General features: G+C 69.7%; 40 protein-coding genes and 3 pseudogenes. 26 read left to right on the forward strand and 17 right to left on the reverse strand.

The window, feature by feature from the left end; translation table 11 throughout:
- Positions 1-101 precede the first annotated feature (101 nt).
- Genes AC2VOR_RS07035 through purD form a run of 5 tightly spaced genes read left to right on the forward strand, consistent with a single transcriptional unit; the run spans position 102 to position 4,018 of the window.
- Positions 102-851 (forward strand): SDR family oxidoreductase, encoded by a 750-nt coding sequence (locus AC2VOR_RS07035; RefSeq protein ID WP_486963461.1) that lies wholly within the window; start codon positions 102-104, stop codon positions 849-851.
- 46 nt (positions 852-897) lie between these two features.
- On the forward strand, positions 898-1,761 hold the full coding sequence (locus tag AC2VOR_RS07040) for an NAD(P)-dependent oxidoreductase (RefSeq protein ID WP_486963462.1): 864 nt from the start codon (positions 898-900) through the stop codon (positions 1,759-1,761).
- On the forward strand, positions 1,761-2,198 hold the full coding sequence (locus tag AC2VOR_RS07045) for a carboxymuconolactone decarboxylase family protein (RefSeq protein WP_486963463.1): 438 nt from the start codon (positions 1,761-1,763) through the stop codon (positions 2,196-2,198). Before AC2VOR_RS07040 ends, AC2VOR_RS07045 begins: the two co-directional genes overlap by 1 nt.
- Positions 2,199-2,222: 24 nt before the next feature.
- The gene (locus AC2VOR_RS07050; protein ID WP_486963464.1) at positions 2,223-2,711 is read left to right on the forward strand and encodes a glutathione peroxidase; all 489 of its coding nucleotides are present in this window, start codon (positions 2,223-2,225) and stop codon (positions 2,709-2,711) included.
- A gap of 38 nt (positions 2,712-2,749) precedes the next feature.
- A complete protein-coding gene (gene purD, locus AC2VOR_RS07055; protein ID WP_486963465.1) occupies positions 2,750-4,018 on the forward strand; it encodes a phosphoribosylamine--glycine ligase in 1,269 nt (422 codons plus the stop codon).
- Here the strand turns inward: purD and AC2VOR_RS07060 are convergent.
- Together AC2VOR_RS07060 and AC2VOR_RS07065 are read right to left on the reverse strand one after the other, a co-directional pair.
- Entirely contained in the window at positions 4,015-5,598 is a 1,584-nt protein-coding gene (locus AC2VOR_RS07060) for a gamma-glutamyltransferase family protein (RefSeq protein WP_486963466.1), read from the reverse strand. The genes purD and AC2VOR_RS07060 overlap by 4 nt on opposite strands.
- Before the next feature lie 30 nt (positions 5,599-5,628).
- Positions 5,629-6,540, reverse strand: a complete 912-nt coding sequence (locus AC2VOR_RS07065) for an alpha/beta hydrolase (protein ID WP_486963467.1) — start codon at positions 6,538-6,540, stop codon at positions 5,629-5,631.
- A gap of 73 nt (positions 6,541-6,613) precedes the next feature.
- Here AC2VOR_RS07065 and AC2VOR_RS07070 point away from each other — a divergent pair, with 73 nt between their 5' ends.
- Together AC2VOR_RS07070 and AC2VOR_RS07075 are read left to right on the forward strand one after the other, a co-directional pair.
- Entirely contained in the window at positions 6,614-7,231 is a 618-nt protein-coding gene (locus AC2VOR_RS07070; RefSeq protein ID WP_486963468.1) for a TetR/AcrR family transcriptional regulator, read from the forward strand.
- A gap of 114 nt (positions 7,232-7,345) precedes the next feature.
- Entirely contained in the window at positions 7,346-8,761 is a 1,416-nt protein-coding gene (locus AC2VOR_RS07075) for an APC family permease (RefSeq protein ID WP_486963469.1), read from the forward strand.
- On the opposite strand, the gene AC2VOR_RS07080 is transcribed toward AC2VOR_RS07075, so the two are convergent.
- On the reverse strand, positions 8,762-9,481 hold the full coding sequence (locus tag AC2VOR_RS07080; RefSeq protein WP_486963470.1) for a DUF429 domain-containing protein: 720 nt from the start codon (positions 9,479-9,481) through the stop codon (positions 8,762-8,764).
- A 24-nt stretch (positions 9,482-9,505) separates the two neighbouring features.
- On the opposite strand from AC2VOR_RS07080, the gene AC2VOR_RS07085 reads away from it, so the two are divergent.
- From AC2VOR_RS07085 to AC2VOR_RS07100, 4 genes are all read left to right on the forward strand, one after another.
- Positions 9,506-10,195 (forward strand): transposase, encoded by a 690-nt coding sequence (locus AC2VOR_RS07085; protein ID WP_486963471.1) that lies wholly within the window; start codon positions 9,506-9,508, stop codon positions 10,193-10,195.
- A gap of 494 nt (positions 10,196-10,689) precedes the next feature.
- A complete protein-coding gene (gene purB / locus AC2VOR_RS07090) occupies positions 10,690-12,108 on the forward strand; it encodes an adenylosuccinate lyase (RefSeq protein ID WP_486963472.1) in 1,419 nt (472 codons plus the stop codon).
- The gene (locus AC2VOR_RS07095) at positions 12,105-13,358 is read left to right on the forward strand and encodes a cytochrome P450 (RefSeq protein WP_486963473.1); all 1,254 of its coding nucleotides are present in this window, start codon (positions 12,105-12,107) and stop codon (positions 13,356-13,358) included. The genes purB and AC2VOR_RS07095 overlap by 4 nt, the downstream gene beginning before the upstream one ends.
- Positions 13,355-14,359, forward strand: coding sequence for a tellurite resistance/C4-dicarboxylate transporter family protein (locus tag AC2VOR_RS07100; RefSeq protein WP_486963474.1), 1,005 nt, complete (start codon positions 13,355-13,357; stop codon positions 14,357-14,359). The genes AC2VOR_RS07095 and AC2VOR_RS07100 overlap by 4 nt, the downstream gene beginning before the upstream one ends.
- On the opposite strand, the gene AC2VOR_RS07105 is transcribed toward AC2VOR_RS07100, so the two are convergent.
- Positions 14,340-14,960 (reverse strand): hypothetical protein, encoded by a 621-nt coding sequence (locus tag AC2VOR_RS07105; RefSeq protein ID WP_486963475.1) that lies wholly within the window; start codon positions 14,958-14,960, stop codon positions 14,340-14,342. The genes AC2VOR_RS07100 and AC2VOR_RS07105 overlap by 20 nt on opposite strands.
- Before the next feature lie 63 nt (positions 14,961-15,023).
- Here AC2VOR_RS07105 and AC2VOR_RS07110 point away from each other — a divergent pair, with 63 nt between their 5' ends.
- Both AC2VOR_RS07110 and AC2VOR_RS07115 read left to right on the forward strand, forming a co-directional pair.
- Entirely contained in the window at positions 15,024-15,917 is an 894-nt protein-coding gene (locus AC2VOR_RS07110; protein WP_486963476.1) for a phosphoribosylaminoimidazolesuccinocarboxamide synthase, read from the forward strand.
- Entirely contained in the window at positions 15,914-18,043 is a 2,130-nt protein-coding gene (locus AC2VOR_RS07115; protein WP_486963477.1) for a S9 family peptidase, read from the forward strand. Before AC2VOR_RS07110 ends, AC2VOR_RS07115 begins: the two co-directional genes overlap by 4 nt.
- Before the next feature lie 6 nt (positions 18,044-18,049).
- Here the strand turns inward: AC2VOR_RS07115 and AC2VOR_RS07120 are convergent, their stop codons facing one another.
- On the reverse strand, positions 18,050-19,666 hold the full coding sequence (locus AC2VOR_RS07120) for a DHA2 family efflux MFS transporter permease subunit (protein WP_486963478.1): 1,617 nt from the start codon (positions 19,664-19,666) through the stop codon (positions 18,050-18,052).
- A gap of 195 nt (positions 19,667-19,861) precedes the next feature.
- On the opposite strand from AC2VOR_RS07120, the gene AC2VOR_RS07125 reads away from it, so the two are divergent.
- Both AC2VOR_RS07125 and AC2VOR_RS07130 read left to right on the forward strand, forming a co-directional pair.
- Positions 19,862-20,566 carry a DUF2334 domain-containing protein gene (locus AC2VOR_RS07125; RefSeq protein WP_486963479.1) on the forward strand — a complete coding sequence of 235 codons (705 nt, stop codon included), beginning with the start codon at positions 19,862-19,864 and terminating at the stop codon, positions 20,564-20,566.
- A gap of 36 nt (positions 20,567-20,602) precedes the next feature.
- The gene (locus AC2VOR_RS07130; RefSeq protein WP_486963480.1) at positions 20,603-22,270 is read left to right on the forward strand and encodes an FAD-binding dehydrogenase; all 1,668 of its coding nucleotides are present in this window, start codon (positions 20,603-20,605) and stop codon (positions 22,268-22,270) included.
- Between the two features lie 12 nt (positions 22,271-22,282).
- Here AC2VOR_RS07130 and AC2VOR_RS07135 read toward each other — a convergent pair whose 3' ends face one another.
- Positions 22,283-22,921 carry an MBL fold metallo-hydrolase gene (locus tag AC2VOR_RS07135; protein WP_369736847.1) on the reverse strand — a complete coding sequence of 213 codons (639 nt, stop codon included), beginning with the start codon at positions 22,919-22,921 and terminating at the stop codon, positions 22,283-22,285.
- Between AC2VOR_RS07135 and AC2VOR_RS07140 the strand changes: the two genes are divergently transcribed.
- The 3 genes from AC2VOR_RS07140 to purQ are packed head-to-tail and all read left to right on the forward strand — an operon-like array spanning position 22,898 to position 24,581.
- Positions 22,898-23,632, forward strand: a complete 735-nt coding sequence (locus AC2VOR_RS07140; RefSeq protein ID WP_369736848.1) for an ATPase — start codon at positions 22,898-22,900, stop codon at positions 23,630-23,632. The two genes, AC2VOR_RS07135 and AC2VOR_RS07140, sit on opposite strands and share 24 nt — an antisense overlap.
- A 38-nt stretch (positions 23,633-23,670) precedes the next feature.
- Positions 23,671-23,910: a phosphoribosylformylglycinamidine synthase subunit PurS gene (gene purS, locus AC2VOR_RS07145; protein WP_369736849.1), complete on the forward strand. Its 240-nt coding sequence runs from the start codon at positions 23,671-23,673 to the stop codon at positions 23,908-23,910.
- On the forward strand, positions 23,907-24,581 hold the full coding sequence (gene purQ, locus AC2VOR_RS07150) for a phosphoribosylformylglycinamidine synthase subunit PurQ (RefSeq protein ID WP_369736850.1): 675 nt from the start codon (positions 23,907-23,909) through the stop codon (positions 24,579-24,581). Before purS ends, purQ begins: the two co-directional genes overlap by 4 nt.
- 22 nt (positions 24,582-24,603) lie before the next feature.
- Here the strand turns inward: purQ and AC2VOR_RS07155 are convergent, their stop codons facing one another.
- The 7 genes and pseudogenes from AC2VOR_RS07155 to AC2VOR_RS07185 form a co-directional block, all read right to left on the reverse strand.
- On the reverse strand, positions 24,604-25,071 hold the full coding sequence (locus AC2VOR_RS07155; RefSeq protein ID WP_369736851.1) for a YbjN domain-containing protein: 468 nt from the start codon (positions 25,069-25,071) through the stop codon (positions 24,604-24,606).
- Between the two features lie 116 nt (positions 25,072-25,187).
- Positions 25,188-25,637 (reverse strand): cupin domain-containing protein, encoded by a 450-nt coding sequence (locus AC2VOR_RS07160; RefSeq protein WP_369736852.1) that lies wholly within the window; start codon positions 25,635-25,637, stop codon positions 25,188-25,190.
- Positions 25,638-25,640: 3 nt separating this feature from the next.
- Positions 25,641-25,829 (reverse strand): annotated as a pseudogene (locus tag AC2VOR_RS07165) (pyridine nucleotide-disulfide oxidoreductase); the annotation flags it as partial.
- 41 nt (positions 25,830-25,870) lie between these two features.
- Positions 25,871-26,554, reverse strand: a complete 684-nt coding sequence (locus AC2VOR_RS07170; protein WP_486963481.1) for a TetR/AcrR family transcriptional regulator — start codon at positions 26,552-26,554, stop codon at positions 25,871-25,873.
- Positions 26,547-27,227 (reverse strand): TetR/AcrR family transcriptional regulator, encoded by a 681-nt coding sequence (locus AC2VOR_RS07175; protein WP_369736854.1) that lies wholly within the window; start codon positions 27,225-27,227, stop codon positions 26,547-26,549. Before AC2VOR_RS07175 ends, AC2VOR_RS07170 begins: the two co-directional genes overlap by 8 nt.
- A 317-nt stretch (positions 27,228-27,544) precedes the next feature.
- The gene (locus AC2VOR_RS07180; RefSeq protein ID WP_369736855.1) at positions 27,545-28,342 is read right to left on the reverse strand and encodes a family 1 encapsulin nanocompartment shell protein; all 798 of its coding nucleotides are present in this window, start codon (positions 28,340-28,342) and stop codon (positions 27,545-27,547) included.
- Positions 28,342-29,364, reverse strand: coding sequence for a Dyp-type peroxidase (locus AC2VOR_RS07185; protein ID WP_369736856.1), 1,023 nt, complete (start codon positions 29,362-29,364; stop codon positions 28,342-28,344). Before AC2VOR_RS07185 ends, AC2VOR_RS07180 begins: the two co-directional genes overlap by 1 nt.
- Before the next feature lie 78 nt (positions 29,365-29,442).
- Between AC2VOR_RS07185 and AC2VOR_RS07190 the strand changes: the two genes are divergently transcribed.
- The gene (locus tag AC2VOR_RS07190; RefSeq protein ID WP_369736857.1) at positions 29,443-30,711 is read left to right on the forward strand and encodes a M18 family aminopeptidase; all 1,269 of its coding nucleotides are present in this window, start codon (positions 29,443-29,445) and stop codon (positions 30,709-30,711) included.
- On the opposite strand, the gene AC2VOR_RS07195 is transcribed toward AC2VOR_RS07190, so the two are convergent.
- Complete coding sequence (locus AC2VOR_RS07195) at positions 30,708-31,307, reverse strand: TetR/AcrR family transcriptional regulator (protein ID WP_369736858.1); 600 nt, start codon at positions 31,305-31,307, stop codon at positions 30,708-30,710. The genes AC2VOR_RS07190 and AC2VOR_RS07195 overlap by 4 nt on opposite strands.
- Positions 31,308-31,400: 93 nt before the next feature.
- Between AC2VOR_RS07195 and AC2VOR_RS07200 the strand changes: the two are divergent.
- Positions 31,401-32,475, forward strand: a pseudogene (locus AC2VOR_RS07200) (phosphotransferase).
- A gap of 72 nt (positions 32,476-32,547) precedes the next feature.
- On the opposite strand, the gene AC2VOR_RS07205 reads toward AC2VOR_RS07200, so the two are convergent.
- Positions 32,548-32,688 (reverse strand): hypothetical protein, encoded by a 141-nt coding sequence (locus tag AC2VOR_RS07205; protein ID WP_486963482.1) that lies wholly within the window; start codon positions 32,686-32,688, stop codon positions 32,548-32,550.
- Positions 32,689-32,703: 15 nt separating this feature from the next.
- Here AC2VOR_RS07205 and purL point away from each other — a divergent pair.
- From purL to cpdA, 3 genes and pseudogenes are all read left to right on the forward strand, one after another.
- Positions 32,704-35,009, forward strand: a pseudogene (purL, locus tag AC2VOR_RS07210) (phosphoribosylformylglycinamidine synthase subunit PurL).
- Positions 35,002-35,649, forward strand: coding sequence for an Rv0804 family intramembrane glutamic endopeptidase (locus tag AC2VOR_RS07215; RefSeq protein ID WP_369736861.1), 648 nt, complete (start codon positions 35,002-35,004; stop codon positions 35,647-35,649). The pseudogene purL and the gene AC2VOR_RS07215 overlap by 8 nt, the downstream one beginning before the upstream one ends.
- A gap of 71 nt (positions 35,650-35,720) precedes the next feature.
- The gene (cpdA, locus tag AC2VOR_RS07220) at positions 35,721-36,674 is read left to right on the forward strand and encodes a 3',5'-cyclic adenosine monophosphate phosphodiesterase CpdA (protein ID WP_486963483.1); all 954 of its coding nucleotides are present in this window, start codon (positions 35,721-35,723) and stop codon (positions 36,672-36,674) included.
- On the opposite strand, the gene AC2VOR_RS07225 is transcribed toward cpdA, so the two are convergent.
- Positions 36,619-38,217, reverse strand: coding sequence for a stealth family protein (locus tag AC2VOR_RS07225; protein WP_486963484.1), 1,599 nt, complete (start codon positions 38,215-38,217; stop codon positions 36,619-36,621). The genes cpdA and AC2VOR_RS07225 overlap by 56 nt on opposite strands.
- A 250-nt stretch (positions 38,218-38,467) precedes the next feature.
- Here AC2VOR_RS07225 and AC2VOR_RS07230 point away from each other — a divergent pair, with 250 nt between their 5' ends.
- From AC2VOR_RS07230 to purM, 3 genes are all read left to right on the forward strand, one after another.
- Entirely contained in the window at positions 38,468-38,857 is a 390-nt protein-coding gene (locus AC2VOR_RS07230) for a sterol carrier family protein (RefSeq protein WP_369736864.1), read from the forward strand.
- A 135-nt stretch (positions 38,858-38,992) separates the two neighbouring features.
- A complete protein-coding gene (gene purF / locus AC2VOR_RS07235) occupies positions 38,993-40,540 on the forward strand; it encodes an amidophosphoribosyltransferase (RefSeq protein ID WP_369736865.1) in 1,548 nt (515 codons plus the stop codon).
- A 70-nt stretch (positions 40,541-40,610) separates the two neighbouring features.
- On the forward strand, positions 40,611-41,702 hold the full coding sequence (purM, locus tag AC2VOR_RS07240) for a phosphoribosylformylglycinamidine cyclo-ligase (protein WP_369736866.1): 1,092 nt from the start codon (positions 40,611-40,613) through the stop codon (positions 41,700-41,702).
- A gap of 77 nt (positions 41,703-41,779) precedes the next feature.
- Here the strand turns inward: purM and AC2VOR_RS07245 are convergent, their stop codons facing one another.
- Positions 41,780-41,965, reverse strand: a complete 186-nt coding sequence (locus AC2VOR_RS07245; protein WP_369736867.1) for a DUF3073 domain-containing protein — start codon at positions 41,963-41,965, stop codon at positions 41,780-41,782.
- Positions 41,966-41,999: the final 34 nt, after the last annotated feature.

Here is a 41,999-nt window from a genome sequence, read left to right on the forward strand (position 1 = left end):
AGCAGTCCGGAAACGGTCGCGAGATGGGTCTGGCCGGTTTCGAGGAGTACCTGGAAATCAAGACCATTGCCACGGCAATCAACTAGAGGAGCCTGAAGAGCATGCGGTTCGAGAACAAAGTCGCCATCGTCACCGGGTCCGGGGGCGGGATCGGCCAGGCGTACGCCGAGGCGCTGGCCCGCGAGGGCGCCGCGGTCGTGGTGGCCGACATCAAGGCCGAGGCCGCCGAGGCGGTGGCCAAGCAGATCGTCGCCGACGGCGGCACGGCCCTGGCCGTCCCCGTCGACGTGTCCGACCCCGCCTCGGCCAAAGCCATGGCCGACCGCACGCTGGCCGAGTTCGGCGGCATCGACTACCTGGTGAACAACGCCGCGATCTTCGGCGGCATGAAACTGGACTTCCTGGTCACCGTCGACCCCGAGTACTACAAGAAGTTCATGAGCGTGAACCTCGACGGCGCGCTGTGGTGCACCCGCGCGGTGTACAAGAAGATGGCCAAGCGCGGCGGCGGGGCGATCGTCAACCAGTCGTCCACCGCCGCGTGGCTGTACTCGAACTTCTACGGCCTGGCCAAGGTCGGTATCAACGGCCTGACCCAGCAGCTCTCGCGGGAGCTGGGCGGCCAGAACATCCGGATCAACGCGATCGCGCCCGGACCGATCGACACCGAGGCCAACCGCACCACCACACCCCAGGAGATGGTCGCCGACATCGTCAAGGGTCTGCCGTTGTCGCGCATGGGAACGCCTGCGGACCTGGTCGGGATGTGCCTGTTCCTGCTGTCCGACGAGGCCGCCTGGATCACCGGGCAGATCTTCAACGTCGACGGCGGACAGATCATCCGGTCATAGCCGCCGCCGACGATGCAGAGCGAAGCGATGAGGAGGAGCGGCGCAAGTGGCTGACGATAGCTTGCGACTCGGCTACATCGGCCTGGGCAACATGGGCGCGCCGATGGCCACCAAGATGACCGAATGGCCCGGAGGGGTAACGGTTTACGACATCCGGGCGGAGGCGATGACGCCGCTGGCCGAAAAGGGCGCCGGCCTGGCCGACAGCGTCGCCGACGTCGCCGCCGCCGCCGACATCGTGCACATCACCGTGCTCAACGACGCCCAGGTGCGCGAGGTCGTCGGCGAGCTGGCCGGCCACGCGCAGCCCGGCACGGTCGTCGCGATCCACTCGACGATCAGCGACACCACCGCCGTCGAACTGGCCGCCGCCTACGAACCCCGGGACATTCACGTCGTCGACGCGCCCGTGAGCGGTGGGGCCGCCGCCGCGGCCAGGGGTGAGCTCGCCACCATGGTGGGCGCCCAACGCGAGGTGTACGAGCGGATCAAGCCGGCTTTCAAACACTGGGCGGCGATGGTGATCCACGCCGGCCAGCCGGGTGCCGGGACGCGGATGAAGTTGGCCCGCAACATGTTGACGTTCACCTCCTACGTCGCGGCCTGTGAGGCGATGAAACTCGCCGAGGCGGCGGGACTGGATCTGCAGGCGCTGGGCCGGGTGGTGCGTCACACGGACGCGTTGACGGGTGGGCCCGGGGCGATCATGGTGCGGGACAATATGAAAGACCTCGAACCGGACAACTTCCTGTACCAGCCTTTCCTGCACACCCGCGGGCTGGGCGAGAAGGACCTGAGCCTGGCGCTGGGATTGGGCGAGGCGGTATCGGTCGACCTGCCCCTGGCCCGGATCGCCTACGAGCGGTTGGCCGCCGGACTCGGGGTACCACACGCGGAGGAAGGGTCGTAATGGACGAACTGCGCCGCAAGGGCCTCGAGAAGATGAACCAGGTCTACGGCTGGGAGATGCCCAACATCGAGGGCGACCCGTACTTCGACCTCACCGTCGATCACCTGTTCGGCAGCATCTGGACACGGCCGGGACTGTCGATGCGCGACAAGCGGATCATGACGCTGACGGCGGTGACCGCGATCGGAAGTCGCGACCTGGCCGAGATCCAGATCAACGCCGCGCTGCTCAACGAGGAACTCACCGAGGACGAACTCAAAGAGATGGCCGTGTTTCTCACCCACTACCTCGGCTTCCCGCTGGGCTCGGCGTTCAACGGCGCCGTGAGCACCGTGGTGGCCAAGCGCAAGAAGGCCGCCGCCAAGGGCGGCGGCGAGGACAAGAAGGCCAACGTGGACGCCGCGCTGAAGATGCACTCGGGCGAATCCGGCGGCTAGGACGGCCGGGGTAACGTCACCGCCATGACTGTCACCGACATCGCCCTGACCACCCTCGACGGGCGCGAGACATCGCTGGCCGACTACTCCGACCGCGCGGTGCTGGTGGTCAACGTCGCGTCCAAATGCGGGCTGACCCCGCAGTACAGCGCGCTGGAACGACTCGCGCAGGACTACGCCGAGCGCGGTCTGACGGTGATCGGGGTGCCCTGCAACCAGTTCATGGGCCAGGAGCCCGGCACCGCCGAGGAGATTCAGACCTTCTGCTCCACGAATTACGGTGTGACGTTCCCGCTCTTGGCCAAGACCGAGGTCAACGGGCCGGGCCGGCATCCGCTGTTCGCGGAGCTGACCAAGACGCCCGACGCCGCCGGCGCAGCAGGTGACGTGCAATGGAACTTCGAGAAGTTCCTCATCGCCCCCGGCGGGACGGTGGTGGGACGCTTCCGGCCACGCACGGAGCCCGATGCGCCGGAGGTCGTCGAGGCCATCGAGGCCGTACTGCCGAGGTAGCCGATCGCCTGCCGGCCGGCCCGCTAGAGTGACGTGTCGTGCGCGTCCTGGTGATCGGCTCCGGTGCCCGTGAACATGCGCTCCTGCTGGCGCTGCGGAGAGATCCGGAGGTCACCGGACTGGCGATCGCTCCCGGCAACGCCGGCACGGCCCGGATCGCCGAGCAGCACGACGTCGACGTGACCTCGAGCGAGGACGTCGTCGCCCTGGCGCGCACGGTGCGCGCCGACCTGGTCGTCATCGGCCCCGAGGTTCCGCTGGTACTCGGGGTGGCCGACGCCGTGCGCGGCGCCGGCATCGTGTGCTTCGGGCCCAGCCGGGACGCCGCTCGTATCGAAGGCTCCAAGGCGTTCGCCAAGGACGTCATGGCCGCGGCGGGCGTGCGCACCGCGACGAGCGAGATCGTCGACAACCCAGCGCATCTGGATGCCGCCCTGGAGCGGTTCGGGCCTCCCGCCGGCGATCCGGCCTGGGTGGTGAAAGATGACCGGCTGGCCGCCGGCAAGGGCGTGGTGGTGACACCGGACCGGGACGTCGCGCGCGCCCATGCCGCCGGGCTGCTCGAGGCCGGCCACCCGGTGCTGCTGGAGTCCTTTCTCGACGGTCCCGAGGTGTCGCTGTTCTGCGTGGTCGACGGCACGACCGTGGTGCCCCTGCTGCCGGCGCAGGACTTCAAGCGCGTCGGGGAGAGCGACACCGGACCCAACACCGGCGGCATGGGCGCCTATGCGCCGCTGCCGTGGCTGCCCGACGACGTCTACCGGGAAGTGGTCGGCACCATCGTCGAACCCGTTGCGGCCGAGATGGTTGCACGGGGGAACTCCTTCTCCGGCCTGCTCTACGTCGGACTGTCGATCACCGCGAAGGGGCCCGCGGTGATCGAATTCAACTGCCGCTTCGGGGATCCGGAAACCCAGGCGGTGCTGGCGCTGCTGGAGTCGCCGCTCGGCCAGTTGCTGTACGCGGCGGGCACCGGCGCGCTGGCCGACTTCGGCGAGCTGCGCTGGCGTGACGGCGCCGCGGTCACGGTGGTGCTGGCGGCGGAGAACTATCCCGGGCGACCGCGGGTCGGCGACGTCATCACCGGCTCCGAGGCCGACGGGGTGCTGCACGCTGGGACGGCGCGTCGCGACGACGGTGCGATCGTCTCCTCGGGTGGCCGGGTACTGTCCGTGGTGGGCGTCGGCGCCGACCTCTCCGCCGCCCGGGCCCAGGCATACGGCATCATCGACTCGATCAGGTTGCCGGGCAGCCACTTCCGCAGCGACATCGCGCTGCTGGCGTCGGAAGGCAAGATCCGCGTCTAGAAACCGGCGGCCTGGCCGTCGCGGCGCGGGTCGCTGGCCGCGAGATACCCGTCGCCCAGGCGCCAGATCGCTTGGCAGCTGCCGAACTGGTTGTAGTCCTCCACGGTGACCAGGTCGTGCCCGCGCCGGCGCAGTTCGTCCAGCGTGGCCGGCGGGAAACCCCGTTCGCAGCTGACCTGCATGCCGTCCACCCACCGGAACCGGGGGCCGTCGCAGGCCGCCTGCGGGTTCTGGCCGTGGTCGGCGATCCGCACCATCACCTGCACGTGGCCCTGGGGCTGCATCGTGCCGCCCATCACCCCGAAGCTCATCACCGGCACGCCGTCCCTGGTGACAAAGCCCGGGATGATGGTGTGGTAGGGCCGCTTTCGCGGCCCGACCCGGTTCGGATGCCCTGGTGTCGCAACGAAGTTCGCGCCCCGATTCTGCAGCGAGATTCCGGTGCCCGGTACCACCACGCCCGAGCCGAACCCCATGTAGTTCGACTGGATCATCGACACCATCGCCCCGGCGGCGTCGGCGGCGGTCAGGTACACGGTGCCCCCGCCCGGGGTGCCCGCGAATGCGGGCCTGGCCCGATTCCGGTCGATCAGCGCGGCGCGCCGCCGCAGGTAGTCCCTGTCCAGCAGGTGCTGCGGGCCGACCGGCATGTGCTCGATGTCGGAGACGTAGGCCTGGGCGTCGGCGAAAGCCAGTTTCACCGCTTCGATCTGCAGGTGCACGCTGTCGGCGGAATCCGCCGGCAGCGAGGCCATGTCGAAATGCTCGAGGATGCCCAGCGCGATCAGCGCCACGACGCCCTGGCCGTTGGGCGGGATCTCGTGGACGGTGTACCCGCGGTAGGGGGCGTCGATCGTGCCGACCCAGTCGGCGCGGTGCGCGGCCAGATCGTCGGCGCGCAGGGCGCCGCCGTTGGCCGACGCGTGCGCCTCGAGGCGGGCGGCCAGTTCACCGCGGTAGAACGCCTCGCCGCGGGTGTCGGCGATCTTCTCCAGCGTGGCCGCGTGGTCGGGCAGCCGAAACAGCTCACCGGCGGCGGGTGCCCGCCCGCCCGGCGCGAACGTCTCGGCGAAGCCGGGTTGGTCCGCGAACAGCGGCACCTGCGCCGCCCATTGCTCGGCGACGGTCGGTGAGACCAGAAACCCGTTGCGGGCGTAGGAGATCGCGGGCCCGAAGAGGCGCTCGAACGGGAGCCTGCCGAACCGCGCGTGCAGCTCGGCCCATGCCGACACCGCGCCCGGGACGGTCACCGAGTTCCAGCCGAGCGCGGGAACGGCGTTGCCGCCGAAGTACTCCGGTGTCCAGGCCCCGGGTGAGCGGCCCGACGCGTTGAGCCCGTGCATCCGCTCGCCGTCCCAGACGATCGCGAAGGCGTCCGAGCCGATGCCGTTGGACACCGGCTCCACCACGGTGAGGGTGATCGCGGCGGCAACCGCGGCATCCACCGCGCTGCCGCCCTCGGCGAGCATGCGCAGGCCCGCCTGGGCGGCCAGCGGTTGCGACGTGCACACCACGTTGTGCGCCAGCACGGGCTTGCGCGGCCAGGCGTACGGGAAGCTCCAGTCGAAAGGCGCGGTCACCTTCGCGAGGGTAACGCTCGTGGGGAAGCGTCAGGCCGTCAGCAGCGGCGCGAGCCAGGTCAGCTCGGCGGGCAGTTGCGAGCTCCAGTACGCCGCGTTGTGCCCACCGGGGGAGAAGCCGCCCGCCGGAGGGTTGGGCAGTTGGGCGACGAACTGTTTGGTCGCGGCGTAGAAGGGGTCGCTGTCGCCGCAGTCCACCCGGATCGGGATGGACCCCAGCGCCGGCATGCCGAAAACCGAGTTGGCCGCGAAGTCCGCGGGCGCGTCGAACGCGCCGGGCGCGGCCGCCCCCGGAGAAAGCCACAGGGCGGGGCTCACCGCGCAGATCGCCGCGGTGCGTGCGGGGCCCAGCCGGCCGCCGAGCAGCAAGGCGCCGTAGCCACCCATCGACCAGCCCAGGAACGCCACCCGGGAGGTGTCCAGGCTCTGGGTGCTCAGCATCGGGATCAGCTCGTCGAGCACCATGGCCCCGCTGTCCTCGCCGGACGCCCTCTTGTGCCAGTAGCCGCCCCCGCCGTCGACCGCGACCACCGCAAACGGCGGCAATCCTGCGTCGACGGCCTGGGCCAGCCCCTGCTCGACGCCGCCGGCCATCACGGTGGCCGCGTCGCTGCCCTTGCCGTGCAGCGCGATCACCGGCCGCAGCGGCCTGGTCTGGCCGGGCGGGCGGGCTATCGCCCAGTTGGTGGTGATGCCGCCGCGCGCCGCCGACACGAAGGAGCCCGTGACCATGGTGGGGGCGGGCTGACTCGAGGGGGTGGGTTCGCGGGGGGCGGCCGGCGCCATCGGTGGGCCGGTGCCGGTCCTGGAGACCGGCATGGCCTGGGACGCGCGGGGCTTGAGCAGGATATCGAGCGCATACGCGCCCACCGCGCCGACGGCCGCGCCGGCCCCGAGCCTCAGCACGGCGCGGCGGCTCAAGTCGGGCATGCGGGCCATCATGCCATGTTCGTTCGGTGGGCCGTTTGGCGAAAATGGCAATGCAGTACCACTTTGACTGGCACGATGGCTACTCGTGACCGCAGCAGTTACTCCAAAAGGAGAGCGTCGCCGGTATGCGCTCGTGAGCGCTGCCGCCGAGCTGCTTGCGGAGGGCGGGTTCGAGGCGGTGCGGCACCGGGCGGTCGCCAGGCGCGCCGGCCTGCCGCTGGCGTCGACCACGTACTACTTCTCGTCGCTCGACGATCTGATCGCACGCGCCGTCGAGCACATCGGGATGATCGAGGTGGCGCAGCTGCGCGCCCGGGTCGCCGCGCTGTCCCGGCGCCGCCGGGGACCCGAAACCACCGCCGAGGTGTTGGTAGACCTGCTGGTGGGGGACGTTTCCGGGCCGGGACTCACCGATCAGCTGATTTCGCGGTACGAGCGGCACATCGCATGCACCCGGCTGTCGGCGCTGGCGGAGACCATGCGCCCCAGCCTGCGGCAGCGCGCCGAGGCCGTCGCCGAGGCGCTCGAGCGGTCGGGCCGCTCCGTCCACATCGAACTGGTGTGCACCCTGATCTGTGCCGTCGACGGGTCGGTTGTCTCGGCCCTGGTGGAAGGTCGCGACCCCCGGTCGGCGGCGCTGGACACCGTGGTCGACCTCATCGACGTCCTCGCGCCCATCGACCAGCGACCCGTCCGGATCTGACTCCGTCACAACGAGCACGGCAGCGCCGCGCGCTACATCGCGTAGTACTGAAGTGTGTTTAGACCGCTCTGGCAGCGTGGTAGGAAGTCCAAAGCCGACTTCCGGGGAGGAACCATGGACGGGGCAGACACCGGCGAGTCTCACCTGCATCGGGTCATGGGGCCGGGCGTGCTGCTGTTGTTCATCGTCGGTGACATGCTGGGCACCGGAATCTACGCCCTGATCGGTGACGTGGGAGCCGAGGTCGGCGGCGCGGCATGGGTTCCGTTCCTGTTGGCTTTCGGGATCGCGACGGTGACCGCGTGCAGCTACCTGGAGCTGGTGACCAAATACCCGCGGGCCGCCGGTACCGCGCTGTACGTGCACAAGGCGTTCGGCAACCGCTTCGTCACCTTCATGGTCGCCTTCCTGGTGATGTGCACCGGCATCACGGGGGCGGCGACCGCGTCGAGGTTCTTCGGGTCCAACTTCATCGTCGCGTTCAAGCTCTTCTGGGGTACCAAGGGCGTGGTCGTCGTCGCGCTGCTTTTCATGGTGGCGCTGGCGGTGGTGAACCTGCGCGGCATGCAGGAGAGCGCGAAGCTCAACGTGGTGCTCACCCTCATCGAGATCACCGGGCTGGTGATGGTGATCGTCGTCGGGCTGTGGGCGTCGGTCAGGGGCGGCCACGCCCACTACTCGCGGGTGATCGCGTTCAACGTCGGCGACAAGAACCTGTTCGTCGCCCTGACCGCCGCGACGTCGCTGGCATTCTTCGCCATGGCCGGATTCGAGGATTCGGTCAACATGGCCGAAGAGACCAAGGACCCGGTGAAGACGTTCCCGAAGGTCCTGCTGTCCGGGCTGAGCATCGCGGCGGTCATCTACACGCTGGTGGCGATCGTCTCCGTGGCGGTGGTGCCGGTCAAGGCGCTGCAGGCCAGCGACACGCCGCTCGTCGACGTGGTCCAGGCGGCGGCGCCCGCGTTGCCGACCAAGATCATCCTGCCCTTCATCTCGATGGTCGCGGTGTCCAACACCGCGCTGCTCGGCATGCTGATGGCCAGCCGGCTCATCTACGGGATGGCCCGCGAGGGCGTGCTGCCGTCGTTTCTGGGCGTGGTCAGTCCGACCCGCCGGTCGCCGTGGGTCGCCGTGCTGTTCACCACGGCGATCGCGTTGGGGCTGATCCTCTATGTGACGGCCTTTGCGAACAGGGACGCGATCTCGGTGCTCAGCGGCACCACGTCGTTGCTGCTGCTGGCGGTGTTCACCATGGTCAACGTCGCGGTGCTGGTGCTGCGCCGCGACACCTCGACGGCCGGGCGGCCCCACTTCAGGACGCCGACCCCGCTACCGGTTATCGGCTTCCTGTCGTCGGTGCTGCTGTTGATGCCCTTCTTCGGCCGTCCCGTGCAGCAGTACGTGCTGGCCGCGATCATGATCTCCAGCGGGGTGGTGATCGCGCTGGTCAGCCGCCTGGTCAGCCGGCGCTGGGAGAAGCGGCGCGCGGGCGCCGAACCGTCGCCCGTGTTGTCGGACACCCGCTGACTACGGCAGCGACGGGGTGACGATGCACCCGCTGGCGACGTCGCCGTAGATCGTGACAGCGTCCGGGCGCCGGTGGCTGTACAGCGCCACATAGGCGCACACGACGGCATCGACCGGATCCTCGGCGCGGCGCAGTTCGCTTTTGCGTCGCGCGGCGAGGACCTGCGCGCGCAGCGCGGTCCAGCCGTCGTGGCCGGCCACGCGCATCGGCACCGCGGCGTCCGCGAGGCCCTCCATCAACAGCAGCAACTCGGCTTTGAGGCCCTCGAGGTCACGGCCGGGCTTGGCCTTGTACTTGAGGGTGCGCGTCAGTCGGAACAACACCACCGTCGCCGGGTGCGGGTAGACCTCGATGGCGCGCCGCCCGGCCGGCGACCACGGGTCCATCTCGAGACCGAGCGCCCCGGCCAGCCGCGCGCCGCGGGGGCCGTCGGCGAACTCCGGTTTGGCGGTGTTGGACGGATGGGCGCCGGCTTCGAACCGGCGGAAGTCGCGGTTGAGTGCCGCCTCGGCCGGCCGCGGTCCGGCGGGATTGGTCACCACCAGCGGGGCGTCGAAGGCGACCAGGCAGTCGCCCTGCACGTACGGGTGCAACGCGGCGAGGATCGCGGCGTCGTCGCGGACGGTCCCGACGTGCACCAGGCGGCCCCGCGCGTCGACGACCGCGACACCGGTCGGGTTGCGCCCGGCCCAGGCCAGGTCCACACCCGCGAAGTACACCCGCACAGGGTAGGGCGTGCGGCGGTGGGCCGGCGGTCCTGCGCGGCAGGGCTGGCCAAGTTGACCGAGAAGGGCCTGCTGCGGCCGTCGTTCGTGCCCCCGGCCGAGATCCGGCGGCTGCGCGACTACACCCGGCTGCGCGAGGACCTGACCCGCGAACGCAGCCGGTACTGGCAGCGGCTGGAAAAATTGCTGGAAGATGCGTTGATCAAGGTGTCGGTCGTAGCGTCCCGTCTCGATACGATGTCGACCCGGGACATGAGCGAGGCGCTCATCGCCGGGGAACGCGATGCGCGGCGGCTGGCCGAGCTGGCCCGGATGCTGCTGAACCAGAGCGACGCGCTGAGCGCCCAGATCAACACCCTTAGCCGCCGGATCGAGGACCTGATCACCGAGTTGCCCGAGGCCGCCGCGGTCGACCACGGTGGCGGCGACGACACGACACCGCCGCACCCGACGCAGGTGACGGATCCGATGCCGGGCACCAGCCAGCTCGTACGGCCGGACTCACCGGCGGGACGCTGCCTCGAAGTGAATCCCACCATCGAGGCCGAGTGCGCGCGGCTGAGTGTCCTCGAGCGCCTCGACGAGATCACCGGCGTCGGCAAACGCAACCCCCAAGTGATCATCGCCGAGATCGGGCTGGGCATGACCCGTTTCCCCACCCCCGGCCACCCGGTGGCGTGGGCCAAGCTGTGCCCGCGCACCATCTAGTCCGGGCCCGTCACCCGCGGCGGCAACACCGGCAAGGGCACCCCGTACCTGAAAGGCGCCCTCGGCCAGGCCGCCGCCGCGGCCGCGCGAACTGACACCTTCCTCGGCCAGCGCTACCGCCGGATCGTCAAGCGCCGCGGCAAGCTCAAGGCCCTCGTCGCGGTCGCCCGCTCTATCCTGGTCATCGTCTGGCACCTGCTCGCCGATTCCCGTGCACGCTTCCATGAGCTCCGCCGGAAGTTGTCGCGCGTCTGGTCGCCTTGGGTCATTTACCGGTCAGATGCGCCATATCGGTCGCTGCCAGGAAGGGCGCTCGTTGTGCCCGCCTTTGAGCGACAACGCGGCGGACACCCGATTTTGTCGCTCAAAGGCGGCCAGAAAATGTGTCCGCCGGCGCCGAGGCTCGTGTGGCATACGTGACGGCTGCGCCGAGTCTCGGCTCGCGGGGCAGAGCCGGCCCGCCGCCGCCGCGCCCGACCGTAAGCTGTGTGCTTGTGAGCGTTCCGAACGTGCTGGCCTCCCGCTACGCCAGCGCCGAGATGGTCGCGATCTGGTCGCCGGAGGCCAAGGTCGCCGCTGAGCGCCGGCTCTGGCTGGCCGTGCTGCGGGCCCAGGCGGAATTGGGAGTCTCCGTACCCGCGGAGGCGATCGCCGACTACGAGCGGGTGCTCGACGACGTGGATCTCGCCTCGATCGCGGGGCGGGAACGCGCGCTGCGCCACGACGTCAAAGCCCGCATCGAGGAATTCAATGCGCTGGCCGGCCACGAGCACGTGCACAAGGGGATGACCAGCCGCGACCTGACCGAGAACGTCGAGCAGCTGCAAATTCGGCGGTCGCTGGAACTGGTCTTCTCCCACGGGGTTGCGGTGGTGGCGCGCCTCGCCGAGCACGCGGTGACCTATCGGGACCTGGTGATGGCCGGGCGCAGCCACAACGTCGCCGCGCAGGCCACCACGCTGGGCAAGCGCTTCGCCTCGGCGGCGCAGGAGACTCTGGTCGCGTTGACCCGGCTGCGCGAGCTGATCGACCGGTACCCGCTGCGCGGGATCAAGGGCCCGATGGGCACCGCGCAGGACATGCTCGACCTGCTCGACGGCGATGCGGCTAAGCTCGGCGTGCTCGAGCGCCGGGTGGCCGAGTTTCTCGGCTTCACAACGGTTTTGACGAGCGTCGGGCAGGTCTACCCCCGGTCGCTGGACCACGATGCCATCTCCGCCCTGGTGCAGCTGGGCGCCGGGCCGTCGTCGCTGGCCCACACGATCCGGCTGATGGCCGGGCACGAACTGGTCACCGAGGGCTTCGCTCCGGGGCAGGTCGGCTCGTCGGCGATGCCGCACAAGATGAACACCCGCAGCTGCGAGCGGGTCAACGGGCTGCAGGTCGTGCTGCGCGGCTACGCCTCGATGGCCGCCGAGCTGGCCGGCGCGCAGTGGAACGAGGGCGACGTGTTCTGCTCGGTGGTGCGGCGGGTGGCGTTGCCGGACAGCTTCTTTGCCGTAGACGGGCAGATCGAGACGTTTTTGACCGTGCTCGACGAGTTCGGCGCCTACCCGGCAGTGATCACCCGCGAGCTGGACCGCTACCTGCCGTTCCTGGCCACCACCAGGGTGCTGATCGCGGCGGTGCGCGCCGGGATGGGGCGCGAGGCCGCCCACCATGTGATCCGCGAACACGCCGTGGCCACCGCGCTGGACATGCGCGAACGCGGCGCCGAGCCCGACCTGCTGGAGCGGCTGGCCGCCGATCCGCGGCTGCCGCTGGACCGCGCGGCGCTGGACGCCGCGCTGGCCGACAAGAAGGCCTTCACCGGGGCCGCCGGCGATCAGGTCGACGAGGTCGTGGCCGCGGTGGACGCGCTGGTGGCCCGCCATCCCGACGCGGCCAAATACCGACCCGGGGCGATCCTGTGAGTCCGGCGCTCGCGGAAATCGACTTCACCGATCTGGACAACTTCGCCCACGGCTTTCCGCACGAGCTGTTCGCCGTGCACCGCCGCGAGGCGCCGGTCTACTGGCACGAGCCGACCGACAACACCCCCGACGGCGAGGGCTTCTGGTCCGTCGCCACGTACGCGGAAACGCTTGCGGTGCTGAAGGACCCGGTGACGTATTCGTCGGTGACCGGCGGGGAGCGGCCGTTCGGCGGCACGCTGCTGCAGGACCTGGCCATCGCGGGTCAGGTGCTCAACATGATGGACGACCCCCGGCACTCGCAGATCCGGCGCCTGGTCAGTTCCGGGTTGACGCCGCGGATGATCCGGCGCGTCGAGGACGACCTGCGCGCCCGGGCCCGCGTTCTGCTGGATGCGGTGGTGGCCGGTGAGCCGTTCGACTTCCTGGTCGACATCGCCGCCGAACTGCCGATGCAGATGATCTGCATCCTGCTGGGTGTGCCCGAGTCCGAGCGGCATTGGCTGTTCGAGGCCATCGAGCCGCAATTCGACTTCGGCGGCTCGCGCAAGGCCAAATTATCGCAGCTGTCGGCCGAGGAGGCCGGATCGCGGATGTACGCCTACGGCCAGGAGTTGATCGCCGCCAAACGCGCCGAGCCGACCGACGACATGCTGTCCGTCGTCGCCAACGCCATGCTGGAGGACGCCGACGACACCGATGGGGCGCCGGCCCTGTCGGATCTCGAGCTCTACCTGTTCTTCAGCCTGCTGTTCAGCGCCGGTGCCGAGACGACGCGCAATGCGGTCGCCGGCGGGCTGCTGGCGCTGGCCGAGCACCCCGACCAATTGCGTTTGCTGCGTGAGGATTTCGGGATGCTGCCCACGGCCGTCGAGGAAATGGTGCGGTGGACCTCGCCGTCCCCGTCGAAGCGGCGGACCGCGACCCGCGACATCACGCTGGGCGGCCAGCCGGTTCGGGCGGGGCAGAAGGTCCAGATCTGGGAAGGCTCGGCCAATCGCGACGCCGGTGTCTTCGACCGCGCCGACGAGTTCGACATCGCCCGAAAGCCCAATCCGCACCTGGGCTTCGGGCAGGGAGTGCACTACTGCCTGGGCGCCAACCTGGCCCGGCTCGAGCTGCGGGTCCTGTTCGAGGAGCTGTTCACGCGTTTCGGTGCCGTCCACGTCGTGCGGCCCGCCGAATGGACGCGCAGCAACCGGCACACCGGTATCCGGCACCTCGTCGTGGAGCTGCACCGGACGCCATGACGAACCGGCTCGCCGCCGTCGAGCCGTCACCAGACGTGTTCGCCGCGGTGATGGCGACCGGTGTGTTGTCCATCGCCGCCGAAAACCACCACTATCCCGGAATCAGCGAGACGACGGGCGTTCTGGCGTCGCTGGGTCTGCTGGTGCTCGTCGCCCTGGTGCTCTTCAGGCGCCGGGTCGTGCGCTGGGATCTGCACGATCCCGATGTCACGTTGCGGCTGTTCACTTTTGTCGCCGCGTGTGCGGTGCTGGACAGCCGGCTGGACGCTCATCCCGTCCTGGTGCGGGCGCTTGGTCTGGTCGCGCTGCCGGCCTGGCTGGTGCTCATCGTGCTCAGCATCCGCAACATGTCCGCGCTTTCGTGGCGGGAGCTGCGCGACCGCGCGCACGGCGCCTGGGAGCTGGCCAGCGTGGGGACCTCGGGCCTGGCGATCGCGGCCACCAGGATGGCCCGGCACCCCGTCGACCAGCGGTGGCTGGCCGTGGCCGTCCCGGTCTGGGTTGCGGCGCTGTGCCTCTACGCCCTGGTGACCTGGCTGGCGTTGTGGCGCACCGTCGCCGATCGCAGGGACCGGGACGGATTCGAGCCCGACGCCTGGATCCTGATGGGCGGCCTGGCCATTGCGACGCTGGCCGGCGACAACATCCACGCGTTGGCGCCCGCCTGGCTGGCCGGGCCGGTGCGCGTCGTCACCGTCGTGACCTGGGTGGCGGCGAGCCTGTGGATACCGCCGCTGGTCTATTTCACCCTGCACTGGATCAACCGGAGCCCCGGCACGCTGAACTTCGCCGGCATATGGTGGGCGTTCGTGTTTCCGCTGGGGATGTATTCGGTGGCGAGTTGCACCATGGCGGTCGAGACCGGACGACCGTCACTGGTCACCGTCTCGCTGGTGTTCTTCTGGGACGCGTTCGCGGCGTGGTCGGCCATGGCTGTTGGCGGGCTGCTGTTGTCGGTTCGCGCCCTGAGCCGGCGGCCCCCTAGCGGTTCGGGATCGTGATGCCGGCCGACCGCAGCTCCAGGGCGGCCAGCGCCCGGATCGTGTAGGGATCCGCGTAACGCCACCCACCGACCGGGTCCGCGCTGACGGCGGCCAGCTTGCGCGGTGAGCGGTTCGTCAACGCCCGCAGGGCCAGCAACTGTTCGCCGGCCGGGGTGGCGGCCAGGGTGGTGGCCGCCAGCTTGCGGCGGAAGAACCGCAGGCGCAGGAACAGCCACGGCAGGACGGCGATCAGGATGGGCAGGGCGATGACGGCCATGGCGAGCAGCCCCGCCAGCCAGCTGCCGGTGGTGTCCAGGGTGCTTCCGGCGCCGGCGATCTCGAGTGCGGCCTGGCTGGCAGAGGTGAGCGGCGTGCTGACCGCGTCGCCCAGCAGCGGGATGTGCCCGGCACCCTGACCGGCCGACGCCAGGCTGCCGGCGACGCCGTGCGCACCGGCCTCCACCTGGCGACCGGCCTCGGCGATCGTCGAGACGGCGTCGTAGACGGCCAGGCCGACGAGCAGCCAGATCCCCGTCCAGAAGAAGACGGCGAAGTCGCTGAACAGCTGGGCAGCCAGCCGGCCGGGGGTGGTGGCGTAGGGCAGAAAACGCGAGCGCATCCTTCGATCCCAGCACAGCTCCCGGCACCGGGGTCCGTTTCCGGCGCCCGATAGGCTGGCCGGATGCGTCCCGCACTGTCCGATTACCGGCATCTGGCCAGCGGTAAGGTCCGTGAGCTGTACCGCGTCGACGGCGAGCACCTGCTGCTGGTTGCCACCGACCGGATCTCGGCGTACGACTACGTCCTGGACAGCACCATCCCGGACAAGGGCCGCATCCTGACCGCGATGAGCGTGTTCTTCTTCGGCTTCGTCGACGCGCCCAACCACCTCGCCGGTCCGCCCGACGATCCGCGCATCCCCGACGAGGTGCTGGGCCGCGCGTTGGTGGTGCGCGAGCTGGAGATGCTGCCGGTCGAATGCGTGGCCCGCGGCTACCTGACCGGGTCGGGTCTGCTGGACTACCAGGCGAGCGGAAAGGTGTGCGGCATCGCGTTGCCGCCCGGCCTGGTCGAGGCCAGCAAGTTCACCGCACCGCTGTTCACCCCGGCCAGCAAAGCCGCGCTGGGGGACCACGACGAGAACATCTCGTTCTCCCGGGTAGTAGAGCTGGTGGGCGGGGCGCGCGCCGAGCAGCTGCGCGACCTAACCCTGCAGATCTACGTCCAGGCCTCAGAACACGCGCTGACGAAGGGCATCATCATCGCCGACACCAAGTTCGAGTTCGGCACCGACCGTGAGGGCAACCTGCTGCTGGCCGACGAGATCTTCACACCGGATTCCTCGCGGTACTGGCCGGCCGCGGATTACCGCGCCGGGGTGGTGCAGACGAGCTTCGACAAGCAGTTCGTCCGCAACTGGCTCACCGGTCCCGAGTCCGGCTGGGACCGGCACGGTTCACAGCCCCCGCCGCCGTTGCCCGGCGACATCATCGAGGCCACCCGTGATCGATACATCAATGCCTACGAACGGATTTCCGGCTTGAGCTTCGATGACTGGATCGGGCCGGGCGCATGACCGCCACGTCCCGCGACACGCCCCGGCCCCCGGTGGCCAAGCGGGTCGAGACCCGGCGCGAGCACCACGGCGACGTCTTCGTCGACCCCTACGAATGGCTGCGCGACAAGGCCGACCCGGAAGTCATCGCCCACCTCGAGGCCGAGAACCACTATGTCGATGCGATGACGGAGCACCTCGAACCGCTGCGCCGGCAGATCTTCGACGAGATCAAGGCGCGCACCAAGGAAACCGACCTGTCGGTACCTACCCGGCAGGGCGACTGGTGGTACTACTCCCGGACGTTCGAGGGCAAGCAGTACCGCGTCCAGTGTCGTTGCCCGATCGCCGATCCCGGCGACTGGATCCCGCCGAAGCTGGACGAGAACACCGTGGTGCCCGGTGAGCAGATCCTGCTCGACTCGAACGCCGAGGCCGAGGGCCACGAGTTCTTCGCGCTCGGCACGGCCATGGTCAGCCTGGACGGCAACCTGCTGGCGTACTCCGTCGACACGGTCGGCGACGAACGTTATACGTTGCGGTTCAAAGACTTACGCACCGGCGAGCGATTCGGGGACGAGATTGCCGACATCGCGGCCGGGGGAACGTGGGCGGCCGACAACCGCACCGTGTACTACCTGACCCTGGATCCGGCCCACCGCCCCGACAAGGTCTGGCGGTACCGGCTCGGCTCCGGCGAGCCAGCGGAACTGGTGTATCACGAGGCCGACGAACGGTTCTGGCTCGGGGTGGGGCTGACCCGGAGCAAGGCCTACGTCCTGCTCAACGCGGCCTCGGCGATCACCTCCGAGTGGCGGTACGCGGACGCCGCCGACCCGGACGCGGGGTTCAGCGTCGTACTGCCACGCCGCGAGGGCGTCGACTACTCGGTGGAACACGCGGTGGTCGGGGGCCGCGACCGGTTCCTGATCCTGCACAACGACGGCGCGGTCAACTTCACGCTGGTCGAATCCCCGGTCGAGGATCCCACGCGGCAGCGCACCCTGATCGAGCACCGCGACGACGTCCGGCTCGAGGCCGTGGACGCGTTCGCCGACCACCTGGTGGTGAGCTACCGGCGCGAGGCGCTGCCCCGCGTCCAGTTGTGGCCTCTGAACGCCGACGGCGGTTACGGTGAGCCCGAGGAGATTTCATCGGACTCCGCACTGATGTGGGTCAGCGCGGGCGCCGACCCTAGCTGGGATTCCCCGAAGCTGCGGATCAGGGTCGGGTCCTTCGTCACCCCGGTGCGGATCTACGATATCGACCTGGCCACCGGGCAGCGGACACTACTGCGGGAACAACCCGTGCTCGGCGACTACCGGCCCGGCGACTACGTGGAGCGGCGCGACTGGGCGCGTGCCGACGACGGCACCCGCGTCCCCTTGTCGATCGTGTACCGAGCCGGGACCGAATTCCCGGCTCCGACATTGCTCTACGGCTACGGCGCCTACGAGATCTGCACCGATCCGGCGTTCTCCATCGCCCGGCTGTCGCTGCTGGACCGCGGCATGGTGTTCGTCATCGCCCATGTCCGCGGCGGCGGCGAGATGGGCCGGCTGTGGTACGAGCACGGCAAGCTGCTGGCCAAGAAGAACAGTTTCAGCGACTTCGTAGCGGCAGCAAGGCATCTGGTGGACTCTGGGCTGACCAGCCCGCGGCAGCTGGTGGCCTTGGGTGGCAGCGCGGGCGGCCTGCTGATGGGAGCGGTGGCCAATCTGGCGCCGCACCTGTTCGCCGGTATCCTCGCGCAGGTCCCGTTCGTCGACCCCTTGACCACGATCTTGGACCCCTCCCTGCCGCTCACCGTCACCGAGTGGGACGAATGGGGAAACCCGTTGAGCGACAAGGACGTCTACGCCTACATGAAGTCGTATTCGCCGTATGAGAACGTGGAGGAGAAGCCGTATCCGGCGATCCTGGCGATGACGTCGCTGAACGACACCCGGGTGTACTACGTGGAGCCGGCCAAGTGGGTCGCGGCGCTGCGCCACGCCAACACCGACGGTGCTCCGGTGCTGCTGAAGACGCAGATGAACGCCGGCCACGGCGGCGTCAGCGGTCGATACAAGGCGTGGCAGGAGACCGCGTTCCAGTACGCGTGGTTGCTGGCCGTCGCCGATCCCGGCCGCTACGGCCGTGGATAAGCCGGGTCACTCAGCCGGACTGAGGAATTCGCCGGCGGGCCGCCTCGGCAGGAACCAGGCGGGGATGAGGGTGGACGCCACCAGCACCACCGCGAGCGCGAACACCGCGGTGTAGGCGTGCGAGAGGTCGTGCAGCAGGTCACCGGCGAAGTGCTGGGTCAGCGCCCGCTGCGGGACCGCGGACTTGTCGGGCGGCACACCGAGCCTGGCCGCGTTCCGCTGCAGCAACGCCATCTTGTTTGCGGCGCCGATGTTTTCGCTGCGGTTGAACTGGCTCGTCAGGACCACCGACATCAGCGCCGTCCCGATCGAGCCGCCCACCTGGTGCAGGACGCTGATCAGCGTCGAACCGCGGGCGATCTGGTGCGGGGCCAGCGCCTGCACCGACGCCACCGACAGGGGCATCATGACGCAGCCCATGCCCAGGCCCATGATCGTGAGCCCGGTCAGCAGCGTGGGTTGGTAGCTCGACTGCCCGGCCACGCCGTAGGTGAACGTGCCCAGGCCGGCGGTGATGAGCGCGATGCCGACGAGCACGACCTTGCCGGGCCCCCGCCGGTCCACGATCGGGCCGGCCAGTTGCATGGTCAGCATCGCGCCGAGCCCTTGCGGGATCATGTGCACTCCGGCCTGCGTGGGTGTCTGGTGGAACACCTGCTGGAAGTAGCTCGGAAGCAACAGCGCGGCCCCGAAGAACGCGACCGCGAACACCGTCATCGTCACGTTGGCCTGGGTGACCGCCGGGTTCTTGAACAGCCGCAGGTCGATCAGCGGGTGATCCGTCCGGTGCCAGGCGTGCAGGACGAAGGCCACGATCAGCGCCAGCCCGATCGCCGCCGGTATCAGCACGTGCCGATCCGCCACGGCGCCGCGACCCGGGATGGAGGACACCGCGAACAGGAACGTCGCCAGGCCGGGGGAGAGCAGCAGCACGCCGACGACGTCGAATGTCTCCGACCGCGAAGGCTGATCCTTGCGAAACACGATCGCCGCGAGGGCGGTCGTGACGAGGCCGATCGGCAGGTTGATCAAGAAGATCCATCTCCAGCCGGCGGTGTCGATGAGCCAACCGCCCAGGATCGGCCCGCAGATCGGGGCGAGCAGCATGGGGATGCTCAGGATCGACATGAGGCGGCCGAGCCGCCCGGGGCCCGCCTCGCGGGCCAAGATCGTGAAGCCGAGCGGCAACAGCATGCCGCCCCCGATGCCCTGCACCGCCCGAAAAACGATGAGCAGCAGAATGTTCGGTGCCAACGCGCACAGCAGCGAACCCAGCGTGAACGCCAGGACCGAGCCCATGAACAGCCGTTTGGTGCCGAACCGGTCGGCCGCCCAGCCCGTCACCGGGATCACGGTCGCCAGGGCCAACGTGTAGCCGGTCATCGTCCACGCGACCACCGCCTGAGTGGACGCGAACTGGGCGATGAAGGTGCGCTGGGCGACGCTGACGACGGTGAGGTCCAGGATGGACATCACCGAGGCCAGGGTGCACACCCCGGCGACCCGCAGCAGCGCGGCGTCCAGCGTGTCGGGATGGTCGTGCTCACCGGCCGCCCGCTGCCGGGTGGCGGCGGTATGCGGTGGGGCGACGGTTGGAGCCTTTTCCATGGCGATATTTAGCATATCGAACCGTCGACCCCGGCGGCGCCGACAGCCGTTTGCGGGACGGCCGCCGGGCGGGCCCGTGCCAACCCCGCGCCCGCCGTCGGCGTCCGGGAACGGTTTGCCCGCCGCGCCGGCCGGCACGGCGGCGCGATAGACGCCTGCCGTCTGCGTGTCCTTCACCGTCCCGAAACTTGGAATCGGCAAACTACGGGTGTGTCTGGAAAATTGGTCGTCTCGATCTCGGGCATAGGTGAGGGCACCTTGGCCGACGTCGAGGCGTTCTGCGGGGAAATGGATGCCCGCAACGTGCCGGTGTCGTTGCTGGTGGCTCCGAGGCTCAAAGGGGACTACCGGCTCGACCGCGACCCGCGGACCGTCGAGTGGCTGACCGCGCGGCGTGCCGGCGGCGACGCCATCGTGCTGCACGGCTACGACGACGCGGCCACCAAGAAGCGGCGCGCCGAGTTCGCGATGCTGCGGGCGCACGAGGCCAAGCTGCGCCTGACGGCAGCCGACCGGGTCCTCGAGCATCTCGGACTGCGCACCCGGCTGTTCGCCGCGCCGGGCTGGGTGGTGTCGCCGGGCGTCGTCAAGGCTCTGCCGCAGAACGGGTTCCGGTTGCTCGCGGACCTGCACGGGGTCACCGACCTGGTCCGGCACACCACCGTGCGCGCCCGGGTCCTCGGTATCGGCGAAGGGTTCCTGACCGAACCCTGGTGGTGCCGGATGGTGGTGCTGTCCGCGGAGCGGATCGCGCGCCGGGACGGCATGGTGCGGGTGGCGGTCGCCGCCCGCCAGCTGCGCAAGCCGGGCCCGCACCAGGCGATGCTCGACGCCGTCGACCTGGCGTTGATGCACGGCTGCACGCCGACGGTGTACCACTGGCAGCGCGACAAGGCGATCGTCGACGCCGCCTGAACCGGCGGCCCGGTCGGGGCACTACCCTGATCCGACATGAGCGATTCTTCGGCCGGCGGGTTCGCCGCCGACGCTATCATCGTCGGAGCCGGTCTGGCGGGGCTGGTGGCGGCCTGCGAACTCGTCGAACGCGGCCTGCGGGTGCTGGTCCTCGACCAGGAGAACAGCGCCAACCTGGGCGGGCAGGCCTTCTGGTCGTTCGGCGGGCTGTTCTTCGTCGACAGCCCCGAACAGCGTCGCCTGGGAATCCGCGACAGCCATGAACTCGCGTTGCAGGACTGGCTGGGGACGGCGGCTTTCGACCGGGACGAGGACTACTGGCCCCGGCAATGGGCCTACGCCTACGTCGATTTCGCGGCCGGGGAGAAGCGCAGTTGGCTGCGTGCCCGGGGCCTGAAGCTCTTCCCGCTGGTCGGCTGGGCCGAACGGGGCGGATACGATGCGCTGGGACACGGCAATTCGGTGCCGCGCTTCCACATCACCTGGGGCACGGGACCGGCCCTGGTCGAGATCTTCGCCCGCCGGCTGCGCGACCGCTCGACCGTGCGCTTCGCGCACCGCCACCAGGTCGACGAGTTGATCCTCGAAGGCGGCGCGGTCACCGGCGTCCGGGGTAGCGTGCTGGAACCCAGCACCGCCCCGCGCGGGATGCCTTCCTCGCGAAAAGCGGTGGCGCAATTCGAGTTTCGTGCCCCTGCGGTGATCGTCACCAGCGGCGGCATCGGCGGCAACCACGATCTGGTGCGCAAGAACTGGCCCGAGCGGATGGGCCGGGTCCCCGGGCAGCTGCTCAGCGGCGTCCCCGCCCACGTCGACGGCCGGATGATCGACATCGCACAGCGGGCCGGTGCGCGGGTGATCAACCCCGACCGGATGTGGCATTACACCGAGGGCATCACCAATTACGAGCCGGTCTGGCCGCTGCACGGCATCCGGATCATCCCGGGGCCGTCGTCGCTGTGGCTGGACGGGGCCGGCAAGCGGCTGCCGGTCCCGCTGTACCCGGGGTTCGACACCCTGGGCACGCTGGAATACATCACCAAGTCCGGGTACGACTACACCTGGTTCATCCTCAACGCCAGGATCATCGAGAAGGAATTCGCCTTGTCGGGCCAGGAGCAGAATCCCGACCTGACCGGGCAGAGCGTGCGCGCGCTGCTGCGTAACCGGGCCAGTTCCGGCCCGCCGGCCCCGGTGCAGGCGTTCGTCGACCGCGGTGCGGACTTCGTCAGCGCCGATTCGCTGCGTGAGCTGGTGGCCGCGATGAACAAGCTGCCCGACGTGGCGCCGTTGGATTACTCCACCGTGGCGGCCGAGGTGACCGCCCGCGATCGCGAGGTCGCCAACAGGTTCAGCAAGGACGGGCAGGTCACCGCGATCCGCGCCGCCCGCGGCTACCTGGGCGACCGCTTCACCCGGGTGGTGGCGCCCCACCGGCTCACCGACCCGAAGGCCGGGCCGCTGATCGCGGTCAAGCTGCACATCCTGACCCGAAAAACCCTGGGCGGCATCGAAACCGACCTGCAGGCGCGCGTGCTCAAGGCCGACGGCACCCGGCTCACCGGGCTGTACGCGGCCGGTGAGGTGGCGGGCTTCGGCGGCGGCGGCGTGCACGGCTACCGGGCGCTGGAGGGCACTTTCCTGGGTGGCTGCATCTTCTCCGGGCGTGCGGCCGGTCGGGGCGCGGCCGACGACATCACCTGAGTTCTGCTCGCCCTAGAAGCTGACCGCGCTTTCCTCGGGTAACACCTGGAAGTCGGTGTCGGTCATCTCGGTGAGCCGCCCGTAGTAGAGGCCCCTGGCCTCGGGTGCGACGACGCCCTGGTGGATGGGCACCGCGCGCGCGGGCGCGACCGCGCGCAGGTAGTCGACGGCCTCCGAGATGCGCATCCAGGGCGCGGCCGCCGGGGCGGCGAGCACGTCGACCGGCTCGTCGGGCACGAACAGCGCGTCACCGGGATGCATCAGCCTGGCCGGATGGTCGGCGTCGCCCACCAGATACGAAAGATTCTCTATCGCAGGGATTTCCGGGTGTATCACCGCGTGCCTGCCGCCGACGGCCCGCACGGTCACCTCCCCGATCCGCAGCTCGTCGCCGACGTGTACTTCCCGGCACGGCTCACCCAATTGGGCGGTCGTCTGCGGGTCGGCGTACAGCGCGGCGTCCGGGTTGCCCTCGAGCAGTGCGGGCAGCCGCGTGGCATCGATGTGGTCGGGGTGCTGGTGGGTGACCAGGATGGCCGTCAGGCCGGTGATCCCCTCGAAGCCGTGCGCGAAAGTACCGGGGTCGAAGAGCACGCGGGTGTGGCCGAATTCGGCGAGTAGGCACGAGTGCCCGAAATGCGTCAGCTGCATGTCTACGATTGTGCCCGGACGAAGGCGGTGCCGATGCGGGTGATCCTGGCGATGTTCGTGATCGCCGGTTGCCTGGCGGGTTCCCTGGTCGTCGTGGTGTCCGCGCAGGCGGAGCCGGAAACCTGCCCGCCCGTCTGCGACCAGGTCCCGGCCACCGCGTGGATCCCGGCGCGTGCCGTGCCGCTGGACTCCGTCTACCACTGGCCCGCACCGGCCGGTCTGGCGGTGCAGATCACCGGTATCGGCGCCGGCGCCCGGTTCCGGTTCGAGGAGGTGTGTGCCACGCCGGCGGTCCCGCACGACCCGCGCGCCGGCGCGGTCGCCGCCCGGGCGACCGTCGTGCACCCAGAAGGCCAGTGGCAACTGCAGGCTCAGATCCTGCACTGGCGCGGCGATACGGCCCGCGGCGGCCCGACCGCGACCGCGGTGTTCGGCGACGCCGTCGCCGCGCTGCGCGGCTGCCAGCGCGGGGCACCGCTGGAATCGCCGTCGGTCACCACCGACGGGCCCGACCGCGCGGCCGCGGTGATCTCCGGGCCGGTCATCGTGCACACCTACCTGCTCGCCCACCCGTCGAGCAGCACGATCGCCGAGCTCACGCTGTGGTCGTCGGCCCCGCCGCAGGTGCCCTGGCCCGCGATGGCCGACGAGCCGGTGCTCAGCGCCATGGCCGCGCCCCTGTGCGAGGCCTACATCGCCTCGTGCCTGTGACCGGTAAGGTTGGCGCCGACACGAAGAGGAGGGCGCCGGTGGCCAGGGTGATCGTCAACGTGATGCCCAAAGCGGAGATTCTCGACCCGCAGGGTCAGGCCATTGTCGGCGCGCTCGGTCGGCTGGGTCATCCCGGCATCTCGGATGTGCGGCAGGGCAAGCGATTCGAGCTCGAGGTCGACGACACCGTCGACGACTCCGTGCTCGCCGAGATCGCGGAGTCGCTGCTGGCCAACACCGTGATCGAGGACTGGACGATCACGCGGGAGGCGAGGTGACGGTGCGCGTCGGGGTCATCACGTTCCCGGGGTCGCTCGACGACGCCGACGCCGCCCGCGCGGTACGGCGTGTCGGCGCCGAACCCGTCAGCCTCTGGCACGCCGACGCCGACCTCAAGGCCGTCGACGCCGTGGTGGTACCCGGCGGGTTCTCCTACGGCGACTACCTGCGGGCGGGGGCGATCGCCCGGTTCGCCCCGGTGATGGCCGAAGTGGTCGGCGCCGCGGCACGCGGGATGCCGGTGCTGGGCATCTGCAACGGTTTTCAGGTCCTGTGCGAGGCGGGGCTGCTGCCCGGTGCGCTCACTCGCAACGTGGGCCTGCATTTCGTCTGCCGCGACGTGTGGCTGACGGTGGCGTCCACCGCGACGGCCTGGACGTCGCGGTACGAGCCGGGCGCGGACATCCTGATCCCCCTCAAATCCGGCGAGGGCCGCTACGTGGCGCCCCGGGACGTGCTCGCCGAGCTCGAGGACGAGGGCCGGGTGGTGTTCCGCTACCACGACAACGTCAACGGCTCGCTGCACGACATCGCGGGCGTCAGCTCGGCCAACGGGCGGGTGGTCGGCCTGATGCCCCATCCCGAGCATGCCATCGAGGCACTGACCGGGCCGTCCGACGACGGGCTGGGCCTGTTCTATTCGGCACTGGACGCCGTTCTCGCGGTCTGAGCCGATACCCCGGCGGCGGTACTCAGCCGGCATCGCGCAGCAGCGGCTGCTCCGGGTGCCACTCCACAACCGGGGTCAGCTCGCCGAACAGTTCGATCGCGGCCGCGATCGTGTTGTCCACGAAGCGCGAGAAATCCTCGAAGGCGATATCACCGCGAATCCACTGCGACCGGCGCGCGATCACCCCGATGCGCTGCGGGTCGCAGGAATTGTGCACGATCGCGGTGACTTCGCGATCCTGCCGATTCCAGCCGTCTGCGAGGTGGGTCAGCCACGGTCGATCGGTGGCGGGGAAGAAACACGCGGGAACCACCCGAACCACCAGCACGTCGTCGTGCGCGGGGCACACCTCGAGGTGCACGTGCAGCCGACGCGGGCGGGTGTTGGCGACGTAGAAGAAATCGCCGTCGTGCCTGCCGCGGAAATACCGGCTTCCGCGGGTACGCAGGTAACGTTCGATCAGGTCGGCGCACAGCGGCTCACTCGTCATGAATCCATGCTGCTGACAGTGGCTTTGCGCAGCCTAGGAGCCAGGCTGGCCAAAACCGAAGAATCCGTTGAGAATTGGCTGAGTGGCGGCGTCGCGCTCTGAATCGGCACGCCGACTCAGAGCGGATACAGCCCCGGCAGATTGACCACGATGGCCTCCTGCGTGCTGCGGGCGATCACGACCTCGGCCGGTGTCGTCGGGTCGGGATTTTCTTCGCGATGCGGCAGGTAGGGCGGAACGAAGACGTAGTCGCCCGGAGCGGTCGCGACACGTACCTCCCGGACGCCGTCGTGGAAGACGAACTCCGGATGACCGCTGCGCACGTAGATCGCGGTCTCGGACTCGCCGTGATGGTGGTTGGACGACACGGCCCCCGGGGCCACGTGCGTCTCGCCCATCCACAGCTTCGCCGCGCCGACCGACCGGCCGGACAGGGCGGCGAAGCGCCGCATTCCCTCCGACTGCGCGGTGTCGGAGCTGAGGTCAGACGCCCGGACGTGGTGCACCCGTGGTGCCCCTGCCGTCACGTCGTCGAAGTCGGGGTGAAAACCGTCCGAGGTCGCCATCGCTCAATTGTCGCGCGGGGCGTCCCGATACGCTTCGAGCAGTCTCAGCCACAGTTCGCTGATCGTCGGGAAGCAGGGCACCGCGTGCCACAACCGGTCGACCGGCACCCGGCCGGCGACGGCGACGGTGGCCGAGTGCAGGATCTCGGTGACGCCCGGGCCGACCAGCGTGACGCCCGGCAAATCCTGCCGCCCTCCCGCTCCTCGCATCTAATGGGATCTATATCCCAATATTACGGGCTAGAATACCCATAATTGTCCAGCTCGCGCCCACGCCGCTCGGGGCGTCCGTCGACCGGCGCGGACCGGGTCGCGAAGGAACGCACATAATCCACGGCGGCATTCACGGCGAACCGCAGCGGATCCGCGTCACCGGTGGCATGGGTGAGCATGGCGCCGCCCTGGTGCGCGACGACCAGCACCACGGCCAGGTGGCGCGGATCGGCCTCGGCGCGCAGCTCTCCGCGGTCGCGCATCGCGGCCAGGCCCGTCCGGAACAAGTCGATCCACTCGTCGTATCCGGCGGAGAGGTCGGCGTGTATCTCGTCGTCGGCGTCGATGAGTTCGCCGGCCAGCGAGCCGTAGACGCAGCCACCCACCCGGTACACGGCGTCGATGTCGGCCACGCAGGCATCGGCCCACGCCTGCAGGGCCTCGAGGGAGTCGAGGGAAGCGAACTGCGGTCGCGTATGAAAGGACTGCACGTCGGAGCGGCGCGCGGCGACCACGTGGCGCGTCAGCTCGTGTTTGTCGCGGAAGTAGTGCGAGATCTGCGATCCGCCCACTTTCGCCGCGCGCCGCACCTGATCGATGCTGGTGTTGGCGATGCCGCGCTCGAAGATGAGGCGGGCGGCCACGTCGACGATGCGCGACCGGGTCGCCAGTCCCTTGCGGGTTAAGCGCGAATCCTCAGTCACGGCTGCGCCCTCGACGTCTGGGCGGACGGGGGCTCCGTTCGGCTGGATCGGTGGCGAACATGCGGAGATAGTTGACGGCGAACCGGGTGGCGTCGGCGTGCGGCCATTCCGCCCGGTAGGTGAACGCCAACATGCCGCCCCCCTGGTGGGCGCTGACGGCGACCAGGGCGAGTCGGCGCGGGTCGGCGTCCTCGCGGAGCGCGCCGCTGTCCTTCATCCGCTGAATCGCGTTGGCCAGCAGATCGATCCAGCGCGCGTACCCTTCCGCCAACGTGGCGCGCGTGGCGTCGTCGGACTTAGCCAGCTGCGCGGCCAGGGCATGGTAGGTCGGCGTGCCGACGTACCCGATGCGGCGCAGGTGGCGGATGTTGAGATCGATCCACCGCTCGAAGTCGTCGAACGACTCCAGGCCGTGCAGCGCGGATTGTTGGTGAAAGTCCAGAACCACGCCGATCCGGTGCCGGAGGACGGCCCGGATCAGCGCGGCCTTGTCGGCGAAGTAGTGCGCGAGTTGCGACCCGCTCACCGAGGCCGCCCTGCGGACGTTCTCCATGTTGGCGGTGGCCAGGCCGTCGGCGACGATCAGCTGGGCGGCGGCCTGCACGATGCGATCGCGGGTGGCGCGCCCCTTGGCGGTCAACCGCTGTTCGTCCTGAACATCGGACTCGGCCATCGCGCCAGGGTAACGCGCAGACGCCCCGGATTATGGGATGGTGCACACCACCAACCCCGACAGCCAGGCCTTCGCCGCGGAAGTCACCACCCTGATCGGTTCCCTGCCCAATGTCCGGCAGGTTGTGGTGTACACGCAAACGCAAGGGCGCCTGGACCGGAACGCCATCGCGCAGCTGGGCCTCCCGGCGGACGCCGCGGTCTATCTGTGCGGCCCGACCCGATTCATGAGCGACATCCGCGACGCGCTCACCGCGCGGGGATCTGCTCGGCGGCACCGCAGAGCTCGTCCTGGACCTGTAGCGCCGGCGCGGTCGGCTAGCAGCCCAGGCAGACCGACGCCTCCGCGGTGTAGCACAGGAACGTCATCGTCTCCTGCAGGTACAGGTGCACCGTGTCGGTGTCGTGGCTGGTGTAACCGATCGCGACGTCGGTGCCCAACTGCAGGTCGAAGTCGCCGCCGCGCGTGGTCAGCACCATGGCGCCGTCGATGGCGGGCGCCCAGATGATGTCGCCGCCGACCAGCCGGCTGAGGTGCTCACGGATCGGATATCCGTGTTCGGTGGTCTCGCTGACCTTGGTATAGACCTCGGCGGACAGCAGCACCGAATACGGCCCGTCGACACCGGCCAGCCGCAGGGCGGTCAACGCCTGCGAGATCGCATCGGGCATGTCGCGCGGGTCCTCCGGCAACGTCACCGGGGGGTTGGAGGTGCAGCTGCGGATGCCGTCGATCGATGCGGCGGGGTAGCCCTCGAAGATCGCGCGGTCCTCGACGAACGCCAGTTTCTTGGCGGCGGCCTTGACCGGGTCCCAGTCGGCGTCCAGCGCACCACGTTCCACGTTGTCGATCTCGTAGCGGGACAGGGTAAACGGAACCCGCAGCCGCACAAGCGGTTTGCTGGCGCGCAGGTGAGCGACCACGCCGTCGGTGGGGGACTGCACGTCGACCAGCCGTCCCGTGCTGACCGCCGCGGTCGCCGGCCCGCCGGGGCCGCTGACGTCGACCACCCGCCGGCCGGCGATGTGGCGTTTGAACGTCCGCGTGGCCTCGGTTTCGATTTCTTTCCATGCCGCTTCGGTGACCGGTGCCAGCTCGCGGTAGAGGTTGTTCATCAGGAGGTTCCTTTCAGGCTGCCGATCGACAGTGAGCCGCTTTCAGAGGTGGGGTCGGACGCCGAACCGCCCCGATGTCCCGGCGCGCCGGGCAGCGCCGGTGGGCCGTCGAGGAAGTCGACGGTGGGGGAGAAGAACATCCCCCCGGTCAGCGCGGTGGAGAAATCGAGTATGCGGTCGGTATTCCCCGGCGGATCGCCGAGAAACATGTTGCGCATCATCTGCTCGGTCACCGCGGGCCGGCGCGAATAGCCGATGAAGTAGGTGCCGTACTCGCCCTTGCCCACCTCGCCGAACGGCATGTTGTGCCGCACGATCTTCAGCTCGGTGCCGTCGTCGTCGGCGATGACGTTGAGCGCGACGTGGGAGTCGGTGGGCTTGACGTCCTCGTCGAGTTCGATGTCGTCGAGCTTGGTGCGGCCCACCACGCGTTCCTGCTCGGCTACCGGCAGCGACTCCCACTCCGGCATGTCGTGCACGTACTTCTGCACGTGGACGTAGCACGACCCGGCGAAGCCGGGGTCCTCGTCGCCGATCATGGTGGCGCTCCGCGCGATTGGACCGTCCGGGTTTTCGGTGCCGTCGACGAACCCCAGCAGGTCGCGGTTGTCGAAGAACCGGAACCCGTGGACCTCGTCGACGACGGTGACCGCACCGGCCATGGCCTTGAGGACGCGCCCGGCCAACTCGAAACAGACGTCCATGCTCTCGGCCCGGATGTGGAACAGCACGTCGCCGGGGGTGGCCGGGGCCGTGTGCCGCGGTCCGGTCAGTGCGACGAACGGGTGCAGTTCGGCGGGCCGCGGACCACTGAACAACCGGTCCCAGGCGTCGGAACCGATGGAGGTGATCATCGACAGCCGCTTGGCCGGGTCGCGGAAGCCCAGCGCCCGGACCAGTCCCGAAAGGTCGGGCAGGGCGTCGTGCACGGCCGCCTCCCCGCCCTCGTCGATCGTGACCACGAGGAAAATCGCGGCGGGCGTCAGCGGTGCGAGGATGGGTTGTGGCTGAACGGGCGGCACTCTTTTGACCCTATCGTGAACGCCGCCGGGCCGGCAGCCATGATGGTGGACGTGTCCGGTGAGCGAACAGACGGGACGATGACCGCCAGCGCGCGCGGCCTCTGCGACTTCATCGACGCCTCCCCGTCGCCGTTTCACGCCTGCGCCACGGTGGCCGCGCGACTGCGCGGCGCCGGCTACACCGAACTCGCCGAGGCCGATCGCTGGCCGGATGGGCCCGGCCGCTACTTCACCGTGCGGGCCGGGTCACTGGTCGCCTGGAACTCCGCGGGCGCCGACGGCCCGTTCCGCATCGTCGGCGCCCACACCGACAGCCCCAACCTGCGGGTCAAACAGCACCCCGACCGGCTCGTCGCCGGCTGGCGGGTGGTCGCGCTGGAGCCCTACGGGGGAGCGTGGCTCAACTCCTGGCTGGACCGCGACCTCGGCATCAGCGGGCGCCTGACGTTCCGCGACGGCACTGGGCTCGGCCACCGGCTCGTCCGGATCGACGACCCACTCCTGCGGGTGCCCCAACTGGCCATCCATCTGGCCGAGGACCGCAAGTCGCTGACCCTGGACCCGCAGCGACACCTCAACGCGGTATGGGGGGTCGGCGGGCAGCCGGGAGCGTTCGTCGGCTACGTCGCCGAGCGCGCCGGGGTGGCGGCGTCCGACGTGCTGGCCGCCGACCTGATGACACACGACCCGACGCCCTCGACGGTGGTCGGCGCCGAGGCCGATCTGTTGAGCGCTCCCCGGCTGGACAACCTGGCCAGCTGCTATGCGGGCATGGAGGCGCTGCTGGCCTTCGAGCCGGGCTCGGCGCCGCGCGGCTTCCTGCCGGTGTTGGTGCTCTTCGACCACGAGGAGGTCGGTTCGACCTCGGACCACGGCGCGCAGTCCAACCTGCTGAGCACCGTCCTGGAACGGATCGTGCTCGCGGCCGGCGGCACTCGCGACGACTTTCTGCGCCGACTGCCGGCGTCGCTGCTGGCCTCGGCGGACATGGCGCATGCCACCCACCCCAACTACCCGGAACGGCACGAGCCCGGCCACCCGATCGCGGTCAACGCCGGGCCGGTCCTCAAGGTGCACCCGAACCTGCGCTATGCCACCGACGGGCGCACGGCCGCGGCCTTCGCGCTGGCCTGCCGGCAGGCCGGGGTGGGTCTGCAACGCTACGAGCACCGGGCGGACCTGCCGTGCGGTTCCACGATCGGGCCGCTGGCCTCGGCCCGGACGGGCATCCCGACCGTCGACGTCGGCGCGGCCCAGCTCGCGATGCACTCCGCGCGCGAGCTGATGGGCGCGCACGACGTGGCCGCCTACGCGGCGGCGATGCGCGCGTTCCTGTGCCCGGACTAGTGCCGGGCCTTGGTGGCGACCCCGCTGAGGACTGCCTCGAGCAGTCCATCGAATCCGCGCGGGGCTTCCTCGCCGGCGCCGGTCAGCGCCCGTAACAGCAGCATGCCGATCAAGGCCTCCGCGACGGCGTCCAGGTCGGCGTCCGCCTTGAGTTCTCCGTCCTCGACGCCCCGGCTCAGCCGCGTCGTCAACCCGTCCAGTTGCGGGGCGCTCAGCTGCCGGTAGAGGTCCTCGCCGTCGGCCGGCCGCGCTGCCGCCGCGGCGACGAGCGCCCGCACCAACGCGGCGTTCGGCGGGTCGGCCAGGAACGCGGCGTGCTCGTCGAGCCAGGCCCGCAGGTCGGCGCGGACGTCTTCGGTCTGGGCGACCGGAAACGATCCCGACCCGCCGTAGGCCTCCAGCACCGCCTCGGCGACCATCGGGGCCTTCGACGGCCACCGCCGGTAGAGCGTCTTCTTGCCCACCCCCGCGCGGGCCGCGACGCTTTCCATCGACAGATCGGCGTAGCTGCCGGTGGTCAGCAGCGCGCGGGTGGCCTCGAGTATCGCGTGGTGCAGTCGGCTGTCCCGTGGCCGGCCGGCCCGCTCCTCAGGCATATGCGCAGCCTATGCGGGCGGCCGGGTGGCTGTCCTGGGAATTTCTGGGAAACGACACGTATCGTGTCTTAATCCGGGACAGAAAGGCCACACATGAGTGCCACGTCATTGTCGGTTCCCAACGAGTTCGGCGAGATCACCCCGGCGTGGATATCGGCCGCGCTGGCCGCCGACCATCCCGGCGCCGTCGTCGACACCGTGACCGTCGAGGTGCGTGACGACGGCACCAACCGGCGCGCCCCGCCTCGGCCTGAGCTACCGGAGCGGGAGCGGGCCCGCGTCGGTGTTCGTCAAGGCCGCCGATCCCGACCACAAAGAGATGATCCGGATGACCAGCGGCATGTTCCACGAGCCCCGCCTGTTCTCCTACGGGGTGCGGCTGCCGCTGGAGCATCCCCACGTCTACACCGCCCTCATCGACGAGGCCGGCTACGACTTCGTCATGGTCATGGAAGACCTCACCGCCCGCGGCGCCGACCCCCGCGACGCGACCAGGCCGATGACCGTGGAGCAGGCGGCGGACGGCGTGCGGGGCCTGGGCCGCATGCATGGCCGGTACTGGGGCGAACGCGTACTGCGCGAACCTGCCCTGAGCTGGCTGGAACCGTTCCTGCCGTGGGACGGCATGGAGATGGCCCCGCTGCCCGCCGCGCTCGAACGCCTCAGCGCCGACACGCCCACCGCGGTGACCTCGCTGACCATCGACGGACTGATCGAATCGGTCTGGAAGCCCTACATCCGCACGCTGACCACCTCGCCGCAAACGCTGTTGCACGGCGACCCGCACATCGGCAACACCTACGTGCTGCCCGACGACCGTGTCGGCTTCCTGGACTGGCAGGTCGCCCGGCGCGGCAACTGGTCGCTCGACCTGGGCTATTTCCTGCAGGGTGCCCTGACGGTCGAGGACCGTCGCCGCAGCGAACGCGACCTGCTCGAGGAGTACCGCGACGCGCTCGGCCTGCCGGGCGAACAGCTGCCGACCCCCGACGAGATCTGGCTGCGGTACCGGGCGTCGGTGGCGCACGGCCTGACGCTGTGGCTGTGCACCGCCAGTGCCGGCGAACTGTGGCAGCGCCCCGACATCGCCATCGCTCTGGCGCAACGGTATTCGCACGCCTACGGCGACCTGGAGACGGCGTCGGCGCTGGCGGCGATCACCGGCTGACGGCCGGGGCCGGCGGCGCGTGGGCCGCTCCGGCGAGTCACCCACGCACCGCCACACCCTCGCTCTCGTGACTCAGATCCGCTTGGCCAGCAGCTCCTCGGCGTCCTTGAGGTAGTTCTCCATCCTCGGTGCCTTTTCGGTTCCCGGGCCGCTACCCCCGCGCCGGGGGCACGAACCTTCGCCACCGCGTCCGGGCGCCCAGGGCGGCGTCACCTTAGACTGTTCGGCGTGACCGTCCCCGGGTCGATCGACACCGTCTCGCATGCCGCGACCACGCCCGACCACCGCAACCGTTCGGTGAGCTGGGCCTCAAAGACGACGAGTACCAGCGGATCCGCGAGATCCTGGGCCGGCGGCCCACCGACACCGAGCTCGCGATGTACTCGGTGATGTGGAGCGAGCACTGCTCCTACAAGTCCTCGAAGGTGCACCTGCGCTACTTCGGCGAGACCACGACCGACGAGATGCGCGCCGGCATGCTGGCCGGCATCGGCGAGAACGCCGGTGTCGTCGACATCGGCGACGGCTGGGCGGTCACGTTCAAGGTAGAATCGCACAACCACCCGTCCTACGTCGAGCCCTACCAGGGCGCGGCCACCGGTGTCGGCGGCATCGTGCGCGACATCATGGCCATGGGCGCGCGACCCGTCGCGGTGATGGACCAGCTCCGGTTCGGCGCCGCCGACGCCCCCGACACGCGCCGCGTGCTCGACGGCGTGGTGCGCGGCATCGGGGGCTACGGCAACTCGCTGGGCCTGCCCAACATCGGCGGCGAGACCGTCTTCGACGCGTGCTACGCGGGCAACCCGTTGGTCAACGCGCTGTGCGTCGGCGTATTACGCCAGGAGGACCTGCATCTGGCGTTCGCCTCGGGTGCCGGCAACAAGATCATCCTGTTCGGCGCACGGACCGGTCTGGACGGCATCGGTGGGGTGTCGGTGCTGGCGTCGGACACGTTCGACGCCGCCGGATCTCGCAAGAAGCTGCCGTCGGTCCAGGTGGGCGACCCGTTCATGGAGAAAGTGCTCATCGAGTGCTGCCTCGAGCTCTACGCGGGGAAGCTGGTGATCGGCATCCAGGACCTCGGTGGTGCCGGATTGGCTTGTGCTACATCAGAATTAGCGTCAGCCGGCGATGGCGGGATGTCGGTGCAGCTCGACAACGTCCCGCTGCGCGCCAAGGAGATGACGCCCGCCGAGGTGCTGTGCAGCGAATCCCAGGAGCGGATGTGCGCGGTCGTCGCTCCGGAGAACGTGGACGCCTTCATGGCGGTGTGCCGCAAGTGGGACGTGCTGGCCACGGTGATCGGCGAGGTGACCGAGGGCGACCGGTTGCGGATCACCTGGTGCGGCGAGACCGTCGTCGACGTGCCCCCGCGCACCGTCGCGCACGAAGGCCCGGTGTATCAGCGGCCGGTCGCACGTCCCGATTCGCAGGACGCCCTGAACGCCGACCGCTCGGACCGGCTGCCGCGACCCGCCAGCGGGGCCGAGCTGCGGGAGACTTTGCTTGCGCTACTGGGCAGCCCGCATCTGTGCAGCCGCGGGTTCATCACCGAGCAGTACGACCGCTACGTGCGCGGCAACACCGTGCTGGCCGAGCACGCCGACGGTGGCATGTTGCGCGTCGACGAAGCCACCGGCCGCGGCATCGCGGTCTCGACCGACGCGTCGGGGCGTTACACGCTGCTCGATCCGTACACCGGAGCCCAGCTCGCGCTGGCCGAGGCCTACCGCAACGTCGCGGTGACCGGCGCCACCCCGGTCGCGGTGACCAACTGCCTCAACTTCGGGTCCCCCGAGGACCCCGGGGTGATGTGGCAGTTCGCGCAGGCGGTGCGCGGCCTGGCCGACGGCTGTGCCGCCCTTGGTATTCCGGTGACCGGGGGCAACGTCAGCTTCTACAACCAGACCGGATCCGTGGCGATCCTGCCGACGCCGGTCGTCGGGGTGCTCGGCGTCATCGACGACGTCGCCCGGCGCATCCCCACCGGGCTGGGCACCGAACCGGGGGAGATCCTGCTGCTGCTGGGCGACACGCGCGACGAGTTCGACGGATCCATCTGGGCGCAGGTGACTGCCGACCATCTCGGTGGGCTGCCGCCGGCGGTGGACCTGGCGCGGGAGAGGCTGCTGGCCGAGGTGCTGCGGGCGGGCTCACGTGACGGGCTGGTGTCGGCGGCGCACGACCTGTCCGAGGGCGGGCTGGCCCAGGCCGTCGTGGAGGCGGCGCTGGCGGGTGAAACCGGTTGTCGCATAGTGCTTCCCGAGGGCACCGATCCTTTCGTGACGCTGTTCTCCGAGTCGGCGGGCCGGGCGCTGGTCGCGGTGCCGCGCACCGAGGAGAGCCGCTTTCGGTCGATGTGCGAAGCGCGGGGTTTGCCCGCGATCCGCATCGGGGTCGTCGACCAGGGGTCGGACGCTCTGGAGGTTCAGGGCCTGTTCACGGTGACCCTGGCCGAGCTGCGCGAAACGTCCGCCTCGGTGCTGCCGCGCTTCTTCGGAGGGGCGTCACCGGCGGAAAGCGATGCGTGAGAGGCATTTTCGCTGCCCAGAGGTGTTGTTTCTGGCCGCCGCCCTGGTCGGCTGGGGCTTCCTCACCCCGCGGTTTCCGGCCGCGTGGCGGGTTGTCGTGCAGGCCGGTGTGGGCGCGCTGCTGGTTCGGCTGACCCGTGCGCCGCTGGGCCTGCGCCCGCCGCGGCTATGGACGGGGTTGCGGTGGGGATCGGCGGCGGGCGCGGCCGCGGCGGTCGCGATCGCCGGGACGACCGCGATCGCGCCGGTGCGGGATTCCATGGCCGCGCGTCGGCTGCCGGCGTCGACACCGGCCTGGCTGTTGCTGCGGATCCCCCTCGGCACGGTCTGGGCCGAGGAGGCGGCCTTCCGCGCGGCGCTGGCCCGGCTCGGGTCGCGCGGCCCCGGCGATGCCGCCGGGGGACGCCTGCTGCAGGCCGGCGCGTTCGGGCTCTTCCACATCGCGGACGCGCGCGCGACGGGCGAACCGGTGGCCGTCACCGTGCTGGCCACCGCAATCGGGGGCTGGGCCTTCGGCTGGCTCGCCGACCGGTCCGGCAGCCTGGCGGCGCCCATGCTGGCCCACCTCGCCGTCAACGAGGCGGGTGCCATCGCGGCCCTGCTCGTCCGGCGAGATCGCTGGAAACGATCATCCCGGTAGCGCGCGCTCACGGCCGTATACTCGGGTGAGGCTTGACGAGGAAACCGATACACGAGAGGGTTGGCACCCCGGTGCACAGACTCAGGGCCGCGGAACACCCGCGGCCGGATTTCATTCTCTTGCACATCAGCGACACCCATCTCATTGCGCAGGGGTCCCTGTACGGGGCGGTCGACGCGGACGGCCGGCTGGGGGAGCTGCTCGAGCAGCTGACCCAGGCGCGGCTGCGGCCCGACGCGATCGTCGTCACCGGAGACCTGACCGACAAGGGCGAGCCCGCGGCCTACCGCAAACTGCGCGCCGCGGTGGAGCCCTTCGCGGCCGAGCTGGGCGCCGAGCTCGTCTGGGTGATGGGCAACCACGACGACCGGTCCGCCTTGCGCAGCGCGCTGCTCGACGAAGCGCCGTCGATGGCACCGCTGGACCGCGTCTGCATGATCGACGGGCTGCGCGTCATCACGCTGGACACGTCGGTTCCCGGCCATCACCACGGGGAGATCAGTGCCTCCCAATTGGCTTGGCTCGCAGCACAGTTGGACGCACCCGCGCCGCACGGCAGCATCCTCGCCCTGCACCACCCGCCGATTCCCAGCGTCCTGGACCTGGCGGTCACGGTGGAACTGCGCGACCAGGCCGCCCTCGGGCGGGTGCTGCGCGGAAGCGATGTCCGCGCGATCCTGGCCGGGCACCTGCACTATTCGACGAACGCGACTTTTGTGGGCATCCCGGTGTCCGTGGCTTCGGCCACCTGCTACACGCAGGACCTGACGGTCGCCGCCGGCGGAACCCGCGGCAGAGACGGCGCCCAGGCCTGCAATGTGGTGCACGTCTACCAGGACACCGTCGTGCACTCGGTGATCCCGCTCGGCGGCGGAGAGACGGTGGGCACCTTCGTCTCTCCGGCGGAGGCGCGCCGCAAGATCACCGACAGCGGCCTGTTCATCGAGCCGTCCCGGCGGGATTCGCTGTTCAGCCACCCTCCGAGGGTGTTAGCGTCATCGGCTCGGCGAACCCCGGTTGACTGACGTCGGCCGACACCTTCTCCCAGGGCGCGGGGATGGGGAAGTAGCGCTCGAGGAAGTCGACGACCCGCTCGGCCCGCTCCTCCGCCGAGACCTCGGGGAAACTGCCGTCGTTGAGGCAGAAGAAGTCGTGGTTGCGCTTCCTGCGCAGCACGGGAAGCAGGTCGAGGCCGGCCCGGCTGGTGGTGTCGACGTAGAGAACTTTGGCCTTTTCCTGCTGGACGGCGCGCCCGGTCATCAGCGCGTAGTAGTGGTAGAACGAGTTGGTCACCGAGATGTCGGTGCTGGACCGGAACTGGCTGGCCTGGGTGCGGGCGAAGTCCTCCGGGAATTCGCGTTCCATCTCCCGCAGCACGCTTTTGCGCAGCGGGACGGCGGTGTGCTCCAGATGGCGGGTGATGACCCGGCCGAATCGCTCGAAGATCAACCGCCGGTTCACCCGGGCGGCGTTCTCGAACCCGCTGCGGGTGGGGTCGTTGTCGCCGATCCCGATGCGCGTCGTGGCCTCGATGAACCTTGTGACGCCGCCCGGGGAGAAGAACATGGTCGCTTTGACCGGCCGGCCGAAGAACATGTCGTCGTTGGAGTACAGGAAGTGCTCGCTGAGCTCCGCGATGTTGTGCAGCTGGCTTTCCACCGCATGCGAGCTGTAGGTCGGTAACGCGGCGGGGTCCGAGAAATGCTCCTCGGCGCGCACGATGGAGATCTTCGGATGGTCGGCCAGCCACTCCGGCGGGCGGGAATCCGTCGCGATGAAGATCCGACGCACCCACGGCGCGAACATGTTGACCGACCGCAGCGCGTATTTCAGCTCGTCGATCTGACGAATGCGCGCTTCGGCTTCGTCGCCCTCGCCCACCAGGTACCGCGACATCTGCGCGTCGCGTCGCGCGCGGAACTCGGGGTCGCTGCCCTCCACCCAGGAGAACACCATGTCGATGTCGAAGGTGACGTCGCTTGCGTGCGCGGCGAACATTCCCGCGATGGTCGGCCACTTGTAGCCGTAGAGTTTGACGGTCGCCGGCCGGACCTCGCTCCGTGGCAACAAGGTTCGCGTCAGGGAGTTCTCCACCGGGCAGCGGATCACGGTGTCCTCGTACACCCAGAACTGGATCTCCACGCCGAACGCGGGCCCGTACCGCAGACCCCCGGGGGCGATCCGTCGCCGATACAGCCGCACGAGACGCGGATCGGGCAGCGCGGAGAGCCGGCCTCCGGCGACGAGGACGGGCGCCAGCCCCTTTTTGTCGACCGTCTTGGCGTACATGGGCTCGGCCGCACATGACGCCACCAACGCGCGCTCGACCGCCGGGCGCTGTTCGATGTCGACCGCGAGGATCGGCCGGCCCTTGTGGTCACGGATCAGCAGGAAGCCAATGCCGGCCTTGCTCAAGACCTTTCGGATGAACACCAGATCCTCGACCTGTCCCTCGTGGGGGGTCAGGCTGGATTCGAGCCGGGCGATCTTTCCCCGCCGGGTCACCACGAGGGGCGCCGGGGCCCGGCGGGCGGTGCGACCACCCTCGCTCGGATCGGATTTGGCCATCGGACACCCCGTTCAATCAGCCACCGCGGAAGCGGAAAGCCTCGCGCTCCGCGGCCGGTGCGGGTGCGGGCATGCCCAGTCCGTACCGGTAACGTCCATGGTGCCGTCAAGCCGAAACCACTGCAAGACAGGCGATTTAGTGAACTTTCGGACACCTGCCGGCAACACGGCCGTCGCGGCCGCGTCACGCGTCGTTGGGTTTCGCGTCGGGTCCCGCGCGGCGCCGCGCTCCGCTTTGAGAACCTTGGGTGTGCCCGCCCGTGACAAAGCAGACCCGGCCGTCGCCCGGGCCGCGGTGCTAGCCGTCGCGGACTGGTTGCGCGACGCGTCCCATCCGTCCCCCGACCGGGATGCGCTGGCGACGGCGGTGCGCCTCACCGCGCGCACCCTGGCCGCCGTGGCGCCGGGCGCCAGCGTCGAGGTCCGTATCCCGCCGTTCGTCGCGGTGCAGTGTGTCGCCGGGCCCCGCCATACCCGCGGCACCCCGCCCAACGTCGTGGAAACCGACGCGCGGACCTGGCTCCTGCTGGCCACCGGGTTGCTGGGGCTGGATGAGGCCAGGACCGCCGGGATGCTGACGTTGTCAGGTTCGCGAGCGGGTGAGATCGAGCACTGGTTGCCCCTGTTCGGTGTCGGCTGAACATAACTCTGAACTGCACGTTTAGGGTAAAGGCGGGGAATTTTCGGCGCTCAACACGCTGTGCGATTCGGCGCTGCGGGCGGTGTGCCCGTAGACTCCGTTTCGTCACCCACCGTTCTCCGGGAGCCGCCGAACGTGACCGTCGCTGGAGCAGATGCACCCGAGCAGGACTTCAACTCGCCCCGTGAAGAGTGTGGTGTATTCGGGGTCTGGGCCCCGGGCGAAGAGGTCGCCAAGCTCACCTACTACGGCCTTTACGCGCTGCAGCATCGCGGGCAGGAAGCCGCGGGCATCGCGGTCGCCGACGGATCCCAGGTGCTGGTCTTCAAAGATCTCGGCTTGGTCAGCCAGGTCTTCGACGAGCAGACGCTGGCGGCAATGCACGGCCACGTCGCCATCGGGCACTGCCGCTATTCCACCACCGGGGACACCACCTGGGAAAACGCCCAGCCGGTCTTCCGCAACACCGCGGCCGGCACGGGAGTCGCGTTGGGGCACAACGGAAACCTGGTCAACACCGCCGAGCTGGCCGCGCGGGCCCGCGACGCGGGTCTGATCGCCCGCCGCGCTCCCGCCCCGGCGACGACGGATTCCGACATCCTGGGCGCGCTCCTGGCGCACGGCGCGGCCGATTCCACCCTGGAACAGGCCGCGCTGGAGCTGCTGCCGACGGTGCGTGGCGCCTTCTGCCTGACGTTCATGGACGAGAACACCCTCTACGCGTGCCGCGACCCGCACGGGGTGCGCCCGCTTTCGCTCGGACGGTTGGATCGCGGCTGGGTGGTGGCCTCGGAGACGGCCGCGCTCGACATCGTCGGCGCCTCGTTCGTCCGTGACATCGAACCGGGGGAACTGCTGGCCATCGACGCCGACGGGGTGCGCTCGACACGGTTCGCCAACCCCACCCCCAAGGGCTGCATCTTCGAGTACGTCTACCTGGCCCGGCCCGACAGCACGCTGGCCGGCCGGTCCGTGCACGCGACCCGCGTGGAGATCGGCCGCCGACTGGCCCGGGAATGCCCCGTCGAGGCCGACCTGGTGATCGGGGTGCCCGAATCCGGCACGCCCGCCGCGGTCGGGTACGCGCAGGAGTCCGGCATTCCCTACGGTCAGGGCCTGATGAAGAACGCCTACGTCGGGCGCACCTTCATCCAGCCCTCCCAGACGATCCGTCAGCTCGGCATCCGGCTCAAGCTGAACCCGCTCAAAGAGGTGATCCGCGGCAAGCGGCTCATCGTCGTCGATGACTCGATCGTGCGGGGTAATACCCAGCGTGCGCTGCTGCGGATGCTGCGCGAGGCCGGTGCCCTCGAGGTGCACGTCCGCATCGCCTCGCCGCCGGTGAAGTGGCCCTGCTTCTACGGCATCGACTTTCCGTCGCCGGCGGAGTTGATCGCCAATGCCGTCGAGGACAAAGAGGAGATGCTCGAGGCGGTTCGGCATGCCATCGGGGCCGACACGCTGGGGTACATCTCGCTGCGTGGGCTGGTCGCGGCGTCCGAGCAGCCCGCGTCCCGGTTGTGCACCGCCTGTTTCGACGGCAGGTATCCGATCGCGCTGCCGGGCGAGACGGCGCTGGGCAAAAACGTTGTCGAGCACATGCTGGCCAACGCGGCGCGCGGGGCGGGGTTGGAGGGTACCGCCACCGGGACCGCTGCCGGGGAAGTGCCGATCGGCTGCTGACGCGGGGCTCGTCGGCGCTGCGAAGACGTTTGATACCGGCGGTCGCTGCCGCCCGGTAGCCTTTATCGCGATGACGGATCCCGGAAAAAGCCCCGGACGAGAGCCGGGCAGTCAGGGCATTACCTACGCGTCTGCGGGCGTGGACATAGAAGCCGGTGATCGCGCCGTCGACTTGTTCAAGCCGCTGGCGACCAAGGCGACCAGACCGGAGGTGCGCGGCGGCCTGGGCGGATTCGCCGGGCTGTTCGCGCTGCGCGGCGACTACCGCGAGCCCGTGCTGGCGGCGTCCACCGACGGCGTCGGCACCAAGCTGGCGGTGGCCCAGGCGATGGACAAGCACGACACCGTCGGCCTGGACCTGGTCGCGATGGTAGTCGACGACCTGGTGGTGTGTGGTGCGGAACCGCTGTTCCTGCAGGACTACATCGCCGTCGGGCGGACCGTGCCGGAGCGCCTGGCCGCGATCGTCGGCGGCATCGCCGAGGGGTGCGTCCGCGCGGGTTGCGCGTTGCTGGGAGGGGAGACGGCGGAGCATCCCGGCCTCATGGAGCCCGACCACTACGACATCTCGGCGACCGGCGTCGGCGTGGTCGAGGCCGACGACGTGCTGGGCCCCGACCGGGTCAAGCCCGGCGACGTCATCATCGCCCTGGGCTCGTCCGGCCTGCATTCCAACGGATACTCGCTGGCCCGTGCGGTGCTGCTCGAGATCGACCGAATGCCGCTCGCCGGTCACGTGGAGGAGTTCGGCCGCACGTTGGGCGAAGAACTGCTCGAGCCCACCCGCATCTACGCCAGGGACTGCCTTGCCCTGGCCGCCGAGACCCAGGTCCGCACGTTCTGTCACGTCACCGGCGGCGGGCTCGCCGGTAACCTACAGCGGGTCATCCCGCACGGGCTGGTCGCCGAGGTCGACCGGGGCACGTGGACGCCGGCTCCGGTGTTCGCGATGATCGCCCAGCGCGGCCGTGTCGACCGCGAGGAGATGGAGAAGACGTTCAACATGGGGGTCGGCATGATCGCGGTCGTGGCCCCGGAAGACACCGACCGCGCGTTGGCCATCTTGACCGCGCGGCACCTGGACTGCTGGGTCTTGGGCACCGTGTGCAAGGGCAAGGACGGTCCGCGGGCAAAACTGGTCGGTCAACACCCGAGATTCTGAAGACCGCAAGCTAGAGAAGCCTCAAAGTAGAGAAACCGTGCCGATGCGGAGCGCACCGGCACGGGGAAGTGCACGTCCTAGTGGCGCCAGTCTTCCTCGGCGTCCCACGAACTGTCGGGGCCGTCGTCCAGTTCGGCGGAGTCGATGTCGGCACCCGTTCCCGACAACTCGCGCTGAAGCCGCTGGAAGTCGGTCTGCGGAGAGCTGTACTTCAGTTCTCGAGCAACCTTGGTCTGCTTTGCCTTAGCCCGGCCGCGGCCCATGGGGGAACCCCCTCGCGCAATAACGGAGCGGCCT

The organism is Mycobacterium sp. TH-M103, assembly GCF_057473785.1.

Excerpts from the sequence above, each read along its gene's own strand:
- AC2VOR_RS07035 (WP_486963461.1), top strand. The coding sequence starts at position 102 with ATGCGGTTCGAGAACAAAGTCGCCATCGTCACCGGGTCCGGGGGCGGG.
- AC2VOR_RS07045 (WP_486963463.1), top strand. The coding sequence starts at position 1,761 with ATGGACGAACTGCGCCGCAAGGGCCTCGAGAAGATGAACCAGGTCTAC.
- AC2VOR_RS07050 (WP_486963464.1), top strand. The coding sequence starts at position 2,223 with ATGACTGTCACCGACATCGCCCTGACCACCCTCGACGGGCGCGAGACA.
- AC2VOR_RS07065 (WP_486963467.1), bottom strand. The coding sequence starts at position 6,540 with ATGATGGCCCGCATGCCCGACTTGAGCCGCCGCGCCGTGCTGAGGCTC.
- AC2VOR_RS07075 (WP_486963469.1), top strand. The coding sequence starts at position 7,346 with ATGGACGGGGCAGACACCGGCGAGTCTCACCTGCATCGGGTCATGGGG.
- AC2VOR_RS07100 (WP_486963474.1), top strand. The coding sequence starts at position 13,355 with ATGACGAACCGGCTCGCCGCCGTCGAGCCGTCACCAGACGTGTTCGCC.
- AC2VOR_RS07105 (WP_486963475.1), bottom strand. The coding sequence starts at position 14,960 with ATGCGCTCGCGTTTTCTGCCCTACGCCACCACCCCCGGCCGGCTGGCT.
- AC2VOR_RS07110 (WP_486963476.1), top strand. The coding sequence starts at position 15,024 with ATGCGTCCCGCACTGTCCGATTACCGGCATCTGGCCAGCGGTAAGGTC.
- AC2VOR_RS07115 (WP_486963477.1), top strand. The coding sequence starts at position 15,914 with ATGACCGCCACGTCCCGCGACACGCCCCGGCCCCCGGTGGCCAAGCGG.
- AC2VOR_RS07120 (WP_486963478.1), bottom strand. The coding sequence starts at position 19,666 with ATGCTAAATATCGCCATGGAAAAGGCTCCAACCGTCGCCCCACCGCAT.
- AC2VOR_RS07130 (WP_486963480.1), top strand. The coding sequence starts at position 20,603 with ATGAGCGATTCTTCGGCCGGCGGGTTCGCCGCCGACGCTATCATCGTC.
- AC2VOR_RS07135 (WP_369736847.1), bottom strand. The coding sequence starts at position 22,921 with ATGCAGCTGACGCATTTCGGGCACTCGTGCCTACTCGCCGAATTCGGC.
- AC2VOR_RS07155 (WP_369736851.1), bottom strand. The coding sequence starts at position 25,071 with ATGACGAGTGAGCCGCTGTGCGCCGACCTGATCGAACGTTACCTGCGT.
- AC2VOR_RS07160 (WP_369736852.1), bottom strand. The coding sequence starts at position 25,637 with ATGGCGACCTCGGACGGTTTTCACCCCGACTTCGACGACGTGACGGCA.
- AC2VOR_RS07175 (WP_369736854.1), bottom strand. The coding sequence starts at position 27,227 with ATGGCCGAGTCCGATGTTCAGGACGAACAGCGGTTGACCGCCAAGGGG.
- AC2VOR_RS07180 (WP_369736855.1), bottom strand. The coding sequence starts at position 28,342 with ATGAACAACCTCTACCGCGAGCTGGCACCGGTCACCGAAGCGGCATGG.
- AC2VOR_RS07190 (WP_369736857.1), top strand. The coding sequence starts at position 29,443 with ATGACCGCCAGCGCGCGCGGCCTCTGCGACTTCATCGACGCCTCCCCG.
- AC2VOR_RS07195 (WP_369736858.1), bottom strand. The coding sequence starts at position 31,307 with ATGCCTGAGGAGCGGGCCGGCCGGCCACGGGACAGCCGACTGCACCAC.
- AC2VOR_RS07215 (WP_369736861.1), top strand. The coding sequence starts at position 35,002 with ATGCGTGAGAGGCATTTTCGCTGCCCAGAGGTGTTGTTTCTGGCCGCC.
- AC2VOR_RS07225 (WP_486963484.1), bottom strand. The coding sequence starts at position 38,217 with ATGGCCAAATCCGATCCGAGCGAGGGTGGTCGCACCGCCCGCCGGGCC.
- purM (WP_369736866.1), top strand. The coding sequence starts at position 40,611 with ATGACGGATCCCGGAAAAAGCCCCGGACGAGAGCCGGGCAGTCAGGGC.
- AC2VOR_RS07245 (WP_369736867.1), bottom strand. The coding sequence starts at position 41,965 with ATGGGCCGCGGCCGGGCTAAGGCAAAGCAGACCAAGGTTGCTCGAGAA.